This is a genomic window from Reinekea sp., assembly GCF_982785585.1.
The window spans coordinates 1-57,671 of record NZ_CEYAVF010000020.1 but is presented as its reverse complement, the minus strand read 5'-3'; the positions used below and the strand labels follow the sequence as shown (position 1 = coordinate 57,671).

Genomic DNA, 57,671 nt, shown 5'->3' with positions numbered 1-57,671 from the left:
TCGGCCAGGTTCGGCCACAAATAAAAGCTGCCGTCCGGGATGGTCAGCGGTAAGAAAGACTTGAGTTCGCCAACCACCGCAGTGAATTTTTCATTGTACAACCGACGATTTTCCAGAACATGGCTTTCATCGTTCCAGGCGGCAATGGATACCTGCTGATGGGGTATCGGCATGGCACAGCCATGGTAGGTTCGGTAGGCGGAAAAATGCCGAATCAAATGGGCATCGCCGGCGACAAAGCCGCTGCGTAAGCCCGGCAAATTGGACCTTTTACTCAGGCTGTGAAACACCAAGCAATTATCGAAGTCGCTATGGCCCATCTGTTCGGCGGCCTGCAGTAAGCCAATCGGCGGCCGAGCCTCGTCTCGATAGAGCTCGCTGTAGCATTCATCACTGATTAGGATGAAGTTAAATTCGATCGACTTGTTAATTAAAAATTGCAATTGCTCGGACGACAGAACGGTGCCACTTGGATTACCCGGTGTGCAGATAAATAACAGCTGGCAGCGTGACCACTGGTCGTCGCTGAGCGCCGCGAAGTCCGGTTGATAATTGTGTTCGGCCACGCAATTAAGGTAGTGCACCTTCGCCCCGGCCAGCAAGGCCGCGCCTTCATAAATCTGATAAAAGGGGTTGGGCATCCAAACTTCATTGGCCTCTGCCGTCGGATCGTAGAGCGCCTGAACCACAGAAAAGAGTGCCTCGCGTGTGCCGGTCACCGGGATAACATGGCGGTCGGCACTAAAGCCCTTGTTGTTGTGCAGTTTAAAACGCCGAATTAACCATTGGCTGATCGCCTCGCGCAAGGCGGGCAAGCCGGCAGTCGCCGGGTAGCGTGAATAGCCGGCAATGGTGGCAACAATCTGCTCCTGCAAAAAGTCCGGCGGGGCGTGCTTTGGCTCACCGATGGACCATGCAATGGGGGTCATATCGGCCGCCTTGACAGAGGCCATCTTGGCCCGTAATTTTTCGAATGGATAGGGTTGCAGACGTTGTAAATTGGGATTCATCGGTCCATTACTTCCAAAATAGTTTCGGTCAATTCATATTGCAACCGCTCCACGTCGGCGGAACTGTGCAGTGGTTCGCCGTTGGCATCGACCAGGAAAAACACGTCTTCAACATGTTCGCCCAAGGTGGCGATTCGGGCATTTTGTAAGGTCAGCTGGAGTCGTCGAAAGCAACGACCAATATCGGCCAGTAAGCCGGGTCGATCTGAGGCGAGCAATTCGACGACAGTGCGCTGGTTTAGCATGTCATTGCTGACGGTAATTTCAGGTGGAATTTGAAAATGTTTTTGCTGCCGTGACAATCGTCGTTGCGGCGTCGGTGCTTCATCGGGATTCACAATGGCCTCTAATAGCCGTTGTTGAATCTCGGCCAAACGCTGACTGTTGTCACCGATTGTGGTGCCATCTTGCTCCAAAACGATAAAGGTATCCAAGCTGAACAGGGACGCCGACGAGGTCATAATACGGGCATCTTGGATATCCAGACTAAGGGTGTCCAGCGTTGCGGCGATGTCGGCAAACAAATGTGCTCGATCGCGGGCATAGACAAAAACCTGGGTGCCACCGATATACTGTTTGGCATCGGTCTCTTTGATCAGGACCAGGGGGACATTTTGACCGTGGTTGGCGATGGCACGCAAATGCCAGGCTATATCTTCCGGGCTTTCACGCAAAAAGTAATCGTCACCAGGATCGTCCCAGAGGTCGAGGCTGGCATCCGGATCAAAGCCCTCTGCGGTCATTAATAGCAGGGCGGCCTGCTTAGTCTCGCTGACCCGTTCGGCCTTGTCGGCCGGGTTGTCCAAACCACGATTTAAGGCGTTTTGAGTTTCCCGATACAGGCGCTCCATCAGTGACGCCCGCCAGCTGTTCCAAAGGTTTGGATTGGTCGCATAGATGTCAGCGACGGTTAGGGCATAGAGATAATCTAGGCGCGCGTGACCACCCACCTGTTGGGCGAAGTGATTGATCACCGCCGGGTCGGAAATGTCCTGGCGCTGCGCGGTCATAGACATCAGGAGATGATTGCGCACCAGCCAAACAACCAGGTCCGTATCCCAAGGCGACAGGCGATGGCGATCGGCAAAGCGCTTGACATCCATGGCCCCTTCGACCGAATGGTCGGTGTGCCGACCCTTGCCGATATCGTGATACAGCGCGGCGATGTAGACCAGCTCCACCTTGGGCAGTTTGTGGATGATCTTGGTGGCAATCGGGAAGCGTTTGCTGTTGGCGGCGTGGCGAAAGGTGCGCAAATTCCGGATGGTTAACAAGGTATGGGCATCGACAGTGTAGACATGGAACAGATCGAACTGCATCTGCCCGACTATTTTGCCGAACTCCGGCAGATAGAGGCCCAATATGCCATATTGATTCATCCGCATCAGCCCATGGTAGACACCTTTAGGGCTGCGTAACAATTCCATGAAAAAGGTGATATTGCGCAGATCCTGACGAAAGGCGCCGTCGATCGCTTTCCGGCTGGCGAACAGCAGTCTCAGGGTGCTGGCACGAATCCCCTTGATGCCCTCTTCTTGAGCGCATAAGACGAAAATTTCCAACAAGGCCGACGGTGTGCGGGTAAAGACCTTGTCGTGCACGACCTCAAGATAGTGGTTGCGGATTTGAAACCGGGCATTTAGCTCGGTGACCTGTTCCGATGTGCTATCACCCAATATCTCTTCATCGAAGTGCTGTAAGAGCATAATATTGAGAGTGCGCAGGCGGAACACTTGCCGGAAGTAGTCTTGCATTAGATGCTCTACCGCTATTTGGCCTTCTCGGTCACTGTAGCCGAACATCTCAGCCACCTTTTCCTGCAGGTTGAACAGCAATCGATCCTCTTCGCGCTCTGAGATCATATGCAGTGCATAACGCACCCGCCAGAGGAAGTCCTGGCCTTCTTTCAGAGTGCGATGCTCGGCATCGGTGAGGAAACCCCGTTCGACCAAGTCAGCCAGAGACGAGTCGCCAAAGTGTCGCTTAGCAACCCAACCGATATTTTGGATGTCCCGCAACGCACCCGGGCCCCCTTTGACATTGGGTTCTAGGTTATATTCGGTTTCATTGAATTTTTGGTACCGATTGGCCTGTTCATTCATTTTGGCCTTGTAGAAATCGCGGCTAGGCCAGATTTTGTCGGGGCCGACTGAATCGGACACTCGTTCTCTGAGATTGTCGTCACCGACCAGGGTGCGCGACTCCATGAGATTAGTGGTCACGGTCACGTCATTGCGGGCCTCGACAACGCAGGTGTCAATGGTGCGCACGCTGTGGCCGACTTCCAGCTTGATGTCCCACAAGAGGGTCAGAAATTGCTGTAGAGATTCGACGTTTCGGTCAATCAGGGTTTCATTATCGAACAGGATCAGTAGATCGATATCGGAGTGCGGCAGCAGCTCGCCGCGGCCATAACCGCCGACCGCTATTAGGGCTATAGACTCAGGCTCAGTCCAGGTGAACAGTCGCCAAGTGCTGCGCAACAGCTCGTCCATGGCCGCGGCTCGGCCAAAAACCAAGCCGCGGATCGGGTCGCCCTGAATAAAACGATGATGCAAGGTCTCATTGAGCCTGCGCAAAGCGTCTTTGAGCACCACAATAGGGGTTTCCAGTTGTAACTGCTCGGTGACGGCTTCTTTATCAAACAGACTGCTGTCTGCGTAACGGTCGAGATCCACTACTTGGTCCTTTGAGAACGTAAGGATGAAATAACTTTAGACCCGCTAGAATGACTCTTCGGTGCGGGCTGTTAAAACCTCCACGCCAGTAGCCGTGACCAACAAGGTATGCTCCCACTGAGCGGAGGCCTTGCGATCCTTGGTGACCACGGTCCATTGGTCGCTGAGTATTTTGCACTGCGCCTTACCCTGATTGATCATCGGCTCGATCGTAAAGATCATGCCTTCCTTCAGCGCCATGCCCACTCCGGGCCGGCCATAGTGCAATACCTGCGGCTCTTCGTGAAATACCGCGCCGATACCATGGCCGCAGAACTCCCGTACCACAGAGTAATGGTTGGCCTCGGCGTGTTGCTGAATCACGTGGCCTATGTCTCCAAGGGTCGCGCCCGGCTTGACCAGTGCAATCGCCTTATAAAGACATTCCTGGGTTACCTTGCACAGACGATCGATATGAGTCGCGACTTCGCCGACGTAAAACATCTTACTGGTGTCGCCGTGGTAGCCGTCTTTAATGACCGTGATGTCGACATTGACCACATCGCCCTTCTTGAGGATCTTATCCTCGCTCGGAATACCATGGCAAATGACCTGGTTTACCGACGTACAGATCGACTTCGGAAAGGGCGGGTTGCCATAGTTGAGCGGCGCCGGTATGCCTTCCTGGACATCAATGATGTAGTTATGGCAGATCCTATCGAGCTCTGCGGTGCTCACGCCGACCACAACATGGGATTCGAGCATTTCCAACACCTCAGCCGCGAGGCGGCCGGCGACACGCATTTTAGCGATTTCTTCAGGGCTTTTTATGGTTACAGCCATGCTTGTTCCAATTCGGTTACTAGGTAGTAGGCGATTCTAACGGTTTTGTTAGCCAGTTGCAGCCCCGCAAATAGTAGGGCACCCGCTAGAGCCATATAAAAGATGCTAAAAATACGCCGCGACTGCCATGACCGGCTCTTAGGCCCGCTTTTCGGGGCCGGTTCCGAGGTGTTGAGGGACGCCCCACGGACTGGGACCGGGATATTTTTCTTGTCTTAAATCGCTGAATTTGGTATAAAGCGCGCCGCTTCAACTAATTGAAGTGTTTCCTAAATTCTCACGCACACCGTCACGTGATTCTGGGTGCCCGAAAGGGGTTGGATCATGGGGAGTGCGGAGGCCTAACCCGAATAATGAGGTATTTATGATTACTGTATCAATGCGTGAACTGCTTAAAGCAGGTGTTCACTTTGGCCACCAGACCCGTTACTGGAACCCGAAAATGGGTAAGTATTTGTTTGGCGCCCGAAACAAGATTCACATCATCAACTTGGAGCACACTGTTCCAGCGTTAAATGAAGCTTTGGCCTTCGTTGGCAACCTTGCCAGCAAAAAGAACAAGGTTCTGTTCGTCGGTACCAAGCGTTCAGCCAGTGCCATCATGGTTGAAGAAGCGACTCGTTCGGATATGCCGTACGTGGCGCACCGTTGGTTAGGCGGTATGCTGACCAACTACAAGACCATTCGTCAATCGATCAAACGTCTGCGTGAGTTGACTGTGCAACAGGCCGATGGCACCTTCGAGCAGCTGACTAAGAAAGAGCGTCTGATGGCGACTCGCGAAGTAGCGAAGCTGGAGCGTTCAATCGGTGGTATCAAGGACATGGGCGGCTTGCCGGATGCTCTTTTTGTTGTCGACGTGGACCACGAGCGTATTGCAATCCTCGAAGCCAACAAACTGGGCATCCCAGTTATTGGTATCGTTGACTCCAACTCGAACCCAGACGGTGTCGATTATGTCATTCCGGGTAACGATGATGCGATTCGCGCCATTGAGATCTATGCCCGTGCAATCGCCGATTCCATCTTGGAAGCCCGTGGCGGTGACGTTGATGAGTTCGTGGAAATGGCCGATGCTGCAGAAGCAGCTGACGTGGTTGTAGCCAAAGAAGAGTCAGCTGAATAAGCTTGATTCTCTTAGCTTGAAGGGGCTGCGGCCCCTTTTTCCTCTTCCGGAACCCTATATCCGGTTGAATATGCGTAATACTAAATTGAATTGAGGACCAAAATCATGGCAATTACTGCGAGCCTGGTGAAAGAACTTCGAGATCGAACTGGCCTAGGCATGATGGAGTGCAAGAAAGCACTCGTCGAGTCTGAGGGTGATATCGAACTCGCCATTGATAATCTGCGCAAGTCATCGGGCCTGAAAGCCGCTAAGAAATCCGGCCGTATCGCGGCTGAGGGTATCCTGGTTACTCGGACCTCTGCTGACAATTCGTTGGTAATGCTGCTGGAAATTAACAGCGAAACCGACTTTGTTGCGCGAGATGACAACTTTTTAAACTTTGCCCACAAGGTGGCTGATGTCGCTTTTGCCAAGGGCAGCTCCGATGTTGCCGCCTTCATGGCAGATGGTCTTGAAGACGAGCGTGCCGCGCTGGTTCAGAAGATCGGTGAGAACATCAGCGTGCGTCGCGCTGTGTTTATCGGTGGTGCGGGTAAGACCGTCGAGGCCTATGTGCACGGTGGCCGTATAGCCGCAGCTGTTGAATTGACTGGCGGTACGCCGGACCTGGCGAAAGACATTGCTATGCATGTCGCCGCCATCAATCCTCAGTACGTCAATGTGAATGACGTTCCAGCCGATGTTTTGGCGCGCGAAGAAGAGGTTGTTCGGGCCCAGTCTGAAGAATCTGGCAAGCCAGCAGAGATCATTGAAAAAATGATGGTCGGCCGCCTGAAGAAGTTTGTTGCGGAGATATCTCTCAGTGAGCAGCCTTTCATCAAGGACCCGGACATCAAGATCGGTGCCTTGGCTAAGAAAGCCGAAGCCGAGATCGTGAGCTTTACCCGTTTTGAAGTGGGTGAAGGGATCGAAAAAGAAGTTGTCGATTTCGCCGCAGAAGTCGCAGCAGCCGTCAAAGGCGGCTAAAGCAATCTAAATCCAGAAAAGGCAGCTGCGCTGCCTTTTTTTATGTGTCCTATTTCTGCAGTTGGTTTTTTGGTACGGCGATTGTTTGCTCAAAATGAGTGGACGAATTCAAAGAAATGCCTGTACAGGGTGTGTATAATAAAGAATCGAAATTTCTCATTGGTTTTAAGCGAGTCGACAACCGGCCAGTCCTGCCGCTCCCAGGGGAGCGGCTGCATAGCGCGGTAAGGCAGGGCATATGCCCGCCGGCAGCGTCGGCCAGACTGTGAATAGGTAAAGGAATTCAACAGATGATTGAAGAAATTAAGCAGGAAACCGACAGTCACAACCGCAAAGCGCTGTTAGCGCTGGGCGATGCCTTCAATAAGATTCGTACCGGTCGCGCCAATCCGGCTATCTTGGATGGTGTCATGGTCGATTATTATGGCAACATGACCCCAATCAAGCAGGTGGCCAATATTTTGATTGAGGACGGTCGTACCCTCGCGATTGTGCCGTGGGAAAAAAATATGGTGCCGCAGGTTGAGCGCGCCATTATGAAGAGTGATTTGGGTTTGAATCCGTCAACTTCCGGCAGTAATATTCGCATCGCGATGCCGATGTTGACCGAGCAGACCCGAAAAGACATGATTAAGGTCGCCCGCAATGAGGCCGAAAAGGCCCGTGTGTCGGTGCGTAACGGCCGTCGCGATGCCAATGCCTCGATCAAGGACCTGGTTAAGGAAAAGGAACTCTCAGAAGATGAGGGTAAGCGCGCCGAGGAAGATATTCAAAAGCTGACCGATGCGGCCATTGCCGAGATTGAACGTGATCTGGCCGAAAAAGATGCCGAGTTAATGAAGGTTTGATGGGTTAGGTATCCTGCCGAGGCAACATGGATTCATGTTGCCTTTTGTGGTTTGGGATTGTCTGTGTTTCACCGGTAACAGAATTAAGCTAGGAAGGGATGCTAAATAAATCTAACAAGGGTCAGCCCCTAGAGTCGACAGTGAAAGTCGTACCCCGCCATGTTGCGGTGATCATGGATGGTAACAATAGATGGGCAAAAAAACGCTTGCTAGGCGGTATTGCTGGCCATAAGGCTGGCGCCCGTGCGGTGCGCACGACCGTCGAAACCTGTGCGCGTGCCGGGGTCGAGGTACTAACCCTCTATGCCTTCAGTTCTGAAAACTGGCGTCGACCCAAGGATGAAGTCAGCGCATTGATGGATCTCTTTTTGCTTGCCCTGAATCGAGAAGTTAAAAAGCTGGTCAGCAATAATGTCCGGCTTAGGGTGATTGGCGATATCACGGCGTTCAGCCCTTCGATTCAGCGGGCTGTTGCCAAAGCCGAGTTCGACACGGCCCAAAATACCGGCATGACTCTGGCGATTGCTGCCAACTATGGTGGTCATTGGGATATTACCCAAGCCGTTATTAAGCTTGCTCAGCGGGTCAAGGTTGGCGAATTAGAACCTGCGGCCATCACCGAAGCGTTGATTGGTGAGCAGGTCATGCTCGGTGATCTGCCCCCGCCGGATCTGTGTATTCGCACCGCCGGGGAGCAACGAATATCGAATTTTCTACTCTGGCAAATGGCCTATACCGAATTCTATTTTACCGATGAATATTGGCCAGATTTTAGCAGTGAATCGCTGTTAAAGGCCTTTGACTCCTTTTTAGGTCGGACTCGGCGTTTTGGTCGTACCGACGAACAACTAGAACAAGAGAAGTAAGTTCATGTTATTGCAGCGATTTGTAACGGCCCTAGTGCTGGCCCCCCTGATGTTGGCCGGCATCTATTTGCTACCGAGTATTGGCTTTAGCGTTTTTGCCGGGTCGATCGTCGTCTTAGGCGCCTGGGAATGGGCCAATCTTGCCGGTTTTTCAGCGCCGCGTGCGCGCATCGTTTTGGCTACGATCACTGCGGTGGTGCTAGGGGTAATTCATCACTGGATTACCGTGGACTCCCTGATTTGGGCCCTGTTGGTGCTTTCTGCGCTGGTATTTTGGTTGCTAGCCGGGGTAAGTGTATATCTCTATCCGCGCGTAACCGGCTGGTTGCGCTCTGGCCCGATAAAGCTGGCGATCATGGTGCCCGTGCTGGTTGCCCTCTGGATGGGCCTGGTCTGGCTAAAAAGCCAACCAGATTCGGCGTTATTACTGACTTGGTTGATGTTGCTCGTCTGGGGTGCTGATATAGGAGCCTATTTTGCGGGTCGCGCCTTTGGCAACCGGAAGCTGGCACCTGCCGTAAGTCCGGGTAAGACTTGGGCCGGGGTTTATGGCGGCATGGCGACATCTATCCTCGTCTCGGTGCTAATAGCTGGCCTCTACTTGCCGGATTACAGCGTCCAGGACTGGCTCTGGTTGATGCTATTGTCGGCCGCAGTTATTGCCATTTCGGTGGTCGGCGATCTGTTTGAATCCCTGTTAAAGCGCAATCGAGGTATTAAGGACAGTTCGTCCCTGCTGCCCGGTCATGGTGGGATTTTGGATCGCATCGATAGCCTCTGTGCTGCGACGCCGATGTTTGTCCTGTTATGGTACGTGTTAGCGGTGGTTTAATGATGACGACACGACAACGCGTCACCGTTCTAGGCGCCACCGGTTCGATCGGTCAAAGCACGCTCAATGTTATCGGCCAGCATCCAGACCGTTTTACTGTCTTCGCCCTCAGCGGGCACGCCAATATGGCGCAATTAGCTCTAGACATCATTCGCTTTAAACCTCAGTTTGCCGTGGTGCCCAATGACACGCGGTATCGGCAACTGCTTGAGCTGTTACCGAACCGGAACTGCGACATCCTGATCGGTGAGCAGGCCTTGGCCGATGTCGCCAGCGCGGCGCAAGTGGATACCGTTATGGCCGCTATCGTTGGCGCGGCCGGTCTGAAGTCCGCCCTTGCCGCGGCGCATGCCGGTAAAAAGCTGCTCTTAGCCAATAAAGAGAGCATGGTCGTCGCCGGTGCTCTGTTGATGGAGGCGGTGGCCAAATCCCAAGCGCTATTGCTGCCGATCGACAGTGAACACAATGCCATCTTCCAATGCCTGCCAGCCGATCAAAGTCAGGCGGGCGTGGACTCGATCCTATTAACGGCATCGGGTGGGCCCTTTCGGCAGACCCCCATGGAACAGTTGCTTACCGCCACGCCGGAGCAAGCCATTGCCCACCCGACATGGACGATGGGTCGAAAGATATCGGTCGATTCGGCTTCGCTGATGAATAAGGGTCTGGAGCTAATCGAAGCCTGCTGGCTCTTTAGTGTGCCACCGGAAAAAATCGAAGTAGTGGTGCACCCACAAAGTGTTATCCACAGTATGGTGCGCTATATTGACGGGTCGGTTTTAGCACAGATGGGCTCGCCCGATATGCGCACGCCCATTTCCTATGGCCTAGCCTATCCGGATCGAATCGTCAGTGGCAGCGCACCCTTGGAATTTTCTCAGCTGTTGCAATTGCAGTTTGATCAACCCGATCGGGTCCGCTTTCCGTGCCTGCGCTTGGCCGAGGAGGCCATGGCCGAAGGTGGCACTGTGCCCGCCGTGCTCAATGCCGCCAATGAGATGTCGGTTGCGGCCTTCCTCGAGGGCGACATTGGTTTTATGGATATCCCCCGAATAAACGAGCAAGTCATGACCCGCTTGGGCCGCAGCCCAGTGGAGTCGATTGATCAACTGCTGGAGGTCGACCGCGCTGCTCGCGCCCAGGCCGCCGAACAAATTAAGGCGCTACGATGATGCTATTGCTTAACTCCGTTTTTGGCATGCTGCTGGCACTGGGCATCCTGGTGACGGTGCACGAATATGGCCATTTTTGGATGGCGCGGCGCTTCGGCGTCAAGGTGGAGCGTTTTTCGGTGGGCTTTGGTCGGCCAATTTGGCGCCGAACCGATCGTTCTGGGACCGAATTTGTGGTCGCCTGGATTCCCCTGGGGGGCTATGTCAAGATGCTCGACGAGCGAGAAGGGCCGGTGCCAACAGAGCTACTTGGGCAAACCTTTAACTCGAAGACCGCGCCACAAAAGATCGCCATCGCCTTGGCCGGACCGATCACCAATTTCCTCTTTGCTATCGTGGCCTTTGCCCTGATGTACAGTATTGGCGTCCAGGATCTGGTGCCTCTGATTGACCATCCCAGAGACGATTCGCCAGCGCAGCAGGCCGATATGACACGTGGCGACCGAATCGTGGCCATTGATGGTCGCAGCGTCGACTCCTTCACCGACCTAAGTCTGGCCCTGGCCTCACGTGTTGGCGAGAGTGGCCTAATCGATATCAGCCTAATCCGCCAGCAAAGCAAAAAAAGTGTTCAGCTGCCGATTGAAAACTGGCTGGCCGAGCAGGACTCTCCGGATCCCTTACACAACCTAGGTCTGAGCCCAGAAATGCCGATCCACCCCGCGCTTATCGGCTGGCTTGAAGCGGGTGGGCCGGCCGAACAAAGCGGTTTGGCGGTAGGTGATCGCGTGCTGGCTATTAACGGCAGCGCCCTAGCGACCTGGTCGGAGTGGGTTGACCGGGTTCAGAGCAGCCCCGGCCAGGTGTTGACCCTTAGTATCGAACGCGCCGAGCAGAGGCTGGAGCTGACCCTGGTGCCAGGCAGTAAGATGCAAGAGGAGCGCACCATCGGCTATGTTGGCACGGGCAGTGCGCCGCTGGCTTGGTCGGAGCAACAGCTGACCACCGTTCGTTTGTGGCCCTGGCAGGCGGCATGGCGCGGCTTAACCGACACGGTGCAAATGAGTGTCCTGAGTTACAATATGTTGTGGAAGATGGCGACCGGTAAGGTGTCCTTGAAGCAGATTGGCGGTCCCATTTCGATGGCTAAGATGGCGGGCCTGTCAGTGGGCACGGGATTTGAATCCTTCATTGGTTTTTTAGCCCTGATCAGCATCAGCCTGGCGATTGTTAACTTGCTGCCCATTCCGGTGTTGGATGGCGGTCATGTGGTGATTCACTCGATTGAGTGGCTCAGGGGCAAAGCCTTGTCCGACCGAGCACAAATAATTGGTACGCAAGTCGGTATGGTCTTTATCATGAGTCTGATGCTATTGACCTTCTACAACGATATTGGCCGCTTAATGTAAAGACAGTTTGCCGCGCTCGGGTGAGGCTTCAGAATGCCGCCCTATAAATTTAAATCAGACCAAGATTTTCGGTCGCCACAGGATAAAGGTAAAGACGTTGGGACTAATGTTCAAGACTGCACTAGTGGCATGTTTTACGTTGATGGTATCGGTAGCGCAGGGCGCCACCTTTAATGTCGATAGAATAGTCGTACAAGGCCTGCAGCGGGTGTCATTGGGCAGTGTCCTGGCCCAGCTGTCAGTGCGCGAAGGCACCTTGGCGGATGATCAGGATGCTAGCCGCTGGTTGCATGAAATTTACCAGACCGGTTTTTTTCACTCGGTCGATATCAGTCGCGACGGCGGTCGCCTAGTGATCGATGTAGTCGAGCGACCGGCCATCGAAACCATCGAATTCGATGGCAACTCCAGTGTTCCGACCACCACTCTGGAGGCCGTGTTTGCCGATGTCGGCCTGGCCACGGGTGAAATTTTCAGTCGTTCGTTGCTGGAAAATATCGATCTAGAGCTGGAAAAACAGTACGGCGCTCAAGGCCGTTACAATGCCCGCGTCGACACTGAAGTCATCCCACTAACTCGTAATCGCGTTAACGTTAAGATGCAGATCAGCGAGGGCCCTGTTGCTCGAATTGAGCAACTGCAGATGGTCGGTAACAGCGTTTTTAGCGATGCCGAACTGCTTGCCATCATCCAGATGCAGCGCACCGGATCACCCCATATTTGGCAGTGGATGACCAAACGCAACCAATTCGCTAAGGCCGCCCTGACCGGGGACATCCAGCGCCTAGAGGATTTTTATTTCGATTTAGGCTATCTCGATTTCGCCGTCGATAGCCAACAGGTGTCGATCTCTGAGAATAAAGCCGCGATCAGTATCGCCCTCAATATCAGCGAAGGGCAAGCCTACAGCGTAGCCGAGGTCGAGCTGACGGGGGATCTGAAACACCTGACAGCCGAGATTCAAGCTCTGGTGCGTGTTAAGCCGGGGCAAATTTACTCGCGCACCGATGTGGCCACCGATATCCGCGACATCACCGACCTGCTCGGCGAATATGGCTACGCCTTCGCCCAGGTGCGCGACGTGCACCAAACCGATGCGCCCAGCCAGACCGTTACGGTCACCTACCAGGTCCAGTTGGGCAGCCCAGTATATGTCAATCGCATCATTATTCAGGGTAACAGCGCTACTAACGATGAAGTCATTCGACGCGAACTGCGGCAATTGGAACGGGCCTTAGTGGTCAATAAAAACATCCGTACATCCAAATCACGCTTGGATCGTCTAGGCTATTTCAGCCAGGTTAGCATTAAGACTCAACCCATTGCGGGTCGTAATGATTTGGTCGATTTGGTGGTTTCGGTCGTCGAAGCGAAGGACTCACAACTCAGTATCTCGGGCGGCTATGCCGATGGCTCGGGCTTTTTCGGTGAACTGTCGGTTAAGCAAACCAACTTTTTTGGCCGCGGTGTTGATTTCTCAGCCTCGGTCAACGTCAATGAAACCACCCAGAACTACCAAGTATCGGCTGAAAACCCGTTCTTTACGCTCGACGGCGTGAGCTTGGGGGCCGATCTCTACTATAAGAAATCCGATTACAATCAGACCACCTTTAGCACCTACGCCACCAATACGGTCGGCGGTCGGTTAAATTTGGGTTATCCCCTGTCAGAGAATCAACGGCTCAATTATGGCCTCGGCATCAGTCGAGACGAGCTCTTTATTAATACCGCTAACGCGCCGTTGGAGATGACCGATTTTGCCCCGGACTATCGCAACGACTACGACATTATCACCGGTCGTGTCGGCTGGTCCTACAGTACCCTCAACGGCACGCTCAAAGCCGACGACGGCGCCAGTGTGCGGAGTAATTTGGAAATCACCATGCCACCCGGCAACTTACGTTACTACCGTATCAGCCTCGCGGCGCAACACTTCACCAATTTTGCCGAGAATCTGGCCCTTCGGGTGCATACCGACCTCGGCTATGGCCAAGGCTATGGCGATAGCCAGCTGTTTCCGTTTTACAAAAACTTCTATTCCGGTGGTGCGCGCTCGGTGCGTGGATATCGCTCTGGCTCGCTCGGCCCGACCGGTACCGGTCAGTCCAACAGCCCCGTCGGCGGCAATATTAAACTGGAATACGGCGCCGAGTTACTCTTTCCGACGCCCTTCGCCACCGATCAACGCGCCTTCCGCACCGCGCTGTTTGTCGATGCCGGCAATGTGTATACCGACCAGTGTCACGCCGACAATAGCAGCTGCAGTAATGGCGTCGATTTAGCTGAAATCCGTTATTCAGCGGGTGTGGATCTGACCTGGATTACCCCAATTGCACCACTAAGCTTTAGCTATGCTTGGCCGTTGAATGCGCAAGTGAGCGACTACACAACGAATTTTTCCTTCAATATCGGTATTTCGTATTGAGCCCAAACCACCATTAGAGGAGTACTTTACAGTGGCAAACAGCAAGAAAATATTGGCCGGCTTGAGTCTGATCTGGGTCTTAGCCAGCCCAGTTGCCCGTGCCGAAACCATGGTCGCGATTATGAATTACCAGGCAGTGTTGTTTAATAGCAGCGCGGCGGAAGCGGCTACCCTAACATTACGCACCGATCTGGCCGGCGCTCAGAGTCGACTTCAGGATATCCAATTGGGTATCGAGACGCGCGAAAGCCGCCTGTTGACCGATGGCGATATACTGACAGCAGAGGAAATTAGCGCCTTTGAGCAGGAGTTACAGGGCTTAACCCAGGAGCAGGCGCAGATCACCGCTCAGATGCAACAGGCTCAGCAGCAGAGTCGCGCCAGCTTCATTAAACAATATCAACCATTGATTCGCGAGTTGATGAACGCCTATGTTATCGAGCAGGGCTTCAGCCTAGTGGTCGATTCTCAGGCGGTACTCTGGGTTAATGGTACGCCCGATATTACCGATGCAATGTTAGCGCAATTCAACAGTGCCTACGCGCAGCGCAAGGCCGGATCGGCCGAACAATCCGCCAACTAAGGCGCAGGAGTTGAGTGATGCTAACGGTAACTGATCTGCTGGCTCTAGTGCAGCCGCTGACCCCACTGACCGACACAGAAAAATCGGTGACGGTGTCCGCCTTAGCCGCACTCGATAAAGCTCAAGTCGGCCAGCTGAGCTTTTTGGCGTCGCCCAAATATCGCCGCCAGTTGGCCGATACGCAGGCTTCGGTGGTGCTGATTAAAGCAGCGGATCAAGCCGCCTGCCCGGCGAACTGCGTCGCGTTGGTGGTAGACGATCCCTATTTGGCCTATGCTCGACTATCGCATTTATTTGACACTGGCCCAAGCGCCGATGGCAGCCATGCCGACAGCGCACAGATCGATCCGAGTGTAAGGCTGGCGCAAGGCGTCACCATCGGTGCCTTCGCGGTGCTGGGCAAGGGGGTTGAGGTTGGCCAGGGTGCGGTAATTGGTGCACACTGTGTGATCGACGACTTCGCCCAAATCGGCGCTCAAACCCGCCTCCAGGCTCGGGTCACGGTGGCGCATCACTGTACTCTGGGCGAGCACTGTCTGGTTCAAAGCGGCACCGTGATCGGTTCGAATGGGTTTGGTTATGCGCCCACCGCTACCGGTTGGCAAGCGATCGCTCAGCTTGGCCGGGTGGTGATTGGCGATCGGGTCGAAATTGGCGCGAATTGCACTATCGATCGGGGTGCAATCGAAGACACTCGAATTGAATCGGATGTGATTATCGATAATCTGGTGCATATTGCTCATAATGTTCACATTGGCGCTCGAACCGCCCTGGCGGGGCAGGTTGGCATAGCCGGTAGCACGCGTATTGGTGCCGGCTGTTCCGCCGGCGGCCAGTCCGGCTTTACCGGCCATATCGAGGTTGCCGATAATAGTCATTTCACCGGTCAGGCCATGGTGACTAAGGGTACTACTGAAGGCGGCCTATTCTCTTCCGGCTTGCCGGCTCAGGCCAGTAAGGATTGGCGTAAGATGGTGGCGCGGGTGCGTCAGTTGGAAACTACTATGGCGCGGCTTGACGCGCTGGAAAAACTTATTAAGGAACCGGAATGACGAGCGCAGTAACAACACCCTTAGAGTCCAACATTGAGATGCCCATGGGCATCGAACAGATTAAGGCCTTGTTGCCCCATCGTTATCCCTTTCTGCTGGTCGATCGGGTAACCGCCTACGAACCGGGCGTTAGCATCCGCGGCTTTAAAAACGTCTCGGCCAATGAGGCGTTGTTCCAGGGCCATTTCCCGGACAAGGCGATCTTTCCGGGCGTCTTGATTTGCGAGGCGCTGGCTCAGTTGACCGCGATCTATGGGTTTTTGACCACCGGTCATCGCCCTGCGGATGGCTACCTTTACCTGTTTGCCGGCTTGGATAACGTCAAATTCAAACGTCAGGTGGTGCCTGGTGACCAGTTGGAACTGGTGATTGAGTTTGTTGCCGAGCGACGTGGCATGTACAAGGTCGCCGGGAAAGCCTTTGTCGACGGTCAACTCGCCGCCAGTGCTGATATTCTCTGCGCAGAACGACAAGCCTGATGATTCATCCAACTGCGATAATCGACCCAAGCGCCAAGATCGCCGCCAATGTCAGTATCGGGCCCTATTCGGTGATCGGTGCCGATGTCGAGATTGGCCCGGATACCTGGGTTGGCCCTCACGCGGTGATCAACGGTCCGACCGTTATCGGCCAAGGTAACCGTATTTTCCAGTTTGCCAGTGTTGGCGAAGAATGCCAGGATATGAAATATCAGGGCGAGCCGACGCGGCTGGTCATCGGCGATTTCAACACCATCCGCGAATTCACCACCCTACAGCGCGGTACCATTCAGGGTGCCGGAGAAACTCGGATTGGCAGTCACGGTCTGTTTATGGCCTATACCCACGTCGCACATGACTGTGTCATCGGCGACCATGTCATATTAGCCAATGGTGCTCAGGTAGCCGGTCACTGTGAAGTCGGGGATCATGCCATCTTGGGTGGCAATACCGCGGTGCATCAATTTTGTCAGATCGGTCAGCACGCCTTCGTGGGGGCCGGTTCAACCGTGTTAAAAGATATTCCCGCCTTTGTCACTGTGCAAGGCTATCCGGCAGCGCCCCATGGCATGAACTTTGAAGGACTCAAGCGGCGCGGCTATTCTAAGGAAGCGTTGCGTGCTTTGCGACACGCCTACAAGGTCGTTTACCGAGAGGGTAAGACCATTCAGGATGCGCTCACAGAATTATCTGAGCTGAATCCGATTGGCGCGGAGGTCCAGGTGTTTATCGATAGTATCCGCAATTCCCGCCGCGGCATTAGCCGCTGATGGTCGCGCCGCTGCGTGTTGCTCTAGTGGCTGGTGAGGCCAGTGGCGATTTGCTCGGCGCCGGATTGATGCAGGCGTTGCGGGCTCAACAACCGGATATTGAATTTGCTGGCATCGGTGGCGACCATATGATCGCCGCCGGCCTGATCTCTCGTGTGCCGATGGAGCGGTTGTCGGTGATGGGTTTAACCGAGGTGCTCGGGCGTCTGCCCGAACTCTTGGGTATCCGGCGCGCACTCACCCAGTTCTGCCTGGATTGGCAACCCGATGTGTTTATCGGTATCGATGCCCCGGACTTCAATCTTGGCTTAGAAATCAGTTTACGCACAGCCGGTATCAAGACAGTGCACTATGTTTCGCCGTCCGTTTGGGCATGGCGCAAAGGTCGGATTAAAAAAATTCGCCGCGCCGTCGATCATATGTTGACCCTATTGCCGTTCGAAGCGACCTTCTATCAGCGCGAGCAGATCCCCGTCACCTTTGTCGGCCATACCCTGGCCGATCGCCTGCCGATGACCCATTCCCCCGAGATTCTGCGCCAAGAAATGGGTTTGACGGCAGGGATTCCGGTGGTGGCTATGTTGCCCGGCTCACGCGGTAGCGAAGTCCAAACCCTTACCGCACTCTTTTTGGCTACCTTGGCGCGGGTACAGCGGCAAATCGGGCCGATCCAAATTGTCATCCCGGCGGCCAATACCCATCGAGCGCACCAGATTGCCGCGATCATCGCGCAGCAGGCGCCGGATTTGAATATCACCGTGCTTGATCAGCGTGCGGATGACGCCCTAGCGGCCAGTGATGCGGTATTGGTTGCTTCCGGTACCGCAACCCTACAGGCCATGCTGTGGAAGAAGCCCATGGTGGTCGCATACAGGCTCAGTGCCCTAAGCTATTTTATTATCTCCCGTTTGGCGACGGGCCGTTGGGTCGCCTTACCCAATATATTGGCCGAGCGGAACTGGGTGCCAGAGCGCTTGCAGGCAGCGGCGACGCCCGAGCGCTTAGCAGAGGACCTGATACGGGCCCTAAGAGACGAAAACTACCGCCATGAATTTGTCGCCCAGGCTAGCGAGTGGCATCGCAAACTGGCCTGCAATGCCGATCAGCAGGCCGCCCAAGCGGTCTTGACGCTGGTCGGTCGATGATCCAGGCTGGCTTAGATTGGGCCCTTGGGGTCGGGCTAGTGGCCGGCGTCGATGAGGTGGGCCGCGGCCCCTTGCTTGGCGATGTGGTTGTAGCAGCGGTCATTTTAGACCCTAAGCGACCGATAATCGGCCTGCAAGACTCGAAAAAATTATCCGAAAAACGCCGTGCCGCCTTAGCCGTGGAAATCCATGAAAAGGCCCTAGCCGTTTGCCTCGCCCGCGCCAGTGTGGCAGAAATCGATGCCTTGAATATATTGCAGGCTACTCTGTTGGCCATGCGCCGAGCCGTTGAGGGCTTGGCTCTGCAGCCGGTTTTTTGCCAGATTGATGGCAATAGAGTGCCCCCGGGCTTGCCGTGCCCGGCCGAGGCCGTGATCAAGGGCGATGGCAAAATTGCCGCCATTGCCGCAGCATCGATCGTCGCCAAGGTGCAACGAGACAGTGAAATGCATGCTCTGCATCGGCGTCACCCAGAATACGGATTTGATCGACACAAGGGCTATGGCACTAAACAACACCTGGCCGCTTTGTTAACATTCGGCGTGCTGGCAGAACATCGGCGCAGTTTTGCGCCGGTGAAAGCCTGCATCGCCAACCAATGAGACAGTAGACCCCATCATGGCAAATTTTGTTCACCTACGCGTTCACACCGAATATTCTCTCAGCGATGGCATCGTCCGGATTAAGAAGCTGATTGAAAAAATTGGTGAGAGTCAGATGCCGGCTGTGGCCATCACCGATATCAGCAACTTCTTCGGTCTGATTAAATTTTACAATCAGGCCTTAGCAGCCGGTATTAAACCGATTCTCGGTGCCGATCTGTGGATTGAGAATGAGCAAGACGACGCCGATCCGTTCTTAATGACGGTATTGGCCTGCACCAACCAGGGTTACCGCAATCTTACCGAACTGATGTCTGACGGCTATCAATCCAATCAACGCAAAGGCCGGCCTCAGGTCAAGGCTGATTGGCTACACGCTAAACAGGCCGGACTAATACTGTTGTCGGGCGCCCGTAACGGTGACGTCGGTCAGGCACTGCTGCGCGGTAAGGCCGAGCAGGCGGAAAGTTGCGCCCAGCGTTGGCAGGCAAGCTTTGGCGACCGTTATTATTTGGAATTGCAGCGCACTCGGCGCGACCAAGACGAGGCGTTGGTGCAGGGCAGTTTGTTACTGGCTCGCAAGCATGGCATACCCGTGGTCGCTACCAATGCGGTGATGTTTATTGCGCGTGATGACTTTGAAGCCCATGAAACCAGGGTGTGCATTAACGAAGGGGTGACGCTGGACGACCCGAAACGCAATAAGCACTATTCTGAAGAGCAGTATCTAAAATCTGCAGACGAGATGACGGCGTTGTTTGTCGATATACCCGAGGCTCTCGACAACAGTCTGCTGGTCGCGCAGCGCTGTTCGGCGCAGATCGAACTGGGCAAATATTATCTGCCCGATTACCCGGTACCCGCCGGTAAGACCATGGATGAATACTTCCGCGAGTTGTCCGCCGGTGGTCTAGAAAAACGCTTAGCCGTGGTGCTTAAACCCGATCAGCTCGATTTTCAAGAACGCCGGCAAGACTATTACGATCGGCTCGAGTTCGAACTCAATATCATCATCCAAATGGGTTTTCCGGGTTATTTCTTGATCGTCATGGACTTTATCCGCTGGGGTAAAAACAATGGCGTCCCGGTTGGACCGGGTCGTGGATCGGGCGCGGGGTCATTGGTGGCCTGGGTGCTCGACATTACCGACCTGGATCCATTGGAATACGATCTGCTGTTCGAACGTTTCCTGAACCCGGAGCGGGTGTCGATGCCCGACTTTGATATCGACTTCTGTATGGATGGGCGCGAGCGTGTCATTCAATATGTCGCCGATACCTATGGCCGGCAGGCGGTATCGCAGATTGTCACCTTCGGCACCATGGCGGCCAAGGCGGTGGTGCGGGATGTGGCGCGGGTCCAGGGGAAGCCCTTTGGTCTGGCCGATCGACTGTCCAAGTTGATTCCGCCCGATCCGGGCATGAAGTTGAGTCGAGCCCGAGACGAGGTCGCCGAGCTAAAAGAGTTCCTCGAGTCCGATGAAGAGGGCTTGGAAATTTGGGAGATGGCGCTGAAACTCGAGGGCATCACCCGGCAAACCGGCAAGCATGCCGGTGGTGTGGTGATCGCGCCAACCAAACTGACCGACTTTTCGCCACTATTGTGCGATGAAGACGGTACCGGACTGGTGACCCAGTTCGATAAGAACGATGTCGAGTACGCCGGTCTGGTGAAGTTTGACTTTCTCGGGTTGCGCACGCTAACCATCATCGATTGGGCGCTGAAAATCGTCAATCCACGCCGTTTGGCGCTGAATTTGCCCGCGATCGATATAGCCGATATTCCGCTTAACGATGAAGCGGCCTTTGTCTTGTTGCAGAAATCGCACACCACGGCCGTATTTCAACTTGAGTCACGCGGCATGAAAGATCTGGTCACCCGGCTGAAGCCCGACTGCCTGGAAGATATGATCGCCCTAGTGGCCTTGTTTCGTCCGGGTCCGCTGCAGTCTGGCATGGTCGACAACTTTATCAATCGTAAACACGGTCGCGAAGAGTTGTCTTATCCGGATGTGCAGTACCAGCACGAACTGCTTAAACCGATCCTAGCGCCGACCTATGGCATTATTCTCTATCAGGAACAGGTGATGCAGATCGCCCAGGTCCTAGCCGGCTATACCCTGGGCGGTGCCGATATGTTGCGCCGCGCCATGGGCAAGAAAAACCCAGAGGAGATGGCCAAACAACGCGACAGCTTTGAACAGGGCGCGATCAATAACGGTATCGATGGCCACCTCGCTATTAAGATTTTTGACCTGGTGGAGAAATTTGCCGGTTATGGCTTTAACAAGTCGCACTCTGCCGCCTATGCCTTGGTGTCCTATCAGACGCTCTGGCTGAAAACCCATTATCCAGCCGCCTTTATGGCGGCGACCCTGTCGTCTGAACTGCAAAACACCGACAAGGTGGTGATCTTCGTTGAAGAGTGTCGTCAACTGGCGATCGATGTCTTACCACCGGATGTTAACGCCGGTGACTTTGCCTTTACCGTTAATGCGCAAGATCAGATCATCTATGGCTTGGGTGCCATCAAGGGGGTCGGCGAAGGTCCGGTCGAAGCGATCGTTGCCGCGCGTGAGCAGGGTGGTGATTTCAAAAACCTATTTGATTTTTGCGCCCGGGTTGACACTAAGAAGCTCAATAAACGCGCCATTGACGCTCTGATTCGGGCCGGCGCGATGGACACCATCGGCCCGCACCGCAATGTTATGCTCGCCGCGATGCTCGATGCCGTGAAGGTCGCCGAGAAGTCCGCCGCCAACGCAGCAGCGCGTATGGAAGATATGTTCGGCCTGATTGAGGCCGAGGTCGAAGTTGACGTCTATGCGCTCTATGCCCAGGTGCCGGAGGCCGCACTAAAAGAGCGCTTGGCGGGTGAAAAAGAGACCTTGGGGCTATATCTGACGGGCCATCCGATCGATGAATTTGAAGCCGAAGTGCAGCAAGTGGTGTCGATGCGCTTAGGCGATCTGGATGGCTCGGTTGAAGAACTGAAGCGGTCGCGGCGCGGCAATATCAAGACCTTTGCCGGTTTGGTGATGGGGGTCCGTACCCGGCAAACGCAACGTGGCGAAACCATGGCCATCGTCACGCTCGATGACCGCACCGGCCGACTGGAGATGACCCTCTTTGGTGAGGCCTATGCCGAATTTAAGCACCTGATGATCGTCGATACGGTCGTCGTGGTCGAAGCCGAGGCCGGTTGGGACGATTACAACGATCGGCCGCGCATTCGCGCGCAGAAGGTCTATACCCTAGTAGAGGCTCGGCAGGCCCTGATCAAGGGGGTTGAATTTAAGGTTGAGGCTGCGCAGGCTCAAGCCTTCCTGGCCAAACTCAAGGCGTTGGTACGCTCTGATCTTCCCGAGGATCGTGGCTGTAAGGTCTGGATCCGTTATACCAATGACTTGGCCCAAGGCGAAGTGATGCTTCACGAGCGCTATCGGATCCCACTGGAGGATGAGACTTTACATACCCTGAGGCAGTCCTTTGGCGAAACGGGCTATAAGTTTCGCTATCAATAGCGCGCCATTGGCCTGTCGTTCGACAGGGTGATGACGCGGCGCAGGCAGAGCGTTCTGGGGGCGGGGCGGTCATTAATTACTTTTGTTCATAGCTTAATCTTCACATGGACGCTTGTTAGGCCGACCACAAGCCTTTAACCTGTGGTTAATATTTTTACTGTGACGGGTCTATTTGGCGTCCTGTGGTCTAACCGGGCCGACCAATAACCTGACAACTAAAGACTTTGACGGGAACTAAGATGAATCCAGATTATCTTGACTTTGAACAACCCATTGCCGATTTGATATCGAAAATCGATGAACTGCGGCTGGTGGGAAACCGAAATGATCTGAATATTTCCGGTGAAATTGAAAAGCTGGGCGCTCAGGTTCGCAAAATGACTGAACAGATTTTTAGCAATCTGAGTGCCTGGCAAGTCTCGCAAATCTCTCGGCATCCCAAGCGTCCCTATACCTTGGACTATTTTGATCAGATTTTTACCGACTTTGATGAGTTGCATGGCGATCGACATTTTGGCGACGACGCAGCCTTAGTTGGCGGCGTTGCGCGCCTCGAGGGTATGCCAGTAATGGTGCTCGGCCACCAAAAGGGCCGAGACGTCAAAGAAAAGGTCAAGCGCAACTTCGGCATGCCGAAACCGGAAGGTTATCGCAAGGCCCTGCGGCTGATGCAGACGGCCGAGCGGTTTAATATGCCCATCTTGACCTTTATTGATACCCCGGGTGCCTATCCAGGCATCGGCGCGGAAGAACGCGGCCAATCGGAAGCCATCGCCTACAACCTGTTGAAGATGTCCTCCTTGAAGGTACCGATCATCACCACGGTAATTGGTGAGGGTGGCTCCGGTGGCGCCTTGGCCATCGGTGTCTGTGATCACCTCAATATGTTGCAATACAGTACCTATTCGGTAATTTCACCCGAAGGTTGCGCCTCAATTCTCTGGAAGACCGCGGCGCGTGCCGCCGATGCCGCGGCGGCCATGGGCATCACAGCACCGCGTTTGCAGGAGTTGGGTCTGGTCGATCACATCATCAGCGAACCTCTGGGTGGCGCGCATCGTGATAAGACCCAGATCGCCACTAGCGTTAAGGAGAGCTTAGTGTTGCAGCTCTTTGATCTTAAACAAAAGTCGCTGGAACAGCTGCTCGAGCAGCGCTATCAGCGTCTAATGTCCTTCGGGGTAACAGCCTAATCGAGTCGTCTAGCCTCGGGTCGACCTGCTAGGTCGACCCGAGGCGCGCAATTTGCTTAGGTTAGTCGCCTACCGTGTCGGCTTCAGCGCGACTTGTCAGCTAAGCGGTAGTGTTCAGAAGCTTGAATCAATAAGGGCGCATAGAGAATTGTCGAGACGTTTACTCAATCATAATAGCGTGACCGAAACCGTTATCGGTGATGATATAGCCTTGGTGCTCAACCGGGTGTTAAACGAAAATGAAGCCCTGGAGCGCATTCCAGCCTACCTCTTCGATATAGTCTTTCACGATGGATCCCGTATTGGTCAAATCGATCTACGTTTGGGCGAAACCCAAACGCTGGTCCTATACGGCGGTCAGGTCGGTTATGGCATAGACCGCATTCATCGCGGTCACGGCTACGCCGCGGCGGCCTGTGAGTTGTTGCGGGAAATTGCCCTCGATGTCGGTTTTCGAGAGCTGTGGATTACCTGCAATCCGGATAACCAAGCCTCAGTCAAAACCTGTGAGCGTATTGGTGCCCAGTTTGTTGAGCAGGTTGATGTACCGGAAAGCTGTGAGCTCTATGGTCGCGGCGATCGCGTGAAATTGCGCTTCCTGTGGAAGCTGCGCTAGAGCATGCTTAACCCTCGCGAATGGACCGCAACGGTGCACCAAGACCTGTGCCGGGACCTGCGGCAGTTTAACGCCGAGCCCGTCTTCGTCGGCTACAGCGGCGGGATCGATTCCAGTCTCCTATTGCGTTTGGCCTGTGATGCCTTCGGTCCTGAACGGGTCACCGCGCTTCATATCAATCATGGTCTATCGGCCCAAGCCGGGCAGTGGCAGGACTTTTGCCAGCGCCAGGCTGAGCAGCTCGGTTGTCAGCTTAAAACCCATGCCGGAAGCGTTGCTTCCGCCGGTAACGGCCTTGAGGCGGCGGCGCGAGATCTGCGCTATCAGCAGTTTGGCCGCATGGTGACAGAGGATGGCGTGCTCTTGCTGGGCCATCATCTTGACGACCAGGTAGAAACCTTTTTTTTGCGCCTGATGCGCGGCACCGGTTTGCAGGGCCTGAAGGCGATGGCCCGTTTGAGCCGACGCGGCAGCTACCAGCTGTACCGCCCCCTGCTCGATTTAAGCCGCCAGCAAATTGTATCCCTGGCGACCCACTTGCAGTTGGAGTGGATCGAGGACGATTCAAATGCCCAAACCCGCTTCGATCGCAACTACCTTCGTCAGACTGTACTGCCCTTGCTGGAGGCGCGCTGGCCGGCCTATCGGCAGCGAGTGCACAATCTCATCGGGCTAATCGACTCGCCCCAAAGCGACGCGGTCTTCGAGTTAGAGCGGGAGTTGCATCATCGTCTCAGTCATGACCAGGGTTTCAAACTGGTGCAATTGGATGCACTGACCGGCGAGCAATTGTTATCCTTATTGCATGCTTGGTTACGGGCAATCGGCCAGCAAATCCCGAGCAAAGCCCGACTGGAAGAGATTGCCTCGGCAGTGATAGCCGCCCAAGCCGATGCCATGCCCGAGGTCCGTTTGGGGCAGGGCGCTGTCCGGCGTCACGGCTTGGCGCTCTACTGGGTCGCAGATCGCGTTGAACCGGGTCCGGCGCCGGCCTTGACGGTGGGTGTGGCCAGTGCATGGCCCGGCGTGGGGCAGGTCAGATTAGTCCTAGCCGACTCTGGGCCTGATCGACTCAAAGCCGATTTAGCCAATTTGCATTGGCGTCTGCGCGTCGGTGGCGAGACCTTGCGGCCGGTCGGTCGCGCCAAGCGTCGAGACCTAAAACGCTTGCTGCAGGAATATCGAGTGAAACCCTGGGACCGCGCCCGCCTGCCCCTGCTCTACAGCGCGGATGAGCTTATCGCCGTGGGCGATCTTTTGCTCTCGGCCGATCATCTGGCCGACCAGGCCGAACCAGGCCTACAGGTTATTTGGCAAAATACTGATTGAGGGAATCGGCTTAATTTGTTAATCTGATCCCCCATCTGAAACACACTATTTTTCGAGCGAATCTTCTCCCTGTGAGCCCTGTGCTGCACGGGATGTGTTCGTTTTTTGATGGGATCGTATATGACTCGTTACATCTTTGTTACCGGCGGCGTAGTATCTTCTTTAGGTAAGGGCATCGCCTCAGCCTCGCTCGCAGCCATCCTCGAAGCACGTGGCCTAAAGGTTACCTTGCTTAAGCTTGATCCCTATATCAATGTCGATCCTGGCACCATGAGTCCATTCCAACATGGCGAAGTGTTTGTCACCGAAGACGGCGCCGAAACCGATTTGGATTTGGGTCATTACGAACGCTTTGTTAACACCACCATGACCCGTCGCAACAACTTTACCTCCGGTCGAATCTATCAGGATGTGCTCAAGAAGGAGCGCCGGGGTGATTATCTGGGCGGCACGGTGCAGGTTATTCCGCACATTACCGATGAAATTAAGCGCCGGGTTATCGAGGGTGCCGGTGATGCTGACGTCGCCTTAGTTGAAGTCGGCGGTACCGTGGGCGATATCGAATCATTACCCTTCTTGGAAGCCATTCGCCAACTCAAGGTTGAGCTCGGTAGTCGACGCGCGCTGTCTGTGCACCTGACATTGGTGCCCTATCTGGCCACTGCAGGCGAAGTCAAGACCAAGCCGACTCAGCATTCAGTCAAAGAGCTGCGCACCATCGGACTGCAGCCAGACATCTTGCTGTGCCGGTCCGACCGACCCATCGGTAAGACCGAATTGCGCAAAATATCCCTGTTTACCAACGTCGAAGAGCGAGCGGTTATCCCGCTGATCGATGCCGATACCATCTATCGCATCCCAGGCATGCTGGCGAAGGCCGGACTCGACGCCATCGTGGTCGAACGATTCGGTCTGGACTGCCCGCCGGCCGACCTATCCGACTGGGAAGATGTCACCGAACGCAAGTTGCACCCAGAGCAGGAAGTCACCATTGCCATGGTAGGCAAGTACATGGATCTGCTAGATGCCTACAAGTCCTTGATCGAAGCGATAGACCATGCCGGTATTCGCTCTCGAACGCGGGTTAAGATCCAATATATCGACTCTGAAGATTTGGAGAAAAATGGCATCGATGTGCTTAAGGGTGTCGCCGGTATCTTGGTGCCCGGTGGATTCGGCCATCGTGGTGTCGAGGGCAAAATTCTAGCGGCGCAATATGCGCGTGAAAATCGCGTGCCCTATTTGGGCATTTGTCTGGGTATGCAGGTCGCCGTTATCGAATATGCGCGAAATGTGTGCGGCCTGGACGGCGCCCACTCAACTGAATTCGACCGCCAGTCGCGCCATCCGGTTATCGGCCTAATCACCGAGTGGATTGAAGCTGACGGCAAGGTCGTAGAGCGTAATGAAGGCACTGATTTAGGCGGCACCATGCGCCTTGGCGGCCAAGAATGCCGTCTGACTGAGGGTACACTGGCGCGCACAGCCTACGGCGAAGACACCATCGTTGAACGGCATCGACATCGTTACGAGGTGAATAATCACTATGTGCAGGACCTAGAAAAATACGGTATGGCGATTGCCGGTCGGTCACTCGATAGCGCTCTCGTTGAGATTGTCGAAATCCCCGATCATCCGTGGTTTGTTGCCTGCCAGTTCCATCCGGAATTCACCTCGACACCGCGCAAGGGTCATGGTTTATTTAGTGGTTTTATTTCAGCAGTGATCGGTCATACGGCGGGGAAATAGCGTTTAAACTCGCTATTTACTGGTTTTTCTTTATAATTCCGCCCGAATTTGTAGGAAAGTTACAGTTTTTGTGACTTTAAACATGTATCTGTTCCGTCAAATCCCAATACTAGTGGGGATTTGATGGCAACCCAAGGAGAGTCTAAGATGGCGAAAATTGTAGAAATCAAAGCCCGGGAAATTATCGACAGCCGTGGTAACCCCACCGTTGAAGCCGATGTAATATTGGCAAGTGGCGCCAAAGGCCGCGCAGCGGCACCGTCGGGTGCCTCAACCGGATCACGCGAAGCGCTGGAATTGCGCGATGGTGACAAAAGCCGCTTTATGGGCAAGGGCGTGTTGAAGGCCGTTGGTGCCATCAATGGTCCTATTCGTGCCGCTCTGCTGGGTCAGGACGCGTTACAGCAGTCCGTTATTGACCAGATCATGATCGATCTTGATGGTACCGAGAATAAGTCAAACTTTGGTGCCAACGCCATCTTAGCGGTCTCCTTGGCTACGGCCAAGGCCGCAGCGATCGCCAAGGGTGTTGAACTTTACGCGCACATTGCCGATCTTAATGGCACGCCGGGTCAATACTCCATGCCATTGCCAATGATGAACATCATCAACGGCGGCGAGCATGCCGACAATAACGTTGATATCCAAGAATTTATGATTCAACCGGTCGGTGCTAAGACCTTCAAAGAAGCCGTGCAAATCGGCGCTGAAGTCTTCCACAACCTAGCCAAAGTCCTCAAAGCCAAAGGACTGAGCACGGCGGTGGGCGATGAAGGTGGTTTTGCCCCTAACCTTGAAAGCAATGCAGCGGCCTTAGGCGCGATCAAAGAAGCGGTTGAAGCGGCCGGTTATGTCCTAGGTACAGATGTTACCTTAGCGATGGATTGTGCCGCCTCTGAGTTTTATGACAAGGACGCCGGCCATTACAATATGAAGGGCGAAGGCAAGATCTTTACGTCAAAAGAATTCAACTTCTATCTGCAGGATTTGGCCAACCAGTATCCGATCGTGTCGATCGAAGATGGCCTGGATGAATCCGATTGGGATGGCTTTAAGCACCAGACCGAGTTATTGGGTGATAAATTGCAACTGGTCGGTGACGATCTGTTCGTGACCAATACCAAGATCCTCCAAGAAGGCATCGACAAGGGTATCGTTAACTCGATTCTGATCAAATTCAATCAGATCGGTTCCCTAACCGAAACCTTAGCAGCGATCAAGATGGCCAAAGATGCTGGCTATACGGCGGTAATTTCTCACCGATCGGGCGAAACCGAAGATGCCACCATAGCCGATTTGGCCGTTGGTACGGCAGCTGGCCAGATTAAAACCGGTTCCATGAGCCGTTCTGATCGAGTCGCCAAGTACAATCAGCTGATTCGTATTGAAGAAGAATTGGGTGATAAGGCCCCGTTTCGTGGCCTGTCAGAAGTTAAGGGTCAGTAAGGTTTGCACGCTCGCAGTTAGCTGCGATCGCTTAAATAGTGCGAATTCGGGTCTAATTGAGTGCAATCGTCTCAAATAACCGCTGAATTTGGCATAAATATGGAAAGGGGGCTTGGCTCCCTTTTTTTTATGCGTAAGAATGAGGGTACTTTAATGTAGGGGGTCATTCATGCGCCTGGTTCAACTTATCCTGTTGGTCTTAATCGTTGCGCTGCAAGTGCGCTATTGGTTTGCCGACAACGGTTATTTCGATAACCAGCGCCTGGCATCCGAGCTTAGTACTCAACAAACTGAATTAAGTGCCTTACAGGCTAAAAACGATTTGTTACGCGCCCGCGTCGACGATTTAAAATCCGGTAACGATGCCATCGAAGAGCTGGCGCGGCAGGATTTGGGGCTGATTCAGCCAGGTGAGATCTTTGTTATCATCCACAGCGGGTCCGACGAGCCGTGAGGGTGCACCTGATCTTACCCGCGGCCGGTAGCGGCCAACGTTTCGGCGCCGGCATACCCAAGCAACACGCGCGAATTCTACACCAGAGCCTATTGGAGTGGACTCTGGCGGCCTGGCAAGCAATTCCCATATCAGGTCACAAGCTGTTGGCCATCGCCGCTGATGACTCGGTCAGTCGAGAGTTGGCGGCGTCCTTTAGCGATGTTGAGGTGATTCATGGTGGCCGCGAGCGCGCCGATACGGTGCTTGCGGCCCTGATGCATCTAAGCCTGAGAGCCGAGCCAGAGGATTGGGTCATGGTGCACGATGTCGCGCGGCCCTGTGTGGAAAATAAGGATGTCGAGCAGTTATTGCAAACCTGCCAGCAGACTCAGGTGGGTGCTATCCTAGCGCGGCCCCTGACCGATACGATTAAAAAAATTGATAACCACGGCCGGGTCACCACCCTAGACCGAAGCGCCCTGTGGGCTGCGCAAACACCTCAGTGCTTTAAGGTGGGTGACTTGATCAGCGCTTTGGAACAGGCAAAGGAGCGCGGCTTGGCCATCACCGATGAGGCATCGGCCATTGAAGCGATGGGTTGGCCAGTCAATATAGTCACCGGCTCGGAGCGCAATATTAAAGTGACCCACCCCGCGGACGCTGCCTTGGTCGAATACTTCCTGAAACTAGATTTAACGACATGAAACTGCATTTAACGACATGAAACTGCATTTAACGACATGAAACTACAGAGTTCTTGAGCCTATGTTACGAATTGGTCACGGTCATGACGTCCATCGCTTCGATGCCGATTCTCCGCCATGCAATATCCGCCTAGGTGGCGTTGAGGTGCCGAGTGAGCACGCACTACTTGCCCATTCCGATGGTGATGTCGTCTTGCATGCCCTTTGCGATGCCCTTTTGGGCGCCCTAGCCTTAGGCGATATTGGCGAGCATTTCCCCGATACCTCAGCGACCTGGCGTGGGGTCGACTCGCGCGACCTATTACGCCAGGTCTATCAACTGGTCCAGGATCGGGGCTATCGTTTAGTTAACGCTGACATTACCATCGTCGCCCAAACCCCGCGCTTGATGGCTTACAAAAAAGCCATGCAAGCGCAAATCGCCGCCGATCTCAACACCGCAGTGGGCAATCTCAACGTGAAGGCGACGACCACGGAACAGCTCGGTTTCATCGGTCGTAAGGAAGGCATAGCAGTTGATGCGGTCTGTCTAGTCGAGCATGCGTTATGAGCTTCGAGATGAATTGGTCGCGGGCCCATCCAATGAGCTTGTCCTCAGGGCAGATTAAAGCGCACAACGCCGATTTTAGGGTCGTAGAACGCTTACCCGAAACGGCCAGTGGCGAAGGTGAACATCTCTGGGTTAGGGTGTTGAAGGACGGCCAAAATACCGCTTGGGTCGCTCGGCAGTTGGCCCGTTGGGCCGGCGTTGGGCCGCGCGAGGTCAGCTACGCGGGTCTAAAGGACCGCCATGCCGTGACCGAGCAAACCTTCTCGGTGCATTTGCCGGGTAAACTCGAACCCTCGGTAAGGCTGTTAGAGGTCGACGGCCTGACCATACTCGACGCCACTCGGCACCATCGCAAACTGAAAACCGGACAACTGGTGGGGAATTCTTTTCGCATTCGGATCCGCAACACCGACGTGCCCTTGGCGCAATTGGAGCGCAATTGGCAGACCCTGGTTGAGCACGGCGTGCCGAACTATTTTGGCCCGCAACGCTTCGGGCATGGCGGCCTCAATGTCTTCAATGGCAGCGAGTGGCTATTGGGTCGAGCCAAGGTTCAACGACACCTGCAGTCGATTTATCTGTCTGCGGTTCGCTCTTATTTCTTTAATCGGCTGCTTGCCCAGCGTGTTCAAGATGGCACCTGGAACCGTTTAATCGATCATGATTTTGCGCAATTTACCGAGGGTAAGGCCGGTTTTTACTGTGAGGAACCGGAGGCCACGGACATCGACCGCTGTGCCTTGGGCAAGGTGTCGCCCTGCGCCAGCTTACCCGGTCTGTCGAAAGATGACTTCCCCGGCCTAGCGGCTCGAGAATCGACCCAGTTGGCAGCTTATGGTGAATTGTTACTGGCTTTAGAGGCACGACAGGTGGCGCGGCATTTTCGCAAATTACGAGTATTCCCCGAGTCGGCCCATTTTGAAGTGATCGATAAGGATCCCGTGGTCTCCTTCTTTTTGCCCGCGGGTAGCTTCGCTACATCGGTATTGGCGGAATTGGTGACCGACCAAGGCCTGCGCGCAGGTGGAGGCGATTGGCATGAATAGAGAACCGGATATGTTGCGCGGCATCGGTATGACGTCGCAACGCACCCGAGCCCGATTAATTGAACGCTTGGTCGAACAGGGCATCAGTAATTTCCGCGTGTTGGCCTGCTTTGAAACCATTCCGCGCCATCTGTTTGTCGATGAAGCCCTAGGGCATAAAGCCTATGAGGATGTGTCACTGCCGATCGGCTATGCGCAAACCCTGTCACAACCCTATATAGTGGCGCGTATGTCGGAGCTGGTCTTGGCTGCACCGCATCATGAACGAGTCTTGGAGATTGGTACCGGCTCAGGCTTTCAAACCTCGGTCTTGGCCAGTCTGGTCGATGAAGTTTACAGTGTCGAACGGATTCAGCCCTTACAAGAGAAAGCACGGCAACGCTTAGCGATCCTTAACCTGAAAAATGTTTGGTTAAAGCTGGCCGATGGCTTTATGGGCTGGCCCGATGAAGCGCCCTTCGACGTTATAATCGGTACCGCCGCGCCCAGCGTGCCGCCGCCGGAATTACTCGATCAGCTGATCCCGGACGGCGGTCGTTTGATTATGCCGATTGGTGAAACCGAGCAGTTTTTAACAGTTATCGAAAAACACGGCGATGAGTTGATTATCGAACAAATAGAACCGGTGCTCTTTGTGCCTATGTTGACAGGAATTAAAGCCAAGTGAGAAAAGAGCAGTGGTTGTGGTTAATCAAGGGTGCCGCCATGGGGGCGGCCGATGCAGTTCCGGGCGTGTCGGGTGGCACGATAGCGCTGATTACCGGTATTTATGAACGCTTTATTGGTGCCTTAGCGAGTTTTCGGCCGTCTCTCTGGCGTTTCATTCGCGTCGGCGATTTTCGCGGCCTATGGCAAGCTATCGATGGCCAGTTTCTAGCCTTTCTCGGTGCCGGCATTCTGGTCAGCCTATTTTCGGTGCTGAGCCTGATGGATTACCTGCTGTCGACGGCTGCACCGGTAGTTTGGTCGTTCTTTATGGGCGTGATCCTAGTGTCCTTGTGGCAACTAAGCCGCGGGCGTCGCTGGCTTTGGCAGGACGCAACCTTGTTAATGATGGGTTTGGCGATTTCCTTAGTGTTTGCTACCGCATCGGGCATGCCGGTCACGGTCACACCGCTTACCCTCGTCCTGGGCGGCATGCTGGCAATCTCTGCTATGCTCTTGCCCGGCATATCCGGCTCTTTTATGTTGGTTTTGCTTGGCCTATACCCGGTGGTGGTAGAGGCTGTCCACGAGCGCAATCTCCCCATCGTGTTATGGGTGGCTTTGGGTTGTGCGATCGGGATAATCAGTTTTAGCCGTTTTTTGCAATGGTTGCTGCATAATTGGCACGAACGCGTGATCAGTTTTATGCTCGGATTTGTGGCCGGCGCTCTGGTCAAGGTATGGCCATGGCAAGATTCCGGCCGGTGGTTCCTGCCCGAGCAATACTCTGCCGTTAGCGGACTCGAAAATTGGCTTCTATTATCTGTTCTATCGATGATCTTGGGTGTGGTGATCGGTAACTTTATGAAAAATAAGGCCTAAATGGTGGAGATTTAACACCGGTGGGTTCTGGTTATTCAGTTTTACAACTAAAGGGTCGTCTTTCTTAGAAGAATTTTGACTCCAAATCTCTACCATAGATATCGAATGTAATATCATCAGTTCTACTGATGATTTGCAGTCGATTTATACAATGTGAACCAGTTCAATATTTGAGGTGAACTAAACAGTGTTACTCGCGTCAAAATATAGTTCCTGGCTGTTAGTTGCAATCGGCTTGAGCGGTTGTATGAATTCGGCGCGGTTTTCGTCTTTGGAGCCGAACGGCGTCGATTCGCGTTATGCCTCGACTAGCCCATCTAGGACCACAGCGCTGTCAGTCGCTAATCCCGATTTTTATCTGGTTAAATCTGGCGATACCCTTTACTCCATTGCCTTCCGCTTCGGGTTGGATTACCAGCGCCTAGCCAACGGAAATGGTATCGGGATGGATTATCGGATAGTCGTGGGGCAGTCGATCACCTTAAAAGAGTCCAATCAAGTCGCTCAATCTCAATCACCTGTCCAATCCGTACCCGCAAAAAAAGCGTCAACCCCGGTCCAAGTTTCTGTTACAAAAAAGAACAGTTCAAAAAGCGTCATAAAATCGGACAAAAAGGAGACTGTCACCGGTCCGGCCGATCCATGGACCTGGCCTCATAAAGGGAAAATAGTTCGAACGTTTGTTGTCGGTTCGTCCTCTAATAAGGGCATTGATATCGGCGGTCAAATTGGGGATTCTGTATTGGCAGCGACGAGCGGAACAGTCGTCTACGCTGGCAATGGTTTGCCTGGATATGGCAACCTGATCATCATTGAACACCGTAATTCGCTTCTCAGCGCTTACGCTTTTGCCGAGCAAATCTTGGTGAAGGAAAAGGACCGTGTTCAGGTCGGCCAGCAAATTGCAACGATGGGTACACAGGGCGATGAGCCTAGTCTGCACTTCGAAATTCGCAAGAATGGCAAACCGGTTGATCCACAAAGGATATTGCCCGGACGGTAAAACGGACTGACAATAATTATAAAGCTTAGGACAGGTGATTGAGATGACGGAATTAAGGGAAGACACAGCAGCAAAGAATAACACTCAAGGACAAAATTTTAGCGGTATGACAGCAACACTCGACTACGACGAAGTAGCGGGTCTGGATGATGATGCACTGGAGGAGGCGCCGGACCAAGAACGTTCCGAAGAGAGAGAGTTTCAGGATGCCTTGTCAGCCAACGGATCGATGCAGCGATCGCTCGATGCCACCCAATTATATTTAAATGAGATCGGTTTTTCACCCCTGCTCAGCTCTGAGGAAGAAGTATATTTTGCCCGTTTAGCCCGTAAAGGCGATGCCGCCGGGCGCAAGCGGATGATTGAAAGTAACTTACGACTGGTGGTGAAGATTGCCCGTCGGTATCTGAATCGTGGCCTGACCCTGCTCGATCTGATCGAAGAAGGCAATCTTGGTTTGATTCGCGCCGTTGAGAAATTTGATCCAGAGCGCGGTTTTCGCTTCTCCACCTACGCAACCTGGTGGATTCGGCAAACCATTGAACGCTCGATCATGAATCAGACCCGCACCATCCGTCTACCGATTCACGTAGTTAAAGAACTTAATGTCTATTTGCGCGCTTCCCGTGAGTTAGCGCAAAAGCTCGACCATGAACCGACCCCCTATGATATTGCCGAGCTGTTGGAAAAACCCGTTGCCGATGTTAAAAAGATGCTCGCCCTGAATGAGCGGGTGACCTCAATCGATACGCCGGTTGGCATTAGCTCGGATAAGAGTCTGCTCGATACCATTGCCGACGACCGGGCCAACGATCCTTCTGACTTTTTGCAGAGTGAAGACTTGAAGGCCGGTATCGATCGATGGTTGGACGAGCTGTCGGAGAAGCAGCGCGAAGTAGTGGCGCGTCGATTTGGCCTGCGCGGTTATGAAACCAGCACGCTTGAGGATGTTGGCCATGAGATTGGTTTGACGCGCGAACGGGTGCGCCAGATTCAGGTCGAGTCTTTGCGTCGATTACGCGATATAATGGAAAAACAGGGTTTGAATTCAAACGCCTTATTCGGCGCCTAAGGCTTTCAGCCAGGTGACAGTAACGCAGAAAAATCCATAGGCCCGTCGACGACGGGTTTTTTCATACTGGGCCGATACCCTGCAGCGCCTTCCCCTACCTGTTCAGAGTAATACTCCATGACCGTCGAATCGTCCCTCACTTTTTTTCTCGCGGTGTTTATTTTCGGCATCACCCCGGGCCCCGGTGTGTTCGCCATCTTGTCTCGGGCGCTGGTCAGCGGTGCTCGCTCTTGTGTGCTGTTAGCCCTGGGCATGGTGATCAGTGACATCCTCTATCTCATTGCCGCTTGCTTCGGTTTAGCGGCCTTAGCGACCCATTGGGAGGGCGCCTTTAGCGTCGTGCGCTGGCTCGGTGCCGCTTATCTGTTGTACCTGGGTTGGAAGATGTGGACGGCGCCCAGGCAGCTCAATGGCGCACCGACGTCGTTACGCAGCAGTGCTGCGCTGCTCAGCTTTATGCAGGGTTTCCTTATATCCGCGTCAAATCCAAAGGTCATACTGTTCTATATCGCTTTTCTGCCGACCTTTATCGACTTGTCGCTCCTGACCGGTCGGGACATCGCGTTGGTCAGCCTACTGACCCTAGTGAGTCTGATGTTGGGGCTGAACTTAATTGCCTTCTTTGCCGGTCGATCGCGGCGCTTCTTTGAATCGGAGCGGGGCGCTCGGGTGCTCAACCGCAGTGCGGGGTCGATTATGATGGGGGCTGGAGTCTTCCTACTGGTTCGGACTTAGCAGGCCGGCCATCAACGCCCGCAACAGGCGGGCTTGATGAGCGAGCGACTAGCGTTCCAAGAAGGCGCGTTTACCGGGCTGGCCGTTTTGCGCATCGGCATCGGGCAAGGCGGTTTTTTGTTCGGTGATATTGGGCCAGATTTCGGCCAATTCGGCATTGAGCTCGATAAAGTCAATTTGGTCGGCCGGCACCTCATCTTCAGACAGTATTGCTTCCGCGGGGCATTCGGGTTCGCATAAGGCGCAATCGATGCATTCGTCGGGATGAATTACTAGAAAGTTGGGGCCTTCGTAAAAGCAGTCGACCGGGCACACTTCGACACAGTCGGTATATTTGCATTTAATGCAGTTTTCTAAAACGATAAAGGCCATGAACGTATCTCTTCCTGAGTAAATCGGTTGGGGGCTATATTAATGACGGATGGGACAGGGCTCAAGATCTTATTCAGGCTAATGTGGATCAATCATATAGCCAGATAGAATAAGCATCCGTCTGTTAAGGTTTTAAATCTATATTCGTTTCTTGCTGCTATAGAGCCAATCCAATGCCTGCTTGGCACTCATGTTATCCAAGTCCAACGACAACAGGGCATCGACAATCGGATGTTGGGCGCGCGCAAAGAGATCCGCCTGGGCCGTTATCGACTGGGCCGGAGCCGGTCCAACTGCGCCGACATTGAGTGCTTCCAGTTCGGCCAATTTACCTCGAGCATGCTGGATAACCGGTTCTGGCACACCGGCTAATCGGGCAACTTGAATACCATAACTCTGCGACGCCGGCCCGGGCTGAACGCGATGTAAAAACACCAGCCGATCGTCGTGTTCGGTCGCATCAAGATGGACGTTGGCGATGCCGGCTTGGTTTTCGGCCATAGCGGTCATTTCGAAATAGTGCGTGGCAAAGAGGGTCAATGCCTTAACTCGGGTCACCAGTTCAGCCGCTGCGGCCCAGGCCAGCGATAAACCATCGAAAGTACTGGTGCCGCGCCCGACCTCATCCATGATCACTAGGCTATTGGGTGTCGCATTGTGCAAGATATTAGCCGTCTCGGTCATCTCAACCATAAAGGTTGAGCGCCCACCGGCGACATCATCGGACGAGCCCATGCGGGTATAGATGCGATCGAGCGCGCCAATGGTCGCCGACTCGGCCGGGACATAGCTGCCGATGTAGGCCAGAAGGGCAATCAGCGCGACCTGGCGCATATAGGTTGATTTGCCGCCCATATTCGGACCAGTGATGATTTGCAGGCTGTGTTCGCCATCCAGTTGGGTGTCATTGGGCACAAAGGGCCCGGACAATAGCGCTTCGATCACCGGGTGGCGTCCGGCTATGATGTGAATTTGGGGCGCTTCGGTCAGAGTGGGTTGGGTCCAGCTGTATTGATCGGCACACTGGGCCAAGCAATTTAGGACATCCAGCTCGACCAGTGCAAGGCAGAACGTCTGCAAGGGAGCTAGGTCGTCACCGAGACGTTGAATAAGATCCTCATAGAGAAACTTCTCCCGCGTCAAGGCGCGGCTGCGCGCGCTCAGCGCCTTGTCTTCGAAGGCCTTCAGTTCCGGGGTAATAAATCGTTCGGCGTTTTTTAGGGTTTGCCGGCGGATATAGGACAGGGGGGCTTTTTCAGACTGACTGCGACTGATTTCGATGTAATAGCCGTGTACCCGATTGTAGCCAACCTTCAAACTCGAGAGCCCAGTCTGGGCCTTCTCGGTCTGCTCCAGGGCCAGCAGATAATCGCCGGCGTTGCTGTCCAATCCGCGTAGTTCATCCAATTCGGCGTCATAACCGTCGGCAATTACACCGCCCTCACGCATCACTGCGGGCGGATTGTCTTTAACGGCCCGATCCAATTCAATGGCCCATTGCGGATCGGCTGCCAGCTTGGCCTGAATGGCCGATAATAGTGGGCTGTCGCACTCTGCCAGCTGATCGACTAGGGTTGGGATGGCATGCAGGGCCTCGCGCAACCGGATTAGATCGCGCGGCCGCGCCGAGCCGAGTGCGATACGGGTCAGCACCCGCTCGATATCGCCGATCGGTTTTAGGGTGCTAGCAAAGTTCTCAAAGCGAAAATCGATCAGCAAGGTTTGTACGGCGGCCTGGCGCAGGCGTAATAGATCCTGGTTGCGCAGTGGGCGATTGAGCCAGCGGCGTAACAGCCGGCTGCCCATGGCCGTGCTGCAATGGTCCATCAGGGAAAAGAGCGTATTGCCCGCTTCGCCACGGACATTGATATCAATTTCCAGATTACGGCGCGTGGCGCCGTCGATCAACACACTGTCGCTGTGGTGTTCTGGGGTCAACGAACGGATGTGCGGCAGCGCGCCGCGTTGCGTTTCTTGGGCATAGTTGAGCAGGCACCCGGCGGCGCGCAAGGCCAGCGTCATGTCGCTGACACCGAAACCGGCCAGATCGCGAGTACCGAGCTGTTGGCTTAAACGCTCCACGGCGCTGTCGAGATCATAGAGCCAGCCCGATTGGGGTTTCATGGAGGGTTGGCAACTCAATAGCGGTGCCTGGGTGTCTTCCGGATAGAGCAGTTCACTCGGCTGTAACCGTTCCAGCTCGCCATAGGCATCGACCGAGGAGGCCAGCTCCTGCACATTGAAACGACCACTGGCCATATCGAGCACGGCCAGGCCCCATTGTTCGCCGGATTGAATGACCGCCGTGAGTAGGTTTTCCTGCTGATCACTGAGGTAGGCCTCATCGGTCAGGGTGCCGGGGGTGAGCACCCGTACGACCTTGCGTTCGACCGGTCCCTTGCTGGTGGCTGGGTCACCAATCTGCTCGCAAATTGCGACTGTGCGACCGCTCTGTACGATGCGGGCAATATAGTTTTCAGCCGCATGATAGGGAATACCAGCCATCGGAATTGGGGCGCCTGCACTTTGACCTCTTTTAGTCAGCGTAATGTCGAGCAGGCGCGCCGCATCTTTGGCATCATCAAAAAACAGTTCGTAGAAATCGCCCATGCGATAAAAGATTAGATCGTTGGGATGGTCCTGCTTGATTCTTAAATACTGCTGCATCATCGGTGTATGTTGGTCGTGAGACTTGAGGTTCTTCATTCAGTAGGGGCCCTAATTGATGCAGTAATGGTCTTACCCTAAACGTTACCCGGTAAGCGCAGTTTGGCAACTGATTACTGGTGATTTGACATAACGACGAGCACACGGCTAAAAGTATAACAAAGGCGTCGCCTTGATGGCACTATGAGGTCGGCTCAATGCTCGAGTTTAAGCCCGATTTGAAGCAACCAGCGGATGCCGACCCTAAAAGGCCCGGATACGAGCCAGTGCAGGTCGCAACCAACCTCGGGTCGATGGGGCACTGCCGAGAAGTCGGCTTGGTGGAGCAGACAGGGGAAAAGATCCAACCACAGAAATTGCAGTAATCTTGCCCAAGCCCTATTATGTTGGCCGAAAATTGCCAGGGACAACCGAACTGGCCGCTATTGGCATTGCCGCGCATAGGCATCGATTACTGGGAACAGGTTCAATGGATACAGAAACAGATAACGAATTCCAAAATCAAGCCATTACCGCGCTGGATAACCGGTTAATGGATGCGACCTGGAGCAACTACATCGATAAGAAGCAATTGCTTATCATGTATGTCGAGGCCAAGACGATACTGCGCCACCCGACCCCGAATAGAAAGCTTAATGCGATGGCCAAATCTTTGTTCGACACCAGCGTGCGAGTGGCACGCTGCCTGGCAATAGAGGCACCGGAAGCCAAGGTGACATTGAGCAAAGGTCGTGAGATTGAACTGGATGCCTTGGTGCTCTATGCCCAGGCAGAAAAGGAATTGAAACAGCTACATCTGATTGCCTTTCAAAAGCGCTGAGCCACCGCAACCAACAAGGGGCTAGCGGCCCTTTCGGGTCGTCACCCGCTATTCGAGATTGCAGCCCGCGGCGAAAGGTGGGTGACATCGTTGTTACCCTTAGATTGAACGATCGTGTTTTTTGAGGCCCCGGAGGTCAACCCTTGTTAGCTCAACTGGCGCAAACACTATTAGCACGCAAACTCACCCTCAGTTCGGTCGAATCATGCACCGGCGGCGGTTTGGCCGCCCAATGCACGGACTTGCCAGGCAGTTCGGCCTGGTTTCTCGGCAGCGTTGTGACCTATGCTAACTCGATGAAATTGCAATTGGGAGTTGATCCGCACGTTCTAGCCGAGCAGGGCGCGGTCAGCGCCGCTGTGGTCTCCGCGATGGCACAGAAGGGCCTAGAATATTGCGCCTCAGATTGGTGTGTCGCGATCAGTGGCGTCGCCGGTCCGGATGGTGGTAGTGCCGAAAAGCCGGTGGGCACTGTCTGGCTGGCCTGGGCCCAGGGCGATCAAGTCTGGTCAGAGCGCCAACTATTTTCCGGGTCGCGCCAGCAAATTCGCCAGCAGGCGATCGATCGGGCACTAGGCAAATTGCTTATATTATTAAATTAATTAAATTTTCACTTGTCAGCGTAAAGCGAAACCTGTAAAACTACTGTTTATACATACAGCATCTATTTTGGAAGAGACTCATGGATACCAATAAAGAAAAAGCATTAGCCGCCGCCCTAGGTCAAATTGAACGCCAATTCGGCAAGGGATCCGTTATGCGCATGGGCGATCAAGAGATTGTCGACATTCCAGCCATTTCGACAGGCTCGTTGGGTCTCGATATAGCCTTGGGCATAGGCGGTCTTCCTAAGGGGCGTGTGGTCGAAATCTACGGTCCTGAGTCGTCTGGTAAAACCACACTCACGCTACAGGTAATCGCTGAGGCCCAAAAGGCCGGCGGCACCTGCGCCTTTATTGATGCCGAGCATGCGCTCGATGTGCAGTATGCCGGCAAGCTCGGTGTGCAGGTCGACGACCTGTTAGTCTCGCAACCGGATACCGGTGAACAGGCCTTGGAAATTGCCGATATGTTGGTGCGTTCAAATGCCATTGATGTGATCGTAATTGACTCCGTCGCAGCGCTGGTGCCTAAGGCTGAGATCGAAGGTGAGATGGGCGATCATCACATGGGCCTGCAAGCCCGGTTGATGTCTCAAGCCTTGCGTAAAATCACCGGCAATATCAAGACGGCAAACTGCTTGGTTATCTTTATTAACCAGATTCGCATGAAAATAGGCGTGATGTTTGGTAACCCAGAAACCACAACCGGTGGTAATGCGCTAAAGTTTTACGCCTCCGTGCGACTCGATATTCGTCGCACTGGTACGATCAAGGATGGCGACGAGGTTATCGGCTCCGAGACACGCGTTAAGGTCGTTAAAAACAAGGTCGCTCCGCCCTTTAAACAGGCAGAGTTCCAGATTATGTACGGTAAGGGTATTTACCACATGGGTGAGGTCATCGACCTGGGCGTGAAGATTGGTTTGGTGGAGAAGTCCGGTGCCTGGTATGCCTATGCGGGTAATAAGATCGGTCAGGGCAAGGCCAATGCAGCTCGCTTCCTGACCGATAATCCTGAGATAGCCCAAGAGATCGAAGCCGCGGTGCGCTTAGAATACCTCAGCAAAGACTCGGTTGAGCCGAAGGCTACCGGTAAGGCCGCGAAAGACGCCAAGGCAAAAGATGCTAAGGCAAAGGACAAAGCTGCTGACAAGGCGCCCGAAATCGCCCTGGATGCCGCTACTGACACCAAGGACGTTTAAGTCTGACCTAGCCGTTAGCAGCTAAGCGTTGCTAACGGCCTTCACATGCTGGGATTAAGCGTTTGTCTATTTGGAACACGTCCTTAAACATCTTGGCTCGACGCGAACACTCCCGTTTTGAAATGCGGCGCAAGTTGCTGACCCGGTTTCCCGAAGAAGCTGACGAGATCGAAGCGGTGCTCGATCGTTTGGTGAGTCGAGACCTGCAGAGCGATGCACGCTTTGTCGGCCTCTGGTTGTCCATGCAGATTAACAGGTCCCGTGGCCCGATCCGCATTCGCTATGAAGCCCGCGCAAAAGGCGTTGAACAGCTAATCGACGCCGCCTTAGCTGAACGTGACATTGACTGGTTCGAACAGGCTTTAGACTGTGCCCAGCGCAAATTTCCTAGCGGCATTGCCGATGAACAACGCGCCAAGGCCTATCGCTTCTTAAGCTATCGTGGCTTTGAAACAGACGCCATTCATTACGCCTTAACGGAACTGCGCTTGAACCGGTCGACAAATTCATCCTTTGACGACTAAGATTCCGCTAGACTCACGCCTGTCGGTATTTCCTCGCGCAGGTCTTCTGTGTACTATTGGCAGCCTTTTGTCGCTGAAACCTCAATAGAGACTGTATTCCCTAATGAAAACCTCCGAAATACGCCGCCGCTTTCTAGATTATTATGCCCAAAATGGCCACCGTGTCGTGCCAGCAGGTTCACTGGTACCAGGTGATGACCCTACTCTGTTGTTCACCAATGCCGGCATGGTGCAATTTAAGGATGTTTTCCTGGGGACCGATCGGCGCGATTATGTCCGGGCAACCACAGCTCAGCGCTGTGTCCGGGCCGGCGGTAAGCACAACGATCTTGAAAATGTTGGCTATACCGCACGGCACCACACCTTTTTCGAGATGTTGGGTAATTTTAGCTTCGGCGACTATTTCAAACGCGAAGCAATTCAGTTTGCCTGGGGTTTCTTGACCGGGGAGCTAGGCCTGTCGAAAGACAAGCTTTGGGTCACCGTTTACAAGGACGACGACGAGGCAGCAGATATTTGGATTAATGAGATTGGCATTGATCCAAATCGCCTGTCGCGCTTAGGTGACAAAGACAATTTCTGGATGATGGGTGATACCGGTCCATGCGGCCCTTGTTCGGAGATATTTTACGACCATGGCGCCGATGTACCAGGTGGCCCGCCGGGCAGTCCCGATGACGATCTAGATCGCTATATCGAGATCTGGAACCTAGTCTTTATGCAGTATGATACCTTGGCCGATGGCACTCGGGTGCGCTTGCCGAAGCCGTCGGTGGATACCGGAATGGGCTTAGAGCGCTTGGCCGCCGTGCTGCAAAATGTGCACAGTAACTACGAGATCGACCTGTTTCAGAGCCTCATCAAGGCGGCAATGGCTGTCACCGGCTGCACCGATATAGAGAATCGATCGCTGCGCGTGATCGCCGACCACCTGCGTTCATCCGCCTTCTTGATTATCGATGGCATTAACCCCTCGAATGAAGGTCGCGGCTATGTGCTTCGGCGTATTATCAGGCGGGCTATTCGCCATGCCTATAAGCTTGGTTGTGATCAGCTGTTTATGTTTCGTCTGGTCGATAGCCTGGTCGCAGAAATGGGCGAAGCCTATCCCGATCTGGGTAAGCAGGCCGAGCAGGTCAAGAAGGTGATACGCAACGAGGAAGAGCAATTTGCCCGTACCTTGGAAAATGGCATGGCCATCCTGGAATCCGGCATTGCCGAGTTGAGCGGTAGCGAAATACCCGGCAACCTGGTGTTCAAACTCTATGACACCTTTGGCTTTCCCGCTGATTTAACCGCCGATGTGGCACGCGAAAAAAATCTGACCGTGGATATGACCGGATTCGACCAGCTGATGGCCGAGCAGCGCATTCGTGCCAAGTCAGCCAATAAATTCAAACTGGATCGTGATATTGATCTCGATCTGGCAGGTCAAACCGTCTTTCTGGGTTATCAGTCATTATTTGGCGATGGCACCGTGCTGAAGTTACTGCGCGATGGTGTCGATGTTCAAGCCCTGAGCGCCGGTGAGACGGGCATGGTGATACTCGATGCGACGCCGTTCTACGCCGAGTCAGGCGGTCAGGCGGGCGACCGTGGGCAACTGAGCACAGGGCAAAGTCAACTTAAGGTCACAGCCTGTAATAAATTACAGGGCCATCACTTGCATCAGGTGCTTGTCGAGCAGGGGTCCATCAGCGTTGGCGATCAGGTTTCGGGCCAGGTGGTGCGCGAAGAACGCCTCAATACCGCTCGACATCATAGCGCGACCCATCTGATGCACGCCGCCTTACGCCAACTCCTGGGCGATCACGTGCAGCAGCGTGGATCGCTGGTGACCTTTGATAAACTGCGCTTCGATTTCTCGCACTTAGAAAGTGTGAGTCGACCGCAGTTACGAGCCATTGAGCAGCTGGTTAATCAACAGATTTTGGCCAACACTGCCGTGCTAACGGAATTAACCGACATAGATTCGGCACGCGAGTCGGGCGCCATGGCATTATTCGGTGAAAAATATGCCGATGAAGTGCGGGTTCTCTCGATGGGCGAAAATGGCTTTTCCAAAGAGCTCTGTGGTGGCACCCACGTGGAGCGGACCGGCGACTTGGGACTGTTTCGCATCCTCTCGGAAAGTGGAATCGCGGCTGGCGTGCGGCGTATTGAGGCCGTAGTAGGGCCATACGCCCTGGCACAACTTTACCAGCAGGACGACTTGGTTGTGGAGCTGCAGCAGGTATACAAGTGTGCACCGGAACAGTTAAGTGACAAGGCTCAGCAAGCGCAGGCGCATGTCAAAGAGTTGGAAAAAGAGATTCAACGGCTGGCGGCTAAACAGGCCGCAGCCATGGCCGGCGACCTGGAGACTAAGGCGGTCGATGTGGGCGGGGTCAAGGTACTCGCAGTGCAGCTCAAGGGTATCGATACCAATGCGTTGCGCACGACTATGGATCAGCTTAAGTCATCCTTGGGCAGTGCGATTATCGTGATCGCTGCGGTTAACGACGACAAGGTTCAATTGGCGGCAGGCGTTACCAAGGATCTGGTCGGGCGCGTTAAGGCTGGCGACCTGGTTCGAGAACTCGGAGCGCTGATGGGTGCTAAGGGTGGTGGCAAGCCTGATATGGCAATGGCCGGCGGCGGAGACGTGACAAAGTTGCAGTCTGCTTTGGATCGGGCCGAGCCATGGGTCCGAGAGAAACTCGGAGCCTAGGCGACTAGAGGATTTAATATGGCGCTTTACGTACAGAAATTTGGCGGGACCTCTGTCGGTACCGTTGAACGTATTCAAGCCGTGGCGGCAAAGATCAAGTCATTTCGGGCCCAAGGGCACGATATTGTGGCGGTAGTATCGGCAATGAGCGGCGAGACTAATCGACTGCTGGGGTTAGCTAACGGTCTATCCGACAACCCGTCTCCGCGCGAAATTGATGTGCTGGTCTCGACCGGTGAGCAGGTTACTATCGCCCTGCTCACTATGGCGCTCCAGGAGCTCGACTGCGATGCCAAGTCCTATACTGGCGACCAGATCAAGATATTGACCGACAGTGCTCACACCAAAGCCCGTATCAAAGACATAGATGTCAAGACACTACAAGCCGACCTGCACAAGGGTCGGGTTGTAGTGGTCGCAGGATTTCAGGGCGTCGACGAGCACGGCAACATGACGACATTGGGTCGCGGCGGGTCAGATACCTCCGCTGTGGCCATCGCCGCTGCCCTCAAAGCTGATGAGTGTCAGATTTACACCGATGTCGACGGGGTTTATACCACCGACCCTAGAGTGGTTGCCCAGGCGCGTCGGTTGAATAAAATAACATTTGAAGAAATGTTGGAAATGGCCAGTTTAGGGTCTAAAGTTCTGCAGATTCGCGCTGTCGAATTTGCCGGAAAGTATCGGGTGCCCCTGCGGGTCTTGTCCAGTTTTGTCGAGGGTGAGGGCACCCTCATCACATTTGAGGGTGATCATAAGATGGAACAGCCGGTAATATCAGGCATTGCGTTTAACCGTGATGAAGCAAAGTTAACCTTGGTAGGTGTCCCGGACATTCCAGGTGCGGCCAGTCGAATCCTCGGTCCGGTCAGTGCGGCGAATATTGAAGTCGATATGATCGTACAAAACGTCGCCGACGATAAGACCACAGACTTCACCTTCACGGTGAATCGCAGTGATTATCAGCAAGTTACCCGAGTGCTTGAATCGGTGGCGGTTGATTTGGGCGCGCAAGCCGTGCGGGGTAACGACTCCATCGCCAAGGTGTCGATTGTCGGGGTTGGTATGCGCTCCCATGCTGGGGTGGCCAGTCGAATGTTCGATGCCCTGGCGGCTGAAAGTATTAATATATTGATGATCTCGACTTCTGAAATAAAGGTGTCTGTGGTTATAGAGGAAAAATACTTGGAACTCGCTGTGCGGGCTTTGCATACGGCATTCGATTTGGATAGCGAAAACGATATAGAATAGGCAGGATGGTTGTTCTGATGGCTTTTATGCAATGAAGTGGCAGTGGCTGTAGCGGTCTATGTTTCGAAAAGAGGGCCACTCTATCCTTTTTTTGTATTTGTCGCCGATTAGGCTTTATTTTTTTTGACTGTAGTCGATACTAATCATGATTGTTGATCTTTTGCCCTGTGCGTCGGGCAACTGGAAAACAGGAATGTTCCAGTATAAGTAGGAGAAGGTAGATGTTAATTTTAACTCGTCGTGTTGGTGAAACCTTAATGATTGGGGATGAGGTTACCGTGACGGTGCTAGGCGTAAAGGGCAATCAGGTGCGTATCGGTGTAAATGCGCCGAAAGACGTCGCCGTGCATCGAGAAGAAATTTACCAACGCATACAGCGCGAATTAGAGGCTCCTGAACAACCCGAAGACTAATCTGCGGTCGCATCTGGATCCATGGGCAGCGGTGAATTAATTCGCTAATGTGTTAATTTTATTGAAGTTTTTCTTTTCATTTCAATAAAACATGGTAATATGCGCGCCGTTGCTTGGGAGAGATGGCCGAGTGGCTGAAGGCGCGCCCCTGCTAAGGGCGTAAGGGCGAAAGCTCTTCGAGGGTTCGAATCCCTCTCTCTCCGCCAACATTAGGTTTTAGAAATAAGCGCCCGTAGCTCAGCTGGATAGAGTACTTGGCTACGAACTAAGGGGTCGCACGTTCGAATCGTGCCGGGCGCACCATTTCTCGATGATCTCACCTAGTACAGGGGGTCTGGAAAATCTAAATTTTTATAAAAATCTGTACTGTTATGCGCCCGTAGCTCAGCTGGATAGAGTACTTGGCTACGAACTAAGGGGTCGCACGTTCGAATCGTGCCGGGCGCACCATCCCCTCCCAAATTTCAATCTCCCATTACTTACATAATTCTTGCTCGATTCGGGCCGTTATCTGCGTTATATCAGTCAGTCGACGTATATCCATAAACAGCACCAAAGCTTCTGGATAGATTTCTTTAAGATAATGCAGCCACTGCTTTAACCGTCCTGAACAGTATTTCTCGCCCATCTCAGCTTGCACCATAGCCCAAAACTCGCGCACCAGGTCCAGCATCATTGACCAGCTTTCGATCTGATCGCTATTGGCCTTTATGTGTCTTGCGAGCCATGGCTGACGAATCGCGCCGCGCCCCAGCATAAGGTGATCACAGCCGCCCTCAGTCAAGGCCCTGCGGGCATCTTGGTTGTTCCAAATTTCACCATTGATGATGACCGGGATCGGTATGCGGTCGCGCAATTCGCCAACCAAATGCCAATAGGCCGGCGGAACATAGCCCTGCGCCTTGGTGCGGGCGTGGATGGTGAGCTCATCAGCGCCAGCCTGGACAATGGCATCGGCACATTCATGCATCAGGTTGCTATCATTGAAGCCTAGGCGCATCTTCGCAGACGTGATATGACCAGCTGGAACGGCATCCTTGACCGCCTTGACGACCCGATACAGGGTTTCCGGCTCATTTAGCAGAACGGCGCCGCCCTTGCTCTTATTGACCGTCTTACTCGGGCAGCCAAAGTTTAGATCGACACCCTGGGAGCCCAGTTCGATAGCTCGTTTAGCATTGAGTGCCAATGCATCGGGCTGGCTACCCAGTAGCTGCAGCCGGACGGGGGTGTCATCCGCGGTCCGGCCTTTGTTGCGTAATTCCGGAGCGTTTCGATAAAAAACATGCGCCGGCAATAGTTGATCCACGACCCGAATAAACTCAGTAATCACCAAGTCATAACCGCCCGTTTTGGCAATAAGTTTGCGCAGGTAAAAGTCAGCTAAACCTTCCATTGGGGCAAGATAGATTTTCATGTAAATCGGGAAGCCTTTAAAAAGCCCGCATCATAGGATAAATCGCTGCTCAAGGCGAGTGCCGACCCCGCCGCATCGGGGTCCAGCTTCGATGTGCGAAATGTGTTTTGATCGCCACCAGCACCGTGCCAGGGAAGAGACCTGCAAGGCATTATTGCAAGAATTGCAGGGGTTCCAGTTATTGCGTGGTTTCATACCTTTAAGGTATTCTATGCGCGCTTTGGTTGTCGCGCCTAGGCTCGAATTGAATCAAATAAGTATTAATGTATCGCTGGTTTTCTAAGTCTTACAAGGACTAACCCTTATGTCAGAACTTATGCGGGACAGTCTAGACCTCATGGTAATGGGGATGGGCACTGTTTTCGTCTTTCTTGCACTCTTGGTATTGGCCACCACTGCGATGTCGCAAATTATTAGGCGCATGCCCGGAACGAATGAGCTAGAGAACGCTCAAACCGCCGCCAAACGGACTAATAATAACGATCTGACCGAGGTTGCCGCCGTCGCTGCAGCCGTGTCGAAAGTGCATAAAGGTTAAAATCATTAGCTGTTTTGACCAACAATAAGATTCCGAAAGGTGAGATTCGATGACTACGAAAAAGAACCCTGTAAAAATTACTGATGTGGTTTTGCGAGACGCCCATCAGTCTCTGTTCGCAACCCGATTGCGAATCGATGACATGCTGCCAATTTGTGAAAAGCTGGATCAGGTGGGTTACTGGTCATTAGAAACTTGGGGCGGTGCAACCTTTGACTCGTGCATTCGGTTCCTCGGCGAAGATCCTTGGGATCGTATTCGCGAACTGAAGAAAGCGATGCCGAAAACGCCTCAGCAGATGCTCCTGCGCGGCCAAAACCTGCTCGGTTATCGCCATTACGCTGATGACGTGGTCGACTCCTTTGTTGAACGTGCGGTGAAGAACGGCGTCGATGTGTTTCGAGTATTCGATGCCATGAACGACCCACGTAACCTGCAGCGCGCAATGGCCGCTGTCGTCAAACAAGGCGCGCACGCTCAAGGTACTATTTCGTATACCACAAGCCCTGTGCATCGAACCGAAAATTGGTTGTCACTGGCCAAGCAAATCGAAGATATGGGCGCTGATTCGATCGCGATCAAAGACATGTCGGGTATCTTAACGCCCTATGATGCCTTCGAACTGGTCACCAAGCTAAAAGCCAGTCTGGATATCCCGGTCGCTCTGCATTGCCATGCGACTTCCGGCTTGTCGTCCATGACCTTGCTGAAAGCCGTCGAGGCCGGCATTGACCACATCGATACCGCAATTTCTTCGATGTCGATGACCTACGGCCATTCACCTACCGAGTCGTTGGTTGCTGCCCTACAGGGTACCGATCGAGATCCAGGCTTAGATATAACCCTATTAGAAGAGATTGCTGCCTATTTTCGTGAGGTGCGAAAAAAATATGCCCCGTTCGAAGGTCAGTTGCGCGGGGTCGATTCGCGTATCCTGATTGCTCAAGTGCCAGGCGGCATGTTGACCAATATGGAAGGCCAGTTAAGAGAGCAGGGCGCTGCCGACCGCTTTGATGAAGTGCTGGCCGAGATCCCGCGGATTCGTAAAGATCTAGGTTACATCCCATTGGTCACCCCAACATCGCAAATTGTCGGGACCCAAGCCGTACTCAATGTATTGACCGGCGAACGTTATAAATCCATATCCAAAGAGACCCAAGCCATCCTCAAGGGCGAGTACGGTTCGGCACCGGCCGCTTTCGACGCGGCGTTACAGGCTAAGGTGCTGGCCGGTCAAGCGGCCGTTACCTGTCGTCCAGCAGATCTAATTGACAATGAAGTGGAACGCTTAACGGAAGAGTTGCATGCTTTGGCGAAAGAAAAAGATTTCCCTCTCGCCGATAACGCCCTTGATGACGTTTTGACCTATGCACTCTTTCCGCAAATTGGTCTGAAATTCCTACAAAACCGTGGCAATCCGGATATGTTTGAACCCGCCCCCACGCTGACGGCGTCGACTCAGGCCAGCACTGCTGAAGCCGCGGTCTATACCGTCGCAGTGAATGGTAAGTCCTATGTCGCCTCCGTGGACGCAGCAGGTGCTGTCGCGGTGACAATCAATGGTAAAACCTATCTCACTGAGGTCACCAAAGGAGGTGATGTCGCAGCGATTGCGGCAACCTCGGCCGCCAGTGGCTTCGAGATTCCGGCGCCATTAGCGGGCAATATCTTTAAGGTTCTGGTTAAACCAGGCGATGTGGTTGAAGAAGGGCAAGTCGTTATCATTCTCGAAGCAATGAAGATGGAGACGGAGGTAAGTTCACCTCAGGCTGGGACTGTAAGCAGTATTACCATTAAAGATGGTGATTCGGTTTCTGTTGGCGATATCTTGATTACACTTTAAGGAGTCGCCTGGAATGGAAAAATTTCAACAACTACTGCTGGATTCTGGACTGGCCAATTTAACGCCGGGCCAGCTATTGATGATGATCGTCGGTCTGGTGCTCATTTATCTAGCGATTGCCAAACGTTTTGAACCGCTACTTCTGCTGCCTATCGGTTTTGGTACTCTATTGGTCAATATACCAGGCGCGCAGATGGGCGGGGACGAGGGTCTGTTGCACTATATCTCTGAAGTGGGCATTCACACCGGTGTCTTCCCATTGCTCATTTTCATGGGCGTTGGGGCAATGACCGATTTCGGACCGATGTTGGCCAATCCAAAGACCCTATTATTGGGCGCGGCGGCACAGTTCGGCATATTCGGTACCATCATTGGTGCAACCTGGATGACCTCGATGGGTTGGGTCGATTTTTCACTGCAGGATGCCGCCGCCATCGGCATCATCGGTGGCGCGGACGGGCCGACGTCAATCTTTGTCGCCAGTCGCTTGGCACCGGACTTGCTCGGTGCGATCGCCGTTGCTGCCTATAGCTATATGGCGCTGGTGCCGATCATTCAGCCGCCGATCATGAAACTACTGACCACCGAAGCAGAACGCAAGATCAAGATGGAGCAGTTGCGCGTTGTAACCAAACGGGAAAAGATCGTATTTCCGTTAGTGGTCCTGTTTCTGGTCGCCATGTTCCTGCCGTCCGCGGCCCCGCTGCTGGGTATGTTTTGTCTGGGTAACCTGATGAAAGAGAGCACCGTAGTTGATCGCCTAAGTGACACGGCCCAAAATGCTCTGATGAATATAGTCACCATTATGCTGGGTTTGGCCGTCGGCTCGAAAATGAGTGCCGAAGCTTTCCTGAATTTTGAAACCATGGGTATTTTGGCTCTGGGTTTAAGTGCGTTCTGTGTCGGTACTGCGGCGGGCATTCTAATGGCCAAGCTGATGAACCTCTTTATCAAGATCCCCATCAACCCCCTGATTGGTTCAGCCGGTGTTTCGGCCGTACCGATGGCGGCTCGGGTGTCCAATAAGGTCGGGCTTGAAGCAAATAATCAGAATTTCCTATTGATGCACGCTATGGGGCCTAACGTAGCCGGTGTTATCGGCTCCGCCGTCGCCGCTGGGGTAATGTTGTCTTACTTTGGCTGATCGTTCTGTTCATATAGCATGACCGTTGATGCGCTTATCGACTCCGATAAGTGCGTCTGGCCCTTCTGTTAGAAGCGTTGTTACCCCTCTGCACATACTAATCTTCTGTTTCAATTCGCAACTCTTTTACCCTAGCCTCGCACAATGGCATACTGGCATGCTACCGACTCATCAATGGGCTCATGCATGGAACTGTTGCAATCCTTTTCAACCCTGACCTGGATCATAATGGGCGCTATAGGGCTCTTGTTGGCCTACTTTCATGGACCCGTCTATTCGGCCCATACCGCCAACTATTCGCCCAGTATTCTCACCAGTATGGGTATTTTCGGTACCTTTCTCGGGGTTGCCTTGGGCCTAAATGAATTTGATACCAACTCCATAGAAGATAGTGTGCCGCAATTGCTCGAAGGCCTGAAAACTGCCTTCTGGACCTCTATTGCCGGGCTATTGGGTGCTTTGTCGATTAAGTTTCGCTATGCCGTAGCCAGCATGCGGGTTCGTTCGCATCGCGAATCTAAACTGACCGCGACGATGGACGATCTTGCTTGGCATTTGGAACGCATCGCCAACTCAGTCAGCCAAGAGGGCCAAGTAGACTGGATAGAATGGCGCGAACAGCACGCTGTTAGTCAGGCAGAGCAGCATCGGGAACTTATCGAGACCCTGACCCATTACCAGAGCAAGATGACCGAAGCCAATCGATCTGCCTTGGAAGAAGCCATCAGCCATGTGATGCGCGAATTTAATACCCGTATCGAAGAACAGTATGGCGACAATTTCAAGAAACTGAACGAGGCCGTGGGTCAGATGATGCTCTGGCAAAGTGGTCACAAGGGCCAATTAGAGGATCTAATGGCCGCCAACGAACGCAGCGCAAAATCAACGACCATTGCGGCAGAGGCCTTTGAGAAACTGATCACCCAGACTCAGTCCTTTACCTCGGTTGCCTCGGATATGGAAACCCTGTTAAACGCGCTGCAGAGCCAAAGTCAAAATCTGCGCGAGTATCTGACCACCTTTACCTCGATGATCGTAGACGCTCAGCAGGGTCTGCCGCAGCTTGAAAGCCGAATTATGATGCTCACCACCGGGCTGCATGAGGTTGTTGAGGCGCAATCTGGTCAGATGAAGACGCTGCTGGAACAGACAGCCGGCGGCATTCGCGATACCAGTGAACGCGTCAGTCAACTGTTGATCGAGGGTACAGAGCGCTCTCAGAAGGCCATGGGCGTGCAATTGACCAGTCTGTTGGAGCAAAATAATCTGCAATTGGCGACGTTGGAAAAGGGTATGGAAGACGAGCTTAAAAAGGCTCTGACGACCTTTGGTTATCAGCTTACGGCCCTATCTGAGAAGTTTGTCAACGATTACGTGCCGCTGACCGACAGGCTGCAAGAGCTGCTGACGGCGGTAGAGATTAAAAAATGAACAACAATGAAGAGCATATCGAGCAGGAGGAGCATTGGGTCTCGGTCAGTGATCTGATGGCTGGACTGATGATGGTGTTTCTGCTGATTGCCATTGTGTTTATGGTTAACGCCGAACGCGAGCGTAATAAGGTACGCGATGTAGCCGTGCTCTACGATCGATTGCGGACTCAGCTGTACCAAGATTTACTCACCGAGTTTGCGCCTGACCTGGAACAATGGGGTGCTGAAATCAATCCGGATCTGAGTATTCGATTTGGCCGACCGGAACTGATTTTCGATAGGGGCGCTAATAAGCTCAAAACCGGTTTTGAGGACATTCTGCAGGACTTCTTTCCCCGCTACCTGGGCATCATCACCTCGGTGAAATATCGTGACGATATCGCCGAAGTTCGCATCGAGGGTCACACCTCCAGCGGCTGGCTCGGACAGGAAGAAGATTCCGCCTATATTCTAAATATGGGTTTGAGTCAGGAACGAACTCGTTCGACTCTCGATTACCTTTTATTACTGCCCGAGGTTCAACAGGAAAAATACTGGCTGAAGGCCCATATGACCGCCAATGGTCTGTCGTCTTCCAAGCCGATACTCAGCTTGGGCGGTGAAGAAGACCGCGAGCGCTCTAGGCGCGTGGAATTTAGACTGCGAACCGATGCCGAGAGTCGTATCGCCGCTATCCTAGAGAGTTATCAATAGCCCTATGGCCTTACCCGATTTTACCGAATTCGAACCCTTTAACAGTTTGCGGGCCCAGATGGGCACCGACCGGCTGGGTTTCTTTGAGCTTTTTGATCCGACCTTACATTTGACTGGCATTGAGCGCTCTGAGTTAGCCCATCAGGGTTTGACGTTATCCCGGCGTGAGGTCAGATGCCTGTTAGACTTCACCCTGGTGTATAAGAATTCGCGGCTCATTGTGCTGGAGGGCCAGCGCTATCACCTAGCGGTATGTCCAGACCTGCCGGTTAGTGACATTTTGCACATCAGTACGTCCTTGATTGCCTTTGGCGGTGCCGCTAGCGTCTGCCCGGCTTGCCTACAAACACTCCAATATCAGGGCTATGACGCACAAAAGGCGCGCAAGGAGAGTTATAGCCGTCAGGTGCTGGAAGACTTTAGTTTGGACCAGTTTTGGACCAGTTTTCATCTCTATCCGGTATCAGAGAAGCGAGACATACGTAAAAGATTGCCCATGAGTGAAAGTTGACCCCTTTACAGCCTTTGTTTTGGTTATAATGCCGCAAAATATTAATTTGGATTTCAGGGTAATCCCTATGGTGAAGACAATAATACTGTTAGCAACATGCCTAGGTTTATCCGCGTGTGCCACGACCCGGCTGCCAGCAAACCTCTCTAGTGCAATTTTAAACAGCGACGACCTAGTCACGGTAAATGACGGCCTTCCAGCCTATTTACTGATGATTGACGCCTTGTCCGCAACCTATCCGAAGAGTGAAAGCCTGCATCTGACCGCAGCGTCACTCAATGGTTCTTATGCCGGGGTTTTTGTCCCGGATAAACAAAAGGTGCGAAAAAAACGAATGTCTGAGAAGGCCTTAAAGCATGCGCAGATCGCTTTCTGTCTCTACGACAAAACAGCGTGCGACCTGCAGAGCGCCGATCCAGACGGCTTTGCGGGGCGTATTGCACAGTGGAACGGCGTCGATGATTTACCCTATCTGTATGCCTTGGGCACCAGTTGGGCCAGCTATATACAGGCCAATACCGATGATTGGCTGGTGATTGCCCAGCTGGGCCAGGCCGAGTCTGTTTTGAAGCAGGTAGTGAGCATTGAGCCAGAGTATGAAAAGGGCACGGCATTAGTCTATCTGGGTGTAATGGCCAGTGTTCTGCCACCGAGCCTAGGCGGTAAACCCGATATAGCCCAAGCCTATTTTGAAGCCGCTCTGGCAGCGGGCAAAAACGAAAACCTTATTATTCACGTGTACTATGCAGCCGAGTTTGCTCGTCTGATGTTTGACCAAGAGCTTCACGATAACTTGCTTCAGCAAGCGTTAAGCCTCGATCCGTATGTTGAAGGCTATACCTTGCAGAATGTGTTTGCCCAACAGCAGGCCCAACAGCTGCTTGAATCATCGAACGATTATTTTTGATAGAGGTTTTTATGTTCCGAACGCCGATTATATTGGCCATGTCCCTGCTGTTTTGCACTGGTGTGCAGGCGACGGTGTTTAAGATTTCGACCGAGTACCCAGATGGCAACGCCGTTTTAAACGAATTGCGCGCTGTGGGCGAGCGCATTGAGGCGCAAACAGAAGGCCGGGTCACCTTTAAATTTTATCCGGGTGGCGTGATGGGTGATGGCACTGCGGTGCAGCGCAAAATTCGCATCGGTCAATTGCATGGCACCTTTATTCACAGTGGAGCCTTGGCTGAATCCTATAAAAACTCTCAGGTCTTGAATGCCCCGCTGTTGTTTCGCGACTTTGACGAGGTTGACGCCGTCAGAGCGGAATTTGATCCAATCCTGAATCAGGGTTTTATTGACAGCGGCTGGCACACCTATGGTCTGATTGAGGGCGGCTTTGCCTATGCCATGACTGCCGTCCCAGCGACCGATATCGAGACCCTAAAGAGCCAAAAGCTCTGGTTGCCGGCCAACGATCCCTTTTCTGAAAAAATAGCCAGGGCCTTCGATATCAGCCCGATCGTTTTGAACATCGGTGATGTTCTTACGGCATTGCAGACCGGCGCTATCGACGCGATTGTGACACCTCCAGTGGGCGCCATTACTCTGCAATGGTACAGCCGAACTAAATATCTCACCGACGCCCCCTTTATGTACACCTATGGGGTGATCGCCTTGGCTGAGAAAGCCGTGCAGCGACTCAGCGAGGCTGATCAAGAAATTTTGGCAGCCGAACTCACCGCATCCAGTAAAACGCTCGACACCATGGCTCGTAGTGATAACTTAACGGCCTTCACCGCGCTGGAGTCACTGGGCATTAACATCGTCCAACTGGTCCCGGAAGTGCGTGCTGCGTTTGAACAGGAAGCTGCACAGGCAACTGAAAAGTTGATCGAGTCAGGGGAAATTGAACAGGCCCTCTATGATCGTATAGTGGTCGTACTGGATCGTATTCGAAATCCATAAAACCGTCTTATAGATGGGAATTGAGGTTGGTTTGTTAAAAAAAATAGGCGATTTTTGGGCCTTGACCGAACGCATGGCGCTGGTTGCGGTATTGCTGTCGATGATTGGCTTCGCCGTACTGCAAATAGTCCTGCGCAATGTCTTTGACAGCAGCTTGTTTTGGATTGATCCCCTCAATCGCCTGTTGGTACTCTGGTTGGCGATACTCGGTGCTATGGTCGCCACCCGAGAGCAGGAACATATCTCAATTGACGTGCTTAGACATTACGCCTCGGGTGTTGGCCTACTTCTATTGGTACGCCTGACATCCGCCTTTGCTGCCCTGGTCTGTGGCCTAATGACCTACCATTCGGCCCGCTTTGTCTACTATGAAATGATTGAGCAGATGCCCACCTTCTCTAACCTCCCGGCCTGGCCTTTTGAACTGATCATGCCGCTCGGGTTTTTAGTGATGACCCTTCGGTTTGCTTTGGCGGCCATTATACCCAAACAGGTTATGCCATCATGAGCGCTGCACTATCCGGCTTACTACTGCTCGCCGCGCTGATTGGGGCGCCACTTTTTACCATTATCTTAGGTGGCGCTGCGTTGGGCTTTTGGAGCTCGGGCATCGATCTGATGGTCCTGCCCATTGAGCTTTATCGATTAACTGAAAACACCCTGCTAATGGCCCTGCCGCTCTTTACCTTTGCCGGCTACCTACTCAGTGAAAGTAAGACCGCCGATCGCTTAGTGCGCCTGTCTGAAGCGGCCCTAGGTTGGCTGCCCGGTGGTATGGTGTTGATATCCCTGCTGGCGTGCGCGTTTTTTACCATGTTGACCGGCGGATCTGGTGTCACCATCGTGGCCCTGGGCGCCTTACTGGTCCCGGCTTTGAAGCAGGCCGGCTATACCGATAAGTTTGCCATTGGGCTGGTCACCACCTCCGGTAGTATGGGGTTGCTGTTGCCGCCGGCCATCCCACTGATACTCTATGGGATTGTTGCCCAACAGATGAATGTTGCCGTAAATATACAGGACCTCTTTATTGCCGGACTCATTCCGGCATTTCTGATGATTCTGTCATTGTGGGGTTATGGCTTATGGAGTCAGCGGCACCAGATCATCCCGCTCATCCCGTTTAACTGGCGCACTCTGATTAAAGAAGCTAAGAATTCAAAATGGGAGCTCGGGATCCCGTTAATCGTCCTGGGCGGCCTGCTGTCCGGTTGGCTGGTGATTTCTGATATAGCCGCGATCACCGCCCTCTATGTTCTGATCGTTGAGGTGTTTATCTACAAGGATGTGTCACTCAAGGCCTTACCCCGCATTGCTACCGAGGCCATGAAAATGGTTGGCGGTATTCTGCTTATCTTGGGTGTGGCCTTGGCCTTTACCAATCTGTTGGTCGACATGGAGATGCCCGCCAAGGTATTTGACTGGGTCAAGGCCAATATTGATAGCCGTTGGGCCTTCTTATTGTGCCTCAACATTGGCCTGCTGGCGTTAGGTGCCATCCTAGACATATTTGCAGCGTTGATCATCATTGTACCGTTAATATTGCCAGTGGCATTGGAATACGGTATTGACCCTATCCATTTAGGCATCATCTTTGTTGCCAATATGCAGATTGGTTATTTTACCCCGCCAGTCGGTATGAACCTCTTTATTGCCAGCTATCGCTTTAAGAGGCCTATTACCGAGCTCTATAGGGCGACCATTCCGATGATGTTTGTGTTGCTGTTCGTGGTCTTGGTGATCACCTATTGGCCAGAAATGGTTTTGTTTTTAGTGCGCTAGTTATTTTCGGGTGAGAGTCAGCTAAATGTTTGACTTCATTAAGAAAAACTATACAATGCGCGTCACTTTTAGGAAGCTTAGAACTTGTTTTAGGCGCCCAAAAGGGGTCGGAAGACGTTAAATTTAGCGTTATGGGTGTGTAGCTCAGTTGGGAGAGCATCGCCCTTACAAGGCGAGGGTCAGCGGT

General features: G+C 53.4%; 52 protein-coding genes and 3 tRNA genes (1 of these 55 running past the window's edge). 49 read left to right on the top strand and 6 right to left on the bottom strand.

Annotation, left to right across the window (positions count from 1 at the left end; translation table 11 throughout):
• The 3 genes in view from dapC to map are tightly spaced (at most 45 nt apart) and all read right to left on the bottom strand, a layout consistent with a single transcriptional unit that may run on beyond the window.
• Positions 1 to 1,010 carry the 5' portion of a succinyldiaminopimelate transaminase gene (dapC, locus tag AC4FIC_RS09600; protein ID WP_100256469.1) on the bottom strand. The gene continues 181 nt to the left of window position 1, outside the view, so 1,010 of the gene's 1,191 nt are visible here — the first part of the coding sequence; its start codon is at positions 1,008 to 1,010; the stop codon falls past the left edge of the window.
• Positions 1,007 to 3,688 (bottom strand): [protein-PII] uridylyltransferase, encoded by a 2,682-nt coding sequence (glnD, locus tag AC4FIC_RS09595; protein WP_273284541.1) that lies wholly within the window; start codon positions 3,686 to 3,688, stop codon positions 1,007 to 1,009. Before glnD ends, dapC begins: the two co-directional genes overlap by 4 nt.
• A 45-nt stretch (positions 3,689 to 3,733) precedes the next feature.
• Complete coding sequence (map, locus tag AC4FIC_RS09590; RefSeq protein ID WP_100256471.1) at positions 3,734 to 4,510, bottom strand: type I methionyl aminopeptidase; 777 nt, start codon at positions 4,508 to 4,510, stop codon at positions 3,734 to 3,736.
• Between the two features lie 364 nt (positions 4,511 to 4,874).
• Here map and rpsB point away from each other — a divergent pair, with 364 nt between their 5' ends.
• From rpsB to AC4FIC_RS09445, 29 genes are all read left to right on the top strand, one after another.
• A complete protein-coding gene (gene rpsB / locus AC4FIC_RS09585; RefSeq protein ID WP_100256472.1) occupies positions 4,875 to 5,636 on the top strand; it encodes a 30S ribosomal protein S2 in 762 nt (253 codons plus the stop codon).
• Between the two features lie 102 nt (positions 5,637 to 5,738).
• Complete coding sequence (gene tsf / locus AC4FIC_RS09580) at positions 5,739 to 6,605, top strand: translation elongation factor Ts (protein ID WP_100258696.1); 867 nt, start codon at positions 5,739 to 5,741, stop codon at positions 6,603 to 6,605.
• A 290-nt stretch (positions 6,606 to 6,895) separates the two neighbouring features.
• Complete coding sequence (gene frr / locus AC4FIC_RS09575) at positions 6,896 to 7,453, top strand: ribosome recycling factor (protein ID WP_100256473.1); 558 nt, start codon at positions 6,896 to 6,898, stop codon at positions 7,451 to 7,453.
• A 98-nt stretch (positions 7,454 to 7,551) separates the two neighbouring features.
• The gene (gene uppS, locus AC4FIC_RS09570; RefSeq protein ID WP_100256474.1) at positions 7,552 to 8,319 is read left to right on the top strand and encodes a polyprenyl diphosphate synthase; all 768 of its coding nucleotides are present in this window, start codon (positions 7,552 to 7,554) and stop codon (positions 8,317 to 8,319) included.
• A gap of 4 nt (positions 8,320 to 8,323) precedes the next feature.
• A complete protein-coding gene (locus AC4FIC_RS09565) occupies positions 8,324 to 9,151 on the top strand; it encodes a phosphatidate cytidylyltransferase (RefSeq protein WP_100256475.1) in 828 nt (275 codons plus the stop codon).
• Entirely contained in the window at positions 9,151 to 10,323 is a 1,173-nt protein-coding gene (gene ispC / locus AC4FIC_RS09560; protein WP_227003762.1) for a 1-deoxy-D-xylulose-5-phosphate reductoisomerase, read from the top strand. Before AC4FIC_RS09565 ends, ispC begins: the two co-directional genes overlap by 1 nt.
• On the top strand, positions 10,320 to 11,672 hold the full coding sequence (gene rseP / locus AC4FIC_RS09555) for an RIP metalloprotease RseP (protein WP_227003763.1): 1,353 nt from the start codon (positions 10,320 to 10,322) through the stop codon (positions 11,670 to 11,672). Before ispC ends, rseP begins: the two co-directional genes overlap by 4 nt.
• 106 nt (positions 11,673 to 11,778) lie before the next feature.
• The gene (gene bamA / locus AC4FIC_RS09550) at positions 11,779 to 14,097 is read left to right on the top strand and encodes an outer membrane protein assembly factor BamA (RefSeq protein ID WP_476195497.1); all 2,319 of its coding nucleotides are present in this window, start codon (positions 11,779 to 11,781) and stop codon (positions 14,095 to 14,097) included.
• A gap of 31 nt (positions 14,098 to 14,128) precedes the next feature.
• Positions 14,129 to 14,680 (top strand): OmpH/Skp family outer membrane protein, encoded by a 552-nt coding sequence (locus tag AC4FIC_RS09545; protein ID WP_100256477.1) that lies wholly within the window; start codon positions 14,129 to 14,131, stop codon positions 14,678 to 14,680.
• Positions 14,681 to 14,697: 17 nt separating this feature from the next.
• Positions 14,698 to 15,732 carry a UDP-3-O-(3-hydroxymyristoyl)glucosamine N-acyltransferase gene (gene lpxD / locus AC4FIC_RS09540; RefSeq protein WP_273284550.1) on the top strand — a complete coding sequence of 345 codons (1,035 nt, stop codon included), beginning with the start codon at positions 14,698 to 14,700 and terminating at the stop codon, positions 15,730 to 15,732.
• 38 nt (positions 15,733 to 15,770) lie between these two features.
• A complete protein-coding gene (gene fabZ, locus AC4FIC_RS09535; protein WP_273284582.1) occupies positions 15,771 to 16,211 on the top strand; it encodes a 3-hydroxyacyl-ACP dehydratase FabZ in 441 nt (146 codons plus the stop codon).
• On the top strand, positions 16,211 to 16,981 hold the full coding sequence (lpxA, locus tag AC4FIC_RS09530) for an acyl-ACP--UDP-N-acetylglucosamine O-acyltransferase (RefSeq protein WP_100256479.1): 771 nt from the start codon (positions 16,211 to 16,213) through the stop codon (positions 16,979 to 16,981). Before fabZ ends, lpxA begins: the two co-directional genes overlap by 1 nt.
• Positions 16,981 to 18,126, top strand: coding sequence for a lipid-A-disaccharide synthase (gene lpxB, locus AC4FIC_RS09525; RefSeq protein ID WP_100256480.1), 1,146 nt, complete (start codon positions 16,981 to 16,983; stop codon positions 18,124 to 18,126). Before lpxA ends, lpxB begins: the two co-directional genes overlap by 1 nt.
• Positions 18,123 to 18,728 (top strand): ribonuclease HII, encoded by a 606-nt coding sequence (rnhB, locus tag AC4FIC_RS09520; protein WP_100256481.1) that lies wholly within the window; start codon positions 18,123 to 18,125, stop codon positions 18,726 to 18,728. Before lpxB ends, rnhB begins: the two co-directional genes overlap by 4 nt.
• Before the next feature lie 16 nt (positions 18,729 to 18,744).
• Positions 18,745 to 22,251, top strand: coding sequence for a DNA polymerase III subunit alpha (gene dnaE / locus AC4FIC_RS09515; protein WP_100256482.1), 3,507 nt, complete (start codon positions 18,745 to 18,747; stop codon positions 22,249 to 22,251).
• A 239-nt stretch (positions 22,252 to 22,490) separates the two neighbouring features.
• Positions 22,491 to 23,444, top strand: a complete 954-nt coding sequence (gene accA, locus AC4FIC_RS09510) for an acetyl-CoA carboxylase carboxyl transferase subunit alpha (RefSeq protein ID WP_100256483.1) — start codon at positions 22,491 to 22,493, stop codon at positions 23,442 to 23,444.
• Between the two features lie 148 nt (positions 23,445 to 23,592).
• Entirely contained in the window at positions 23,593 to 24,060 is a 468-nt protein-coding gene (locus tag AC4FIC_RS09505) for a GNAT family N-acetyltransferase (RefSeq protein WP_158524289.1), read from the top strand.
• Positions 24,061 to 24,063: 3 nt separating this feature from the next.
• Positions 24,064 to 25,389, top strand: a complete 1,326-nt coding sequence (tilS, locus tag AC4FIC_RS09500; protein WP_100256485.1) for a tRNA lysidine(34) synthetase TilS — start codon at positions 24,064 to 24,066, stop codon at positions 25,387 to 25,389.
• Between the two features lie 120 nt (positions 25,390 to 25,509).
• Positions 25,510 to 27,138 (top strand): CTP synthase, encoded by a 1,629-nt coding sequence (gene pyrG, locus AC4FIC_RS09495; protein ID WP_273284557.1) that lies wholly within the window; start codon positions 25,510 to 25,512, stop codon positions 27,136 to 27,138.
• A gap of 147 nt (positions 27,139 to 27,285) precedes the next feature.
• The gene (gene eno / locus AC4FIC_RS09490) at positions 27,286 to 28,584 is read left to right on the top strand and encodes a phosphopyruvate hydratase (protein WP_100256487.1); all 1,299 of its coding nucleotides are present in this window, start codon (positions 27,286 to 27,288) and stop codon (positions 28,582 to 28,584) included.
• Between the two features lie 169 nt (positions 28,585 to 28,753).
• Positions 28,754 to 29,038 (top strand): FtsB family cell division protein, encoded by a 285-nt coding sequence (locus AC4FIC_RS09485; protein WP_100256488.1) that lies wholly within the window; start codon positions 28,754 to 28,756, stop codon positions 29,036 to 29,038.
• A 2-nt stretch (positions 29,039 to 29,040) separates the two neighbouring features.
• A complete protein-coding gene (ispD, locus tag AC4FIC_RS09480; protein WP_273284560.1) occupies positions 29,041 to 29,724 on the top strand; it encodes a 2-C-methyl-D-erythritol 4-phosphate cytidylyltransferase in 684 nt (227 codons plus the stop codon).
• 61 nt (positions 29,725 to 29,785) lie between these two features.
• Positions 29,786 to 30,274, top strand: a complete 489-nt coding sequence (ispF, locus tag AC4FIC_RS09475) for a 2-C-methyl-D-erythritol 2,4-cyclodiphosphate synthase (protein WP_100256490.1) — start codon at positions 29,786 to 29,788, stop codon at positions 30,272 to 30,274.
• 8 nt (positions 30,275 to 30,282) lie between these two features.
• Positions 30,283 to 31,320 (top strand): tRNA pseudouridine(13) synthase TruD, encoded by a 1,038-nt coding sequence (truD, locus tag AC4FIC_RS09470; protein WP_158524291.1) that lies wholly within the window; start codon positions 30,283 to 30,285, stop codon positions 31,318 to 31,320.
• Positions 31,313 to 31,987: a protein-L-isoaspartate(D-aspartate) O-methyltransferase gene (locus AC4FIC_RS09465; RefSeq protein ID WP_100258700.1), complete on the top strand. Its 675-nt coding sequence runs from the start codon at positions 31,313 to 31,315 to the stop codon at positions 31,985 to 31,987. Before truD ends, AC4FIC_RS09465 begins: the two co-directional genes overlap by 8 nt.
• The gene (locus tag AC4FIC_RS09460) at positions 31,984 to 32,847 is read left to right on the top strand and encodes a DUF368 domain-containing protein (RefSeq protein WP_273284563.1); all 864 of its coding nucleotides are present in this window, start codon (positions 31,984 to 31,986) and stop codon (positions 32,845 to 32,847) included. Before AC4FIC_RS09465 ends, AC4FIC_RS09460 begins: the two co-directional genes overlap by 4 nt.
• 247 nt (positions 32,848 to 33,094) lie before the next feature.
• The gene (locus AC4FIC_RS09455; RefSeq protein ID WP_100256493.1) at positions 33,095 to 33,850 is read left to right on the top strand and encodes a peptidoglycan DD-metalloendopeptidase family protein; all 756 of its coding nucleotides are present in this window, start codon (positions 33,095 to 33,097) and stop codon (positions 33,848 to 33,850) included.
• A gap of 106 nt (positions 33,851 to 33,956) precedes the next feature.
• Positions 33,957 to 34,922: an RNA polymerase sigma factor RpoS gene (rpoS, locus tag AC4FIC_RS09450; protein WP_100256494.1), complete on the top strand. Its 966-nt coding sequence runs from the start codon at positions 33,957 to 33,959 to the stop codon at positions 34,920 to 34,922.
• A 117-nt stretch (positions 34,923 to 35,039) separates the two neighbouring features.
• Positions 35,040 to 35,657, top strand: a complete 618-nt coding sequence (locus AC4FIC_RS09445; protein ID WP_100256495.1) for a LysE family translocator — start codon at positions 35,040 to 35,042, stop codon at positions 35,655 to 35,657.
• Between the two features lie 48 nt (positions 35,658 to 35,705).
• Here AC4FIC_RS09445 and fdxA read toward each other — a convergent pair whose 3' ends face one another.
• Complete coding sequence (fdxA, locus tag AC4FIC_RS09440) at positions 35,706 to 36,029, bottom strand: ferredoxin FdxA (protein ID WP_100256496.1); 324 nt, start codon at positions 36,027 to 36,029, stop codon at positions 35,706 to 35,708.
• A 138-nt stretch (positions 36,030 to 36,167) separates the two neighbouring features.
• Positions 36,168 to 38,735, bottom strand: coding sequence for a DNA mismatch repair protein MutS (mutS, locus tag AC4FIC_RS09435; RefSeq protein WP_476194906.1), 2,568 nt, complete (start codon positions 38,733 to 38,735; stop codon positions 36,168 to 36,170).
• Between the two features lie 430 nt (positions 38,736 to 39,165).
• Between mutS and AC4FIC_RS09430 the strand changes: the two genes are divergently transcribed.
• From AC4FIC_RS09430 to AC4FIC_RS09385, 10 genes are all read left to right on the top strand, one after another.
• Positions 39,166 to 39,516 (top strand): hypothetical protein, encoded by a 351-nt coding sequence (locus AC4FIC_RS09430; RefSeq protein ID WP_100256498.1) that lies wholly within the window; start codon positions 39,166 to 39,168, stop codon positions 39,514 to 39,516.
• Between the two features lie 143 nt (positions 39,517 to 39,659).
• Positions 39,660 to 40,118, top strand: a complete 459-nt coding sequence (locus tag AC4FIC_RS09425; RefSeq protein WP_100256499.1) for a CinA family protein — start codon at positions 39,660 to 39,662, stop codon at positions 40,116 to 40,118.
• Between the two features lie 80 nt (positions 40,119 to 40,198).
• Complete coding sequence (recA, locus tag AC4FIC_RS09420; protein WP_100256500.1) at positions 40,199 to 41,320, top strand: recombinase RecA; 1,122 nt, start codon at positions 40,199 to 40,201, stop codon at positions 41,318 to 41,320.
• 62 nt (positions 41,321 to 41,382) lie between these two features.
• On the top strand, positions 41,383 to 41,844 hold the full coding sequence (locus tag AC4FIC_RS09415) for a regulatory protein RecX (RefSeq protein ID WP_145980236.1): 462 nt from the start codon (positions 41,383 to 41,385) through the stop codon (positions 41,842 to 41,844).
• A 103-nt stretch (positions 41,845 to 41,947) separates the two neighbouring features.
• Positions 41,948 to 44,554 (top strand): alanine--tRNA ligase, encoded by a 2,607-nt coding sequence (alaS, locus tag AC4FIC_RS09410; RefSeq protein WP_100256502.1) that lies wholly within the window; start codon positions 41,948 to 41,950, stop codon positions 44,552 to 44,554.
• 18 nt (positions 44,555 to 44,572) lie between these two features.
• Positions 44,573 to 45,805 carry an aspartate kinase gene (locus AC4FIC_RS09405; protein WP_100256503.1) on the top strand — a complete coding sequence of 411 codons (1,233 nt, stop codon included), beginning with the start codon at positions 44,573 to 44,575 and terminating at the stop codon, positions 45,803 to 45,805.
• A gap of 221 nt (positions 45,806 to 46,026) precedes the next feature.
• Complete coding sequence (gene csrA, locus AC4FIC_RS09400; RefSeq protein ID WP_100256504.1) at positions 46,027 to 46,218, top strand: carbon storage regulator CsrA; 192 nt, start codon at positions 46,027 to 46,029, stop codon at positions 46,216 to 46,218.
• Positions 46,219 to 46,334: 116 nt separating this feature from the next.
• A tRNA-Ser gene (locus AC4FIC_RS09395) sits at positions 46,335 to 46,424 on the top strand.
• Between the two features lie 20 nt (positions 46,425 to 46,444).
• Positions 46,445 to 46,521, top strand: a tRNA-Arg gene (locus tag AC4FIC_RS09390).
• 70 nt (positions 46,522 to 46,591) lie between these two features.
• Positions 46,592 to 46,668: transfer RNA gene (locus tag AC4FIC_RS09385), tRNA-Arg, on the top strand.
• Between the two features lie 25 nt (positions 46,669 to 46,693).
• Here the strand turns inward: AC4FIC_RS09385 and AC4FIC_RS09380 are convergent.
• Complete coding sequence (locus AC4FIC_RS09380) at positions 46,694 to 47,635, bottom strand: tRNA-dihydrouridine synthase (RefSeq protein ID WP_100256505.1); 942 nt, start codon at positions 47,633 to 47,635, stop codon at positions 46,694 to 46,696.
• A gap of 304 nt (positions 47,636 to 47,939) precedes the next feature.
• Here AC4FIC_RS09380 and AC4FIC_RS09375 point away from each other — a divergent pair, with 304 nt between their 5' ends.
• The 10 genes from AC4FIC_RS09375 to AC4FIC_RS09330 all read left to right on the top strand — a co-directional run bounded on the left by AC4FIC_RS09375 (position 47,940) and on the right by AC4FIC_RS09330 (position 57,484).
• On the top strand, positions 47,940 to 48,173 hold the full coding sequence (locus tag AC4FIC_RS09375; RefSeq protein ID WP_100256506.1) for an OadG family protein: 234 nt from the start codon (positions 47,940 to 47,942) through the stop codon (positions 48,171 to 48,173).
• Between the two features lie 49 nt (positions 48,174 to 48,222).
• Positions 48,223 to 50,016 (top strand): sodium-extruding oxaloacetate decarboxylase subunit alpha, encoded by a 1,794-nt coding sequence (gene oadA, locus AC4FIC_RS09370; RefSeq protein WP_100256507.1) that lies wholly within the window; start codon positions 48,223 to 48,225, stop codon positions 50,014 to 50,016.
• Positions 50,017 to 50,029: 13 nt separating this feature from the next.
• Complete coding sequence (locus AC4FIC_RS09365; RefSeq protein WP_100256508.1) at positions 50,030 to 51,160, top strand: sodium ion-translocating decarboxylase subunit beta; 1,131 nt, start codon at positions 50,030 to 50,032, stop codon at positions 51,158 to 51,160.
• Between the two features lie 186 nt (positions 51,161 to 51,346).
• Positions 51,347 to 52,591: a hypothetical protein gene (locus AC4FIC_RS09360; RefSeq protein ID WP_100256509.1), complete on the top strand. Its 1,245-nt coding sequence runs from the start codon at positions 51,347 to 51,349 to the stop codon at positions 52,589 to 52,591.
• Complete coding sequence (locus tag AC4FIC_RS09355; RefSeq protein ID WP_100256510.1) at positions 52,588 to 53,286, top strand: OmpA family protein; 699 nt, start codon at positions 52,588 to 52,590, stop codon at positions 53,284 to 53,286. Before AC4FIC_RS09360 ends, AC4FIC_RS09355 begins: the two co-directional genes overlap by 4 nt.
• 4 nt (positions 53,287 to 53,290) lie before the next feature.
• Positions 53,291 to 53,797, top strand: a complete 507-nt coding sequence (locus AC4FIC_RS09350) for a hypothetical protein (RefSeq protein WP_100256511.1) — start codon at positions 53,291 to 53,293, stop codon at positions 53,795 to 53,797.
• 67 nt (positions 53,798 to 53,864) lie between these two features.
• On the top strand, positions 53,865 to 54,704 hold the full coding sequence (locus AC4FIC_RS09345) for a TRAP transporter TatT component family protein (RefSeq protein WP_158524292.1): 840 nt from the start codon (positions 53,865 to 53,867) through the stop codon (positions 54,702 to 54,704).
• A gap of 11 nt (positions 54,705 to 54,715) precedes the next feature.
• On the top strand, positions 54,716 to 55,705 hold the full coding sequence (gene dctP / locus AC4FIC_RS09340) for a TRAP transporter substrate-binding protein DctP (protein ID WP_100256513.1): 990 nt from the start codon (positions 54,716 to 54,718) through the stop codon (positions 55,703 to 55,705).
• A 31-nt stretch (positions 55,706 to 55,736) separates the two neighbouring features.
• On the top strand, positions 55,737 to 56,213 hold the full coding sequence (locus AC4FIC_RS09335) for a TRAP transporter small permease (RefSeq protein WP_227003764.1): 477 nt from the start codon (positions 55,737 to 55,739) through the stop codon (positions 56,211 to 56,213).
• Positions 56,210 to 57,484, top strand: coding sequence for a TRAP transporter large permease (locus AC4FIC_RS09330; RefSeq protein ID WP_100256515.1), 1,275 nt, complete (start codon positions 56,210 to 56,212; stop codon positions 57,482 to 57,484). Before AC4FIC_RS09335 ends, AC4FIC_RS09330 begins: the two co-directional genes overlap by 4 nt.
• Positions 57,485 to 57,671 lie beyond the last annotated feature (187 nt).

Bases quoted from the DNA above. Each gene is read 5' to 3' on its own strand.
- map (WP_100256471.1), bottom strand. From the start codon at position 4,510: ATGGCTGTAACCATAAAAAGCCCTGAAGAAATCGCTAAAATGCGTGTC.
- rpsB (WP_100256472.1), top strand. From the start codon at position 4,875: ATGATTACTGTATCAATGCGTGAACTGCTTAAAGCAGGTGTTCACTTT.
- frr (WP_100256473.1), top strand. From the start codon at position 6,896: ATGATTGAAGAAATTAAGCAGGAAACCGACAGTCACAACCGCAAAGCG.
- uppS (WP_100256474.1), top strand. From the start codon at position 7,552: ATGCTAAATAAATCTAACAAGGGTCAGCCCCTAGAGTCGACAGTGAAA.
- AC4FIC_RS09565 (WP_100256475.1), top strand. From the start codon at position 8,324: ATGTTATTGCAGCGATTTGTAACGGCCCTAGTGCTGGCCCCCCTGATG.
- ispC (WP_227003762.1), top strand. From the start codon at position 9,151: ATGATGACGACACGACAACGCGTCACCGTTCTAGGCGCCACCGGTTCG.
- rseP (WP_227003763.1), top strand. From the start codon at position 10,320: ATGATGCTATTGCTTAACTCCGTTTTTGGCATGCTGCTGGCACTGGGC.
- bamA (WP_476195497.1), top strand. From the start codon at position 11,779: ATGTTCAAGACTGCACTAGTGGCATGTTTTACGTTGATGGTATCGGTA.
- lpxD (WP_273284550.1), top strand. From the start codon at position 14,698: ATGCTAACGGTAACTGATCTGCTGGCTCTAGTGCAGCCGCTGACCCCA.
- fabZ (WP_273284582.1), top strand. From the start codon at position 15,771: ATGCCCATGGGCATCGAACAGATTAAGGCCTTGTTGCCCCATCGTTAT.
- lpxA (WP_100256479.1), top strand. From the start codon at position 16,211: ATGATTCATCCAACTGCGATAATCGACCCAAGCGCCAAGATCGCCGCC.
- lpxB (WP_100256480.1), top strand. From the start codon at position 16,981: ATGGTCGCGCCGCTGCGTGTTGCTCTAGTGGCTGGTGAGGCCAGTGGC.
- rnhB (WP_100256481.1), top strand. From the start codon at position 18,123: ATGATCCAGGCTGGCTTAGATTGGGCCCTTGGGGTCGGGCTAGTGGCC.
- dnaE (WP_100256482.1), top strand. From the start codon at position 18,745: ATGGCAAATTTTGTTCACCTACGCGTTCACACCGAATATTCTCTCAGC.
- accA (WP_100256483.1), top strand. From the start codon at position 22,491: ATGAATCCAGATTATCTTGACTTTGAACAACCCATTGCCGATTTGATA.
- tilS (WP_100256485.1), top strand. From the start codon at position 24,064: ATGCTTAACCCTCGCGAATGGACCGCAACGGTGCACCAAGACCTGTGC.
- pyrG (WP_273284557.1), top strand. From the start codon at position 25,510: ATGACTCGTTACATCTTTGTTACCGGCGGCGTAGTATCTTCTTTAGGT.
- eno (WP_100256487.1), top strand. From the start codon at position 27,286: ATGGCGAAAATTGTAGAAATCAAAGCCCGGGAAATTATCGACAGCCGT.
- AC4FIC_RS09485 (WP_100256488.1), top strand. From the start codon at position 28,754: ATGCGCCTGGTTCAACTTATCCTGTTGGTCTTAATCGTTGCGCTGCAA.
- ispF (WP_100256490.1), top strand. From the start codon at position 29,786: ATGTTACGAATTGGTCACGGTCATGACGTCCATCGCTTCGATGCCGAT.
- truD (WP_158524291.1), top strand. From the start codon at position 30,283: ATGAATTGGTCGCGGGCCCATCCAATGAGCTTGTCCTCAGGGCAGATT.
- AC4FIC_RS09465 (WP_100258700.1), top strand. From the start codon at position 31,313: ATGAATAGAGAACCGGATATGTTGCGCGGCATCGGTATGACGTCGCAA.
- AC4FIC_RS09455 (WP_100256493.1), top strand. From the start codon at position 33,095: ATGAATTCGGCGCGGTTTTCGTCTTTGGAGCCGAACGGCGTCGATTCG.
- rpoS (WP_100256494.1), top strand. From the start codon at position 33,957: ATGACAGCAACACTCGACTACGACGAAGTAGCGGGTCTGGATGATGAT.
- AC4FIC_RS09445 (WP_100256495.1), top strand. From the start codon at position 35,040: ATGACCGTCGAATCGTCCCTCACTTTTTTTCTCGCGGTGTTTATTTTC.
- fdxA (WP_100256496.1), bottom strand. From the start codon at position 36,029: ATGGCCTTTATCGTTTTAGAAAACTGCATTAAATGCAAATATACCGAC.
- mutS (WP_476194906.1), bottom strand. From the start codon at position 38,735: ATGAAGAACCTCAAGTCTCACGACCAACATACACCGATGATGCAGCAG.
- AC4FIC_RS09430 (WP_100256498.1), top strand. From the start codon at position 39,166: ATGGATACAGAAACAGATAACGAATTCCAAAATCAAGCCATTACCGCG.
- recA (WP_100256500.1), top strand. From the start codon at position 40,199: ATGGATACCAATAAAGAAAAAGCATTAGCCGCCGCCCTAGGTCAAATT.
- alaS (WP_100256502.1), top strand. From the start codon at position 41,948: ATGAAAACCTCCGAAATACGCCGCCGCTTTCTAGATTATTATGCCCAA.
- AC4FIC_RS09405 (WP_100256503.1), top strand. From the start codon at position 44,573: ATGGCGCTTTACGTACAGAAATTTGGCGGGACCTCTGTCGGTACCGTT.
- csrA (WP_100256504.1), top strand. From the start codon at position 46,027: ATGTTAATTTTAACTCGTCGTGTTGGTGAAACCTTAATGATTGGGGAT.
- AC4FIC_RS09380 (WP_100256505.1), bottom strand. From the start codon at position 47,635: ATGAAAATCTATCTTGCCCCAATGGAAGGTTTAGCTGACTTTTACCTG.
- AC4FIC_RS09375 (WP_100256506.1), top strand. From the start codon at position 47,940: ATGTCAGAACTTATGCGGGACAGTCTAGACCTCATGGTAATGGGGATG.
- oadA (WP_100256507.1), top strand. From the start codon at position 48,223: ATGACTACGAAAAAGAACCCTGTAAAAATTACTGATGTGGTTTTGCGA.
- AC4FIC_RS09365 (WP_100256508.1), top strand. From the start codon at position 50,030: ATGGAAAAATTTCAACAACTACTGCTGGATTCTGGACTGGCCAATTTA.
- AC4FIC_RS09360 (WP_100256509.1), top strand. From the start codon at position 51,347: ATGGAACTGTTGCAATCCTTTTCAACCCTGACCTGGATCATAATGGGC.
- AC4FIC_RS09355 (WP_100256510.1), top strand. From the start codon at position 52,588: ATGAACAACAATGAAGAGCATATCGAGCAGGAGGAGCATTGGGTCTCG.
- AC4FIC_RS09350 (WP_100256511.1), top strand. From the start codon at position 53,291: ATGGCCTTACCCGATTTTACCGAATTCGAACCCTTTAACAGTTTGCGG.
- AC4FIC_RS09345 (WP_158524292.1), top strand. From the start codon at position 53,865: ATGGTGAAGACAATAATACTGTTAGCAACATGCCTAGGTTTATCCGCG.
- dctP (WP_100256513.1), top strand. From the start codon at position 54,716: ATGTTCCGAACGCCGATTATATTGGCCATGTCCCTGCTGTTTTGCACT.
- AC4FIC_RS09330 (WP_100256515.1), top strand. From the start codon at position 56,210: ATGAGCGCTGCACTATCCGGCTTACTACTGCTCGCCGCGCTGATTGGG.